Source organism: Cytobacillus sp., assembly GCF_964223445.1.
Taxonomy (GTDB): Bacteria; Bacillota; Bacilli; order Bacillales; family Cytobacillaceae; genus Cytobacillus.
Window position 1 is genome coordinate 1 of record NZ_CAXQGS010000023.1, and the last position, 57,671, is coordinate 57,671.

Genomic DNA, 57,671 nt, shown 5'->3' on the forward strand with positions numbered 1-57,671 from the left:
TGTGGAAGTAATCCATGGTGGTGAAAACGAGGAAAGTCATCGCATGAAAAACCGAAAAAGCATTTTTTCGGCAAAAGTGTAAAAAGGAAACGAGCAAAAAGTGTAAAATTCGACTTGACGTCTACAACCTATCCCCAAAATGTAAAAAAATGAAGATCAAAGTAATTCATGTGTATAATATATCCTGTTTTGGCCTTCGGTAAATGGGGGTTAGGGAGCTAAGCTATGATATAACACACATTAGATTACAAGATTTATATAATACAAAACCCCGCTGGATTTCAACGAGGTTTTGTTAGCTGCTTTGATTCAGTTTTTTCTAGTAGGTTATTCGGGAATAAGATTGTTAATTATACCCTGGAGGCGGTGTTGGATAATCCCTGTTATATTCTCTGTGATCATATATTTGCCATTCATCCATTCTTCTTCGCCATAATCCTCCATAAGGTTCTCCGTTAACGTTTACCCACCTTAAAAATTCATTTTTAATCTCTCCTGAGGAAGCCCCGGCTTTAAAATCGCTTAGAAGAGTTGAGCTTGAGAAACCGTATATCCCAACGTTATAGGCAAAAGACACGAATGAGTCAAATTCTTGTTGAGATATACTTGTGTCTTTTGTTTGATAGTTTACTCCTGTAGAGAAAGTTGTAATATCTTGTTTTAGAAGGTCCCAAGCTTGTTGTCTTGTAAGATAAGTATAATTTTCACCGGGCTGTATAACATGTCCGTATCCTATGGTTAGATTTTGCGAATCAGCTCCTCGGTAGGGTGTTGCGCTATATCCTTCATATTCCGAGACAAACGTTACTAAACTATCACTAGGCCGCATATCCCCTGGAACAGATGTTGGAGGTTTTTCTGGATCATAGAATTCAGATGTCCAAACATGAATTCTTGTTTCTGAAGCACCATAATCAAAGTATGCAGAGATATCAGAATTACTATCGCCATTGAAATTACCAGATACAACTCTTCCGGTGATCATGTTTGAATTATATCCAGAGGTACTCCACCACCCATTTGCAGTTTGGTAGTTTAATGCACTTCCAGTAGACAACCAAATGTGAATTCTTGTTTGACCAGCTCCATAATCGTAAAAAGCAGCAATATCAGTCTTACCATCACTATTAAAATCACCAGCTACTACTCTTCCAGTGATTTTATTAGCATTATACCCAGTAGTGCTCCACCAGCCATCCGGACTTTGGTATGTAAATGAACTACCGCTAGATGTCCAAATATGGATTCTTGTTTCAGAATTGCCATAGTCAAAAAAGGCAGCAATATCGCCTTTTCCATCATTATTGAAGTCACCAGTCACTACTCGATCAGAGATCATATTGGAGTTGTAACCAGTGGTGTTCCACCAGCCGTTTTCTCCTTGGTAGGTAAATGATTTTCCTGCAGAAATCCAAACATGTAATTTCGTCTTTCCACTGCCATAGTCATAAAAAGCAGCGATATCATCTTTTCCATCGCCATTGAAATCATTAGAAACTACTTTCCCTGTAATTTTATTAGCATTATATCCAGTAGCATTCCACCATCCGTTTTCTCCTTGATATGTAAATGAATCTCCTGTTGACTGCCACACGTGTACTCTGGTTTCTGCACTACCATAATCATAAAAAGCAGCGATATCATCCTTTCCATCACCATTAAAATCACCAGCTACGACTCTATTGGTAATCATATTAGGATCATATCCGCCTGAGTTCCACCAGCCATCTGGACTCTGGTATGAAAATGAACTTCCGTTAGATAACCAAGCATGCAACGTAATTTGTTTAGAACCATAATCATAAAATGCTGCTGTATCAGTTAACCCATCTCCATTAAAATCCCCGGATACTAATCTATCTGAAGTCTTATTAGCATTGTATCCCTTAGTTTTCCACCATCCGTCTTCATCATTGTAATTAAAAAGACTGCTGGCAGATGCTTCTTTTGGCTGGAAAGTAAAAAACGAAGAGACAGTTAAAGTAAACATTAAAAACATAACTATCATCTTATTAAGTTTTTTCATCATATTCATTCTCCTCCCTCTTAATGTTAATTTAGGACTATTAAATCAAATAGATTCTTGAAAATATCCCAAACCATCTATGAATGTTTACTTGGATAATTATAGATCAATTAACAATAATTTAGGATTTAATTGTTAAATTTACCTAAAAATAGGTGAAAAGTATTAATTGGATGTTTATTATTTTGTGGATTTTACCAGAAATATAATAATTAAAAACTAGTTTATCGTTCTAAATATTGGACGTTTCTCAAGAAGTTATAGTCTATTGAAAGCACTCTACTATTACTTACTCAACAATCGGGTGCTCTTCGGAATAAGGAAAGCGTCTTTCTTCATAAAAAGGACCAGATATTTAGTAACATGCTTTCAATATAAATGGATATTTATGTTAAAGTTTAAAAGTAAAGAAAAGGGAATAAAATTGGAGGCAATTTTTATAATCTAGAAAGGAAGTGATTTCTATGAAAGAATTGATTGCAACATTAGCACTTATTATGTTTTTGGTTGGATGTAGCAATGAAACTAACTTAGATAAGTCAGTTTTCGAAAATAAAGATAGCGATCCTGAGACCGCTGATGTAAAAGTAGAGAATAGTTCAGAAAGCTTAACAAATAGTCAGGAAGAACAAAATAATGATGTAAAAGAAAGCAGCCGTTTTCCAGAATCGGATAATCAAGAACAAAAAGATAGCCAGAAAGAATCAGAGAGTAATACAGACGATAAAAATGTATATAAAGATAACAATAAAGGGGATAAAGAAAAATATATAGAAAAACTTAATGACATTGAGAAAGAAGCAACTGAAATACGAAAAAGCGATGATGATACGACATTAGGGATGATAAAATCCGAAGAAGAAATATTATCCAAATGGGATCAAGCTTTAAATGAAATTTATCAAGTATTGGAAAAGCAACTTTCTAAAAGTGAAATGGAACAACTAAGAGTAGAACAAAGAAAGTGGATCGAATATAGAGATAAAACAGCAAGAGAAGCAGCAAAGAATTATAAAGGAGGAACAATGGAATCACTGGAATATATAGCATCCAAAGCAGGAACAACCAAAGAGAGAAGCTATGAACTAGTTGAAAGTAACATGAAGTAATTATCAAAATTGTAGTAACGAGGGTAATTTTTTTGCAAATGGCGCCTTTCCCTTTCTCTTATAAGAAGGTGCTTTTCTTTAAGGTGAAACAAGAAAAGGAATTTAATAGGGAAAAACTGAACGAGTTGGTGTATATCAAAAAAACTATAGGGACATGGGCCAGGATAGTGAGAGGCGGAACTGTCCCCATGTCCCTTTTTTGCGGTTTATTTTATCAATACAGTATTGCAAAATTTGTACCCATTGCTATAATTAGTGTAATATTACACTTTTGGAGTTGGTTTTTTGAGACCATTACGTATACGTAACAAAAAACAGATGATACATAAAAATCCATGGTTTCTTGGAATGTTAGTTTGTGTATTTGTTGTCTCCATTTTATTAAACATTCCTATTGAGAAAAGAAAATATGGTCTCTCAAAAAGCAATCTTACTACGGATTATACAGGCCTTTTTCCTGAACGGATTGATCGAATAGTCAAAGCGGCAGACCGGACCGGGTTGCAGGAGATTGTGAAGGAAGCGAATGAAAAGGGACAGCATATTTCAATAGCAGGTCTGCAGCATTCACAAGGCGGACATACGTATTTCAAAGACAGCGTTGTCTTGGATATGAAGACGTTTAATAAAGTCCTGGAAATTGATGAACAGAATAAAACGGTAAGAGTAGAAAGTGGAGCCTCTTGGGAAGATGTCCAGGAAGCTATTCAACCTTATGGGCTGTCTTTAAAGGTGACACAGTCCCAATCCATTTTTACCATTGGGGGATCACTCTCAGTAAATGCACATGGACGTGATATCCGTTTTGGTCCCATGGCCAGTACCGTAAAGGAAATGACACTGCTGATTCCGACTGGGGAAATTAAAACCGTAACCAGAAATGACTCTGAGGAATGGCTGAAGTATGTATTAGGCGGCTATGGTTTATTTGGAGTCATTTTAGAAGTTACGCTGGAATTAACTGATAATGATGTTTACACCATTCATACAGAGGAACTTAAAACCAAAGAATATGAGGAATACTTTGCGAATGTTCTCAAAAAAGATCATATCGCTATGCATTATGCAAGAGTAAGTGTTGCTCCGGGTTCCTTTTTAGATGAAATGTACGTAATCGATTACAAATCTGCAGACAAACAGGATCATCAAACACCGCTAAAAAAAGAGCATGGTGCCCGAATCAATAAGCTGGCACTGGATATTGGCCGGCAGGGCGGGGGATTAGAGGATCTTTTTTGGGCAAATCAAAAGATGCTGATCAACTTGCTGGACGGTGACACTGTTACGCGTAATAATGCTATGCGCGGGAATTCAGCATTTATGGAATTTACGGAACCCGGCCGTGTAGAAGTGCTCCAAGAATTTTTCATTCCTTTAGGGCAGTATGACGAATATATTAAAGATTTGAAAACATTTTTGCCGGCAAATGATAAAAATGAAGATTTTAAAATTCATAATATTACTGTCCGATATGCGGCAAAAGACAACTATACAAGCTTACACTATGCCAAAGAAGATATGTTAGGGCTTGTCATTTTAATACAGCATGGCTTAAAAGAAAAAGAGATTAAAAATGCTGAAGCCATTATTCAAGGCTGGACGGATTTAACACTGAAGCACGGCGGGGTCTATTATCTCCCTTACTATCAATATCAAACAAAGGAGCAATTTAGGCAGTCCTACCCGGAGTGGAAGACGTTTAAGGAAGAAAAATTAAAAAGAGACCCGAACGGTGTTTTTCGAAACATCTTTTATGACTATTACTTTTAGAGAAGGTGCACCGTATGAAAAATAGGAGTATAGGTTATATTCCCCTCGTGGTATCGGTGGGTCAGGTAGTTATTTTTCCATATTATATCCTTTGGTTAAAAGAGGCCTCCCTGACATTTACCTTATTTACCTGGCTTTTTGCCGCATTTTCATTTAGTGCAGCCTTGGGCTATCGTGTATTACAAACGGGAAAAAGGCCTGTGCCTATTCCTTTTATTTACATGGGGATGGGAGCTGTTTATACACTTGTTGGATGTATAGGAAGTGGGTTTGAGGCTCTTCCTTATATTGCTCTTTTCGTTCAGGTTATTTTAGGCTTCCTGCAAGGGTACCATCATGCGTGGCATATTGAGCAGAAGGTCTACCGTTTACACGCTATTAATCACTATCTACTTGTTGGTATGATCATGGTTGGGCTTTCTTTTGTCAAGATCATTTCCCCGATACTCTTTATTACTGCGTTTGGAGTTGTTTTATTCGTTTGCGGGGGGACGCTGATATTTATAAAAAATAATGATAGTGCTGTTCCAAATTAGTGTAGGATTTATGAAGCTATCGTTACATAGGGAAAGGTTCCTTTTCCAAACTCAGTCTAATTTTTGATGCAATAAATTTTATAGAAAGATTTTAGGCGCAGTATTTTATTGATGGATGAGGTATTAAATGAAATAGGAACATATCAGGGAGATAACACAAATTAATAGTCTCAATTTATGAAGAGAGACGGTGATCATCTGTCCCAGGTCTCCCTCAGGGTTTCCGTTAAAGAGATTCCTAATGAAATAGGTAATCCCCTCTCGAGATTGAGAAGGGCTTTCACTTTATTTATTTGCTTCTTCAAGCTTTTCCTGAGAAGGTGTTTCATATTTAATGTAGCCATCCATTTTTGTAATCCAGTGGTCATCACCTACATTATATTGACCGCCATATAGATTATCATATCCATAGACTCTATAAACTTCTCCAGGGTTAAGGACACGAACCATGGTTAGGTTGTCATTTGCGTCTCTTTTCCATAGATTGATTGGCTTAAGAATAGTGATTCTGCCAATTTGTCCTTTTTTCAGTTCCATACCATCCCACAAAACAGGTTCTGTGGATCTAGGAGTGTTATTTACTTTATCAAGCATTTCTTTTGATTGAAGTTCGATACGTTACATACCCAGCCATTTTGGTTACATAATGGCCGCTCCCTACTCCATATTGTCCCCCATGCAATACATCATAAGAATAAACTTTGTATTTTTCTCAAGGGTTTAAAATACGAACAAACGTTAAACTATTATCTTCATTTCTCTTCCATAATTTTTTATAGGCTTTTCGATTGTTAAAACACCTAATTGACCTCTTTTTAACTCGATTCCTTCGAAATAAATTTTATCGTCTTTCGGTAATGTAATGCTTGTTCCAGACATAAATGGATAAGGATCAATACTATTTGATTTGCTGTAATTCCGAGCTCCTCAATGAATCTCAAAATGCAGATGCTGTCCGTGACTGTTCAGTATTACCCATATAACCCAGTAATTGCACTTGCTGAACAGTTTGTCCGACTGAAACTTTTCTTGATCCGGTTCTCATGTATGCATATACAGTTTCATAGGGTACCCCATTTAAATTATGGCGAATCATAACAGTTTCACCATATGAATCAGATTCATAAAATCTAAATACTGTACCGCCTGCTGCTGCATAAATTGGCACTGTTCCTCCTTGCGCAATATCAATTCCATGATGAAAACTATTCCATCTTAGGCCCCGATGTGATGTAAATGTTCCCTCTGGTTTAGGCGGCGGATCCGGTGTAGAAATGACGGTTATGTACGAATTTGAAACAGATGGTTTCATTTTTATAGAGTGTATAGAAGGTGGTTTGTACAATGCGATCTGCCCTATTTCAAACATAATTTTGTTATTGTTAATACCTAGTGTTAATAACTTCCATCCCTCTGGGAAATCTAGTAGACTAGTAGAGTAGGGAGGGAGTAATGAGTGAAAAAAGTGATTATTATGTTAGCATTCTGCAGTATGCTTTTGATTGCAGGTGCTGGAAATGTGTTTGCAAATGGTTTTCCTGATGTCTCGGAAGATAATCGTTTTTATGATGAAATTATGTACCTGTCCAATGAAGGAATTATATCTGGGTATCCCAACGGCAGGTTTACTCCTGGGGAGAAAGTAACCCGGGCTGCTGCAGCAATTATGCTCGGAAGAGTGCTGGGTTATGACGACACGCAGCAAGAGACCGTGTTTCCAGATGTTCCTAAAAGCAGTAAAGCATCAGGCTATATTCAGCAAGCCTATGAAAATAAAATTATATCCGGTTATCCAAACGGTGAGTTTAGGCCGGACAAATATGTAACACGCGGCGAGATGGCCATTTTTATTGCAAGGGCTTATGCTCTTACGGAAGAGGAAGTTGTTCCATTTAGCGATGTATCGATAAATATGAATGCCTTCTCTGCCATTCGCAAAATTATTGACTTCGGTGTAACGACTGGCTATCCGGATGGGACGTTTAAGCCGGATCTAGATTTAACAAGAGAGCAATTTTCCGGACTTTTAGCCAGGGCGGAAAGTGATGAGTTCAGATTGCCTGTAGACACTTGCGGTTACGATACTTTAAGCCGCCAGAATCCTGATCTTCAAACCACAAATTGCCTTATAACGAAAGCAGCTGAAGATTCCGCCTTTCCGATTCCCCCAGAGATTGTAAAGGCTGTGGCTTCCGTTGAGAATGGCTGATGGAAGCATTTTGATGAAAATGGGGAGCCGGTGATCAGTGATGACGGCGGGATTGGCTTAATGCAGATTACGAACACAGCCGGCTATGATGTAGATAAATTGAAGTATGATCTTCCATACAATATAAAGGCCGGAATTGAATTCCTGGTTAACAATTTTAAGCGGGGGGATCTCCCTAAAATAAACGATCATGATCCGGCCAACCTAGAAAGCTGGTATTTTGCCATTATGGCCTATAATGGAACGGTTCCTGCAAATAGCCCATTTTACCAGGAGACGGGCGAGATTAACTACAATGCTTACCAGGAAAAAGTGTATAAAAAATTAAGTGAATTTGGAGCAGTGAATGCCCATATCCGATCAATTCCAATGAAGTCTACGGACTTTGAATACGATCGTGAGTCCAGTGATCCTATTGAATTTCTTAAGAATTCTTACGTAATGGACGAAGCCCTGCTAACACCCACTAAACAGCTTTTTGAAGTAGGGGAAACGGTAACATACGAGGGATCAGGAATTCGTTCCATTCCAAGTACGCAAGGAACGTTAATTCCTGTTGCATCCAGTGATTCTATGGAAATTATTAGTGCTCCGGTATATGATGTCAACGAGGATTCCCGAAATCAGTTTGTCTGGTATCCGGTTGAAATGAGCAAGAACGGCAAAGTGGTTAAAGGATATATCGCTTCACAGTATGCCGTGAAGAAGTAAAGATAAGAAAGCAGTCTCTCTGGCTGCTTTCTTTCTTTTTTAATGGAAAAAATTACAGTCGGGAACTTCCTATCGTTTGGAGTATAATGGCAGATGTAATGTTTTTGTAACATATATTTAAAGATTGATAGGAAGTGAAAAGAATGAAAATGTTTAGAAAGCGTTTGCCCTGGGCCGTTGCTGTGACATTAACTGTCGCCCAAACGTTCCTTCCTGCTGGGATTTTTGCTGTATCAGGGAACATGCCTGCAGTGAACGCTGCTGCGGAAGATGAGATTGTTACTATTCCAGATATGAATCTGAAAGCAGCATTAAACTATCTATTATATAAGATTCCTGGAGCCGATATTACGAGAAGTGAGCTGGAGTCCTTTGAGACATTGGATTTATCGGGGAAGGATATACAAAGTCTGGAAGGGCTGCAGTATGCGGTTAATCTTAAAGAATTAAGCTTGCGTTATAACAATTACATAGAAGATCTGGGGCCGCTATCAACTTTACATAATCTTAAAAAGCTATTTATAGGGGGCAATCAGATAAAGGATCTTACTCCTTTGCAGGACTTTGATTTGACACATCTGGATATATCCGATAATTCTCTGCAAAATATCAATATATTAAGTTCCTTTACAAATTTAACTTACCTGGAGGCGGCAAGAAACCAGATAACAGATCTGAATCCATTGTCTAATCTAACCCAATTAACCAGTTTATTTTTGGATGGCAATAACATTTCTGATATTAGCCCTTTGAATTCTTTGGCGAATCTAAGAATGCTGGGCCTATCAGATAATCATATTTCCGATTTAAGTACTCTAGTAAATATGCCTGAGTTAGGTAGCCTTTATGTTTCAAGCAATAATATTAGTGATATAAGTCCTTTGGCCAATACCAGACTAGGGGATATTATCATAGCAGATAATCAGATTGAAGATATTACACCTCTGGCAGGTCTTACATCCATGTATAGTCTGAATCTGACAAGCAATAAAATCACGAGTATTGAAGCTCTGGCCAACATGAATAGAATTGTCCATTTGCAGCTTCGCGATAATAGGGTAAGCGATCTTAGTCCGCTTAAATATATACTAAATAATATTAAGACATTGGATCTCTCGTACAACTTGATAACGGATTTAAGTATTGTAGAAAATGCCGGAGTTTATATGAGAAATGATTCATATGAGGGAAACTTTATCCCCTATAAGGATAAGCAATTTCAATTTCTTATTCCTTCACAATATCGCTACTTGAATACATTGGGGAAAGAATCTATTGAAATTCCAATAGAGTTAGAGTCTTTTTCTGAAGTTGAGTTTGATCGGTCAAAGGGCATTATTTTCAATGTGGAATCAAAAAATGATCGTGTTAAAGCCACCCTCGTAGGTGATGAAAAGATCATCTTAAAGGGAGTGTCTGAAGGGGAGGAAGAGGTTACCCTGACATTCGACAATCCGCAATCAAACCAGACTATTCAAATTGGCCAAGTGGATTTAACAGCTCCGGAGCCTCCTGCTGTTGAGGAGATAACTGATCAGGCTGGAGATATTAGAGGAACTGCAGAGAAATACGCCAATATTGAGATAAAGATCGGTAGTAAAGTTTATAAAGCAGACACTTACAACGAAGGAGCATTTCATGTTGCCATTCCTGTACAGAAAGCAGGAACGGTAATTGAGGTGTTTGCCAAAGATGAGGCAGGAAATTTCAGTCAAGCAGCTAAAATGACTGTACAAGATGTAACAGGTCCTGGGCTTTATTTTTATACAAGCCATGTGACAGATCAATCCACAGAAATAACAGGAAAATCTGAACCTGGTACGAAGGTTCAGCTAAAAGTGGAGGATACCTTGATTGGAGAAGCTGTTTCAGATGAGGAGGGCTTCTTTAAAGTAACCTTACCTGCTCAAAAGGCGGGCGTAATGATCAACATTACGGCAACAGACGCTGCAGGCAACGAAAGCAGAAACTCCATGGAAGTTCGGGATGCCACGCCTCCGGCAAAACCGGTTATTAAAGAGTTTACAGATAACGTGATTACTGGGACAGCTGAGCCGAATACGAATGTTCAAGTCCAAATTAATGGAATTAGTTATGGAGCGGATTGGGCCGATACGGATGGGGATTTTACCATTGAAGTCCCTGCTCAGCAAGAGGGAACAAAAATAGAGGTTAGGGCGGTCGACAATTCCGGGAATGCCAGTGAAGCGACAGTCATAACCGTGAATGATACGACTGCTCCTGATAAGCCGGTTGTCAGTGAAATGACGATTTTGGATACGGCTGTAAAAGGTAAAGCAGAACCAGGAAGTACTGTCGAAGTAAAGGCAGATGATACAACACTTGGCAGCGGTGCAGCTGACACAGACGGAAAGTTTGAGATAAACATTCCACAGCAGAAGGCTGGTATATCATTAATCATTACAGCAGCGGATGCGAATGGAAATAAAAGTGAAAAAATTCAGCTGACTGTTCAAGGAATCACGTTTCCGGATGTAAGCAGCGAGCATAGATTTCATAAAGAAATCAGCTATTTATCTGGTGAACTAGTAATTACAGGATTTCCAGATGGGAGCTTAAGGCCGAACGCAACAGTCACCCGGGCCCATGCAGCGATTATGATTGGGCGGGCACTAAAGCTGGACGGAGAACAAAGAGACACCATCTTCTCAGATGCAGGTGCTACCTTAAAGGCATCAGGCTATATTGCAGCAGCTACGGAAAGAGGCATCATTACTGGATTCCCGGATGGAACCTTCAGGCCGGATGCCCCGGTAACCCGCGGACAGATGGCAATTTTCCTGGCAAGAGCTTTTGAATTAACGGAAGAGGCAGCTGTAACATTCAGCGATGTCTCATCCAGTAGCAAAAGCTATGATTCCATCAAAAAAATACTCGCAGACCGAATCACAACAGGCTATCCGAATGGAACCTTCAGACCTGATCAATCACTAATCAGAGCCGATTTCTCTGCCTTTATGGCGAGAGCGCTTGCTGAAGAATTTAAGGTAAAATAAAGAGGTTTTTTCGACAAAATTAGGGTGGTGCCTGTCACCCACTCAAGCTGCCAATTTGGTAGCTTTTTTTACGCGGGTAATTTACAGAAAATTGTTAAAAACCTTAACTTTTCCATTCCCTGATTCGTCTAATAGTTATAAGAAGAAGGGAGAGGTCAAAATTGAAGAAGTGGTATGCAGTTTTGCTCATGTCGGGTTTTTTCTTAGCTGCAGGGGCGTTTTATTATGAGGGAGCTCCGGAGGAAGCGGCTGCTGTTCAGGAAGAGAAAAAAGTGGTGAGTGAGCAGCAGGAGCAGGATTCACCCGATGAAATGATTCCAGAAGTAAAAGAAGAAACAAGTACTGCGGGAAAAAATGAAGAAAAGCCTGCAGAAATAAAGGACGGCCAAAATAATCCGGAAGTTGGCAAGTCGAAACCGAATGCTGAGACTGAGGCTGAACAAGAAAATGAAATGATTGACATAAACGGTGAAATGTATGAGCTTATTATGGATGAAAAGAAATACAGTAATATAGTCCATTTAATTAAAGCTGCCAAAGAGTATGATTCAAAACTATATGGGATTCCGAATAGTGACGTTTTTGCAGTCTTGAAATATGGAAAAGTCATCTCTTCATTTAGTGTAGGCTCAATGAGTGTGTTGCCAGAGCATGCCGAATTTGCAAAAATCAAGCTTTCCGGGTACAAAGGGATTGGTTTTAATATTGACTTGGTCATTGAAACCCATGGGAAAGTAACGGTTGAATGGAGTGAATCAGCGTTCTATAATATCGAGTATAGAAATGGATGGATTGTTTTAAATTACAATTGAGAAGAGTATAGTGCGTGGAGTTAGATTGTACATTTTAAAATCTGCCTTATAAAAAGCCCTTCTCAATAGAAGGGCTATATCTATGTATTTTAAAGGCACCAGCTTTTCCAGGGCCGGTGCCTTAAGCGATGGTTGATCTTGGTAACCCATAATGGTTTACCAACCAAAGCCTTACCGTACTATATTTATAACACTGTTTGTCGAAAGGTGTCGATAGTGCGATTTATTTATTTTAAGCCGAGGGGATTTTTTACCTATATGTCCATAAATAAAGCAGTCTGGATATTGACACAGACTGCTTTGCCTTACTTATAGACTATTTATGGAATAATGGAGTTTCATAGTGATTTATCCCTAAACTTAGGGATTATTCTTCCAATTCCAGGCTTTCTTCTTCTAGAAGATCCAGATTTCTTTTCTCCAGGAGCTTCAGAGCTTGATCGCTCAATTCTTCTTCTGCCAGAAGTTCGAGTTCATCTTTTTCCAATCCGCTTGCAGAACTAACTGAACCATAATTTTTAACAAGATCCCCAAACCCTTGATCCTTGAGCATGTCGATAATATTTGATTTTATTGGCTGACCGGTGTTGACCAGGTACTTCGTTTTGGATGTGATCATTTTGTCAAAAATAGAGCTGCGGGCCTGGCCAATTTCTTCGAATAAAGTCTGGCTTTTCAGCAGGTCGACTAATGTCAGCCATGCATAATCTCTTCCGTTGAACTCTAATTTGCCATTCACCTGGTACCAGAGGTCGCCATCATCACGTACCCAGCGCGGATATAAATATTCAATCGCGGTTTTGATCTCTCTTGCCGTACGGTAATACTTTTCATTCTTGGTTTGCTGATAGGTTTCAATCAGGAATCGCATCTCACCCAGTGCGTGATTCAAAGAGACATGGGTTGTCTGGCTTCCTGGCGCATAATAATCAGCAATTAAATGGCTGGAATGTGTTATTTTGATTATATTTCCAATGTCCTTTTGGTTAACAAGGAAGTCGGCATATTTTCTGTTGGCATCAGCAAGCTGTTGGATATTAAAAGCTTCACCGGCACCCTTCAGGAACAATGCTGTATTTTCATTATGCCGTGTATCAATATATGGAGCCGTCGTTCCGTATGCCTTCTTCAGCCATGTGCTTGTATATTCTGTTTTAAACACTGGGACATCGCCATTCCGGATCGCTCCATTTGTAAAGACATCAAGGTCTGCAATGGAATTCATGACTAAGTTATAAAAATATCTTTCATTTGATCCATTATAGGCGCGCAAATAGATTCCGCCCTGAATATATCCGAGATTTCGGCCAAATGCCATTTTATATCCAGGCTCTACCGACCAGGGAAGCTTGGTGTATACTCCGTCAGCTGTAAGCCATTTGTTAATAGTATGGTACTCATCTATACTTCTCTTAAACCAGTAATCTATATAGGATTGATCTTCAAAGAGTTTTTGGTTTGAGAGCAATACCCAGCTTTCGGATATGGCTTTGCCTGTTACTTTCATATTGAGCTGCATGGAAATGGCTTTTGAAGTAGTATCCTGGTAGATTTTATAGCTTTCATATTCATCAAGAAACTCTCTTACCACGGATTTTTGGCTGTTTGGATAAGCCTTTTCCCTCTTAATGGACGTATAATTTTTGCTCATCATCACATTTGCACGGGTCTGGCTGCCATTTGCAACATTCAGGATTCCAATTGGATGTGTAGAAGGATCAATCCCATACGTATCGTTGTGCTCATGTACTACTTTTCCATATGCATCATATCGCTGCACCTTATAGGAAGAAGCTTCATCAAATGGGAGAATGATAGAAGCAGAATAAGTATTATCCCCATTATGCTCAAACTTGGTGAAAACAAATGTATCTCCGTTATCCACTCTTCTTAATGTAACCCTCATTGTGCCTAAAGGTTTACTCGAATTCCCCATATGATAATAATAGTTATAATCCTTGGACTTTATATGGGTAAACACATCCGAACGGTTATAATGAAGCGGAACTCCGGCCGTATTCATTCTAACTCTAACCTTATTTCCATCACCCAAAGGAATTTGAATCTCTGAGGATGATAAGTTCACAGATTTCCCTGGTTCCTTTATGGGTGCAGGGGGATCTGTCGGAGGATTCGGGTTATCATCAATGATCTCACCTAATAAGACCAGCATGCGGTAGACAAAGACAGCAGACTCTGCCCTCGAAGCAGGTGAAGAGTGATCAATCCGGTTGTCACTTGTTCCGAGTACAACACCATAGTTCACCATCCGTTCAATCGATTCCCTTGCGTATGCCGGGATGGACCCCTGATCCGTGAAGGTTAAGTTCGCTTTTTCCGGAAAATTGCCTTTCAGCTGAAGGGCCCGGTCGATCATGACTGCGACATTCGCTCTTGTTACTGGCTCATTCACTAGTCCATATCCATCTACAGTACCGAGGAGAAGTCCGGCTTTTTTCGCAGCTGAAACATCAGGATAGAGCTTGCTGCTCTCGGGAACATCATTAAATGCAGAGTCTCCTGGAGGGAGGTCCAGTGCTCTCACAAGAAAAGCGGCAAATTGCCCCCTTGTTACATCTGCATTAGGACGAAACGTTCCATCCTCAAATCCGGAAATCACGCCCTGATCTACTAAAACGGTAATCTGCTTTTTTGCCCAGTGATTCTGAATATCTGACAATGCCTCTGCACTAACTTGTGTCAGCCCTTGAGAAAGAATTAGAACTAGGGTTACTGCAAGTAAAACTAATTTCTTCATTTTTACCTCCATTTTTCTAAGATTAAATATTTGTTACAATTTTTATCCAATTGAAATTATAACGTAACTTTCAGAGTGATGGGTTGGTAAATTTTAGAAAGTAAAGCATGTTCCCTTTTTTCAATTGAGATCATACTCATAGGTTTACTCTGAGTATGATTATTTTCCATAATGTGTAATCATCCATGTGGTGCCATACATGTATTCAAACGTAACAGAGAATGTTCCATCTCCGTGAAGATCGTCCTCACGATATTGTGAAAGGGTATATTTCTTTTCATTGATTTTTGTATATGCGTGTGGCACTTGGAATGCCCAACTCTGTAATCCATCCATTGGATTTATATATAGTCCATCTTCTTTTTCTGTAATCCGATAGCTGAAATTCCTCTCTGCCTCTTCTTTTGTCATTACACTAGCAAATGCCCTATAGAATTGGTCTTTTGTTTTGAACCAATCAATTTTAAGGTTTTCAGAAGCACGGTAATTGTTGTCCTTGATTTTTTCAAACTGTTTAATAATATCAAGTGCTTGTTCTTCTGTTAGAGCTGGCACCTCATCCCCTGGATGTTCCTCTTCTGTTTTCCTATAATCTGTAATCATCCACGTGGAGTCATCCATGTATTCAAATGTAACAGAGAGCGGGCCATGTCCATGAAGGTCGCTAACGCTTTGCTGTGTGATGATATATTTTCTTTCATTTACTTTTTCAAAATCATATGGAAGTTCGAACGACCAGGTGAGAATGCCATCCATCGGGATAAAATATAAGCCATCCTGTTTTTCTGTCATTCTATATACAAACTTCCGCTCAGTCTCTTTTGCTGTCATAACTTCAGAAAAGGCCTCATAGAATTCATTTTTTGTATTGAACTTGGCAGATTTTAAGGAATCATCAGTTTCGTATGCACTGTCATAGATTTCTTCAAACCTCTTAAGGAAATCAAGTGCTTCTGCCTCCGTTAAGGCTGGCACCTCATTTATTGGCTCTTTATTATCAGGATTAGTGTCGGCTTCATTCTGTTTCTCAGTTTCCTCGGTCTCCTTTTTCAGTTTTGCAATTTCCTCATCCAGGTTGGATTCAATACCGTGCTTGACAATGATGGAATCAGCTATTTTAAGAAATTCAATTTCCTCCATGCTGCCTTTTTGCTCCAAAATATGAAAGTATCCGTCATGCTCCCAAATTAGGGCGGTTAGATCTTGGCCATGAAAGATAGTACCCTGCAAATTCTGAGAGAGTTGAATGTCTTCCTTTGTATCCTCCAGGTATGTCTGCACTTTGTTCTGCATTCGGTAACTAAAGGAATCTTCCGTATCCTTTTTCACATATACATGTTCATTCACTTCATCATTTGTTTTAGTATGCATAAACTCATAACCTTCTGGGATATAACCAGGAAAGACTAGAACTGGTTTTTCTTCTCCCTTTTCAGCAGGCGGCAGTACTGATGGCTCTTCCGACTGCTGGTTAGGCTGATTCTGAATATTGGTGATATGGTATATCCCGGCTGAGGAAATTACAAGAAAAGCTGCTGTCACTGTAATTGGAATCATCGGCTTAAATATTTGGCGTTTCTTTTCATGCCTTTTATCAATTTCATTTAAAACCTGCCTGCGCATTTTTTCCGTAAATTCAAAACCGGCAAGCTCGTCGTTAAGCATTTGACTTTTTATCCGTTTCAAATCCTTCTCCATTTAAAACACCCCTTTCTGTTAAATATTTTTTTAGAAGCTCTTTCCCGCGTGCCATCCTTGCCTTTACCGTATTGAGGTTGATCTTGCAAATTTCACTAATCTCCTTTTGAGAGTATTCTTTAAAATAGTATAAAAAGATGATTTCACGATATTTTACCGGGAGGTGGAAGACAGCATCCCGAATTTCTGTTTGCTCTTCCTTTATAAGATATTTCCGTTCCGCAGGTGCTTCATTTGATGTAAAAAGAGAAGAAATGTATCCTGTGGCAGTTACCTTCCGAAATTGCCAGCTTTTCAGATAGTCCTTGCAATGATTGATGGCTATTCGATAAAGCCAGGTCTCGATAGAGGAATTCCCCTTAAAGGTATGGAGCTTCTCGTAGCACTTTACAAATATCTCCTGTGTGAGATCCTCGGCGATTTGCCGGTCCCGGACATAGGAATAAGATAAGTGGAGAATTTGTGTACCATAGCGTTTCATTAAGTCTGAAATCACTTTCTTGTTTTCCATGACTATCCTCCTTCCAAAAAACTTCATGCATTAGACGATTGTTAAAAGAAAAAGGTTGAAGAATATGAAATAAATGGGTATTGTTCTGATAAAACCGGTAAAAAATATTACAATTCTATTAAAAACGATAAAAACTGTAACAAAATTAGAGTTTTACTGAAACCTTTCTGTTATCTTAAGGTGTTAATATGTTCCTATCAAGGGACATAAAGGAGATATCATGAAGAAACTAGTAATCTATTTAGTAACAGCTGTTTTTCTATCGTTTGGATTTTCCAATGTCACTTCAGCCGCCGGAAATACGTACACAGTGAAAAAAGGGGATACGCTTTGGGCAATCTCCAAAAAACATAATATTACAGTTCAGCAGATTAAATCATGGAATAACCTAAAATCTGATGCCATTAAGCCTAATCAAATTTTAAAAGTGACTTCAGCATCAGCACCTAAGAAAACAGCCGTAAAATCGGCTTCGGCAAAATCCTATAAAGAAATCACAGTTAAAGCGACTGCTTACACAGCCAGCTGCAAAGGATGCAGCGGTATAACATATACAGGTATCAATCTTAAAAAGAATCCATATGCCAAAGTTATTTCTGTAGATCCAAAGGTCATTCCGCTGGGATCGAAAGTTTATGTGCCTGGCTATGGGGAAGCCATTGCAGGAGATAAGGGTTCTGCTGTAAGAGGCAACAAAATTGATGTCTTTATTTCCAACAAACAGCGGGCTCTTCAGTGGGGCAGCAAGACGGTTACTATTAAAGTTTATAAATAATAGGATGTAAGAGAATCTTCCTGGTGGAGGTTCTCTTTTTGTTTGGGGAGGCTGCTTAATTGTGAACGATGCAAATAGAAGGAGGATACTGCAAATAGAACAGTATATTTGCAAATAGATCTAAAATCCTGCAAATAGATGGGTCGATTTTGAAAATAGATTATCAAAACTTGCAAATAGAACGGTTCTCTCACGCTCAAGGCACAGATAACTACAATCAGTCTTTCTTCTTCTGATCTCGTTCACATTCTAACTATTTTATACCTGCTTTCGCTTCCACCACTAATCGCCTCGATGACGGGGATGGCTCTCTCATCGCTCATTTCATTTGTAACTTAGAAATATTTTGGAGCCCAGACCAGGCCGGTCCTGGTCTTTATTAGCTCTCCTGTCATAGTTCTCTTCACATTGTTCAGAAAGCAGAGAATTTAGTCGATTTCTACAAATTTCCCCCCTCTTAAATGAAAAATCTTCAAAATAATAAAAAAATCCTAGTAACTTCCTTTCCTCATACTACTTTTATAATCTATTTATCTAAATAGTGATAATAAATGAATTCTTTTAGTTAAATAGGTGTCCAAAAGACTATCCGAATGGGTTTATCAATTACAAAAATTTAACAATTCGAACCCTTCCTCCAAACACCCCAAAAGTTTCAGGCTACTTTTGACGGGTATAAACGAATGATTACTTTATGTTAAACCTATATTCATATGCGAAAAGGAGGGATGGACTTGAGGAAGAAAAAAATCCTATTAATATCTCAGCAATTTTATCCGGAAATAGGAAGTGCGGGAAATCGGATGAAAAATATGTTCCTGCTTCTAAAAGATTCGGGGTATGAGGTAACAGTGATTACAGCTAAACCAACCTATCCGGAAAAGCAAATATATGAAGAAGAGAAATTCTGGGATGAGGAGTCTTTTTCAGAGGAACATAATCAGTATATACATAGAGTGGATGTAAGTAATCATAAATCCTCCTTAAACCATATATGGAGACTTATGTATTATGTCGAGATTGCGTTAAAGATGCTGCTTTTCGTTCTAAAAGATAAGTCAAAGTATGATTTTGTTTTAGCCACATCTCCTCCTATTTTTATTGGAATAGTCGGTCTGTTTGCCAAGTTCAGATACCGCTGCCGGATGATTCTCGATATCCGGGATTTATGGCCGGAGTCGTTAAGAGGTGTGGGGGTGTTTGATCATAAATGGATTATAGGTTTTTTTAACATAGTTGAAAAATTTTTATATGTAAAATCTGATCATATTCTTGTGAATAGTCCTGGTTTTATCGAGTACATAATTCAAAAAGCAAATATCAGAGATTCGAAGATTTCCTTTCTGCCCAATGCGGCAAGACAGAGCGAGCTTCAGTCAGAAGCGGTTCAAAACAAGGAGTTTAAAGTCATCTATGCAGGAAATATAGGATTGGCACAGGATGTAGATTTGCTAAAGGGCTTAACAAAGAAGCTTAATGCCCATAATATAAAAATCTCAATTGCAGGTTATGGAATTAAAAAGAAAGAGCTGACAAATTTTGTGAGAGAAGAAAATCTCCAAAATACATATTTCATTTCTCCGATGACAAGAGCTGAATGTCTCAAGGTTAATTCGGAGCATCATGTTGGCTTGGTTTCGTTAACCAATAAAGAGGTGTTCGACACAGTCATCCCTGGAAAAGTGATTGATTATATTAGCTGTGGAGTTCCAATGGTTGCAGCGGTTTCGGGTTATTCCAAGGATTTGATTGAAAAATACAAAGTAGGGTTTGTTTCAGAGAATAGAAATATTGACGAAATTTTGCACTACATATTGAAACTGTCGGAAAATCCGAAGCTAAGAAAAAAGATGGCTGATAACTGTGATCGATGTATAAAAAGAGATTTTTTATGGGAAAAGAACATCCAAAAGGTCATTAACCTTTTGGAATCTAAAGAATCGGACCTCACTTCTGCCATAAAGGCAGCAGGGAGAAAAAGAAAGGCAGAATCTTTGTGAATAAACGTGTCTGTATGTTTGTCTGGAACCACTTTACAAACGATGCCCGAGTTTTACGTGAATGTATGGCTCTTTCAGAAAGCGGATATAGTGTTGATCTCATTTGCATCCATGATCCAAAGCAAGAAAATCTGCCAAGGTATGAAAAAAGGGGAGAGCACTTTGAGATTTTCCGTGTCAGGCGGTATCCAGTTTTGCTCGAGATACTGCAGCATGTATATAATTTCTGCCTTAAACATAAAGCAGCAGGTTTGCTTGCATTGATTACATGGGCGTGTGTTCTTTATATTTTGCCTTTTCCTGCAGTCTTATTGACAATATTATTCTTGCTGCTGGTGAAGACGAAAGCCAAAACACTCTGGATTCGTTCGGCAATTTTTCTAAGGATGATCGGAAAAGGCTGGCACGGAAACTATGATATTTATCATTCAAACGACTTGAACACATTGCCTCAAGGCTGGTTTTGCTCGAAGTTAAGAATCTGCAAAAGAAGGCTTATTTACGATTCCCATGAAGTGCAGACAAGCCGAACAGGTTATGATCACTCCGTTTATGGGCGGCTTGAAGCTCTTCTGATAAATATGGCGGATGAAATGATTGTAGAGAATCATACCAGGGCGCGCTATAACCAGAAGGTTTATGGTTTTTATCCACATGTAGTGCATAATTACCCTTTTATAACACCTCAAAACATTCATCCTTCTTTTGCCATCCACGAGGTGCTCGGCATTGCAGCAGAAGAAAAAATTCTTCTCTATCAGGGGGGCATCCAGACAGGAAGAGGGCTGGACAAGCTCATTGAAGCATCTGCGAAATTTAAAGAAGGTGTTCTCGTCTTCATTGGGGACGGAAAAATAAAAACAGAATTGCAGGATGAGGTAAAGAAAAGAAACCTGACTGACAGAATCAAGTTTCTTTCCAAAGTGCCTCTTGCCGTGCTTCCGCAATATACACAGCAGGCATACCTGGGATTCCAGGTGTTGAATAACGTCTGCTTTAATCATTACTCAGCTTCATCCAACAAGCTGTTTGAGTATATGATGAGCGGGATTCCCGTAATAGCCTGCCGTTTTCCTGAAATTAAGAGAGTAATAGAGAATGAACAGATAGGAATATGCATTGACTCGCACCGGCCTGAAGAGATAGCGAAGGCTGTGAATCGACTGCTGGCTGATGAAAATCTGCGTAATGCATATAGCTTGAATGCTTTAAAAGCACGTGAAAAATATAACTGGGATCGGGAGAAAATACAATTTCTAAATGTGTATCAAAAGTTAATGCAAGTCAAGGAGGGGTTGGGATGGAAAAGAATTTGGATAAGATAGCGGAAGCCTTTTTTGGAGACTTAGGCCCCTTGATGGCCCAAAAGACGCGAAATCGTGTGCAGTGGATTATGAAAAATGTGAAGGGAAACAATGTCCTGGATATTGGCTGCAGCCAGGGACTGATTCCAATTCTGCTGGGCAGGGAAGGAAGACATGTAACAGGTGTAGATATTTCGAAGGAGTCTATCCATTATGCAATTAAGCTGCTGCAGCGTGAGAGTGAAATAGTCCTTAAGAATGTATCTTTCATCAATGGAGACTTTCTTCATGAAGATTTGCAACATTCCTATGACTGCGTACTCATAACAGAAGTTCTTGAACATCTTTATGATTCCCATTCATTTGTGGAGAAGGCATACTCCCTCTTGAAGCCGGAGGGAAGGATTATCATTACTGTACCATTTGGGATTAACGATTATCCAGATCATAAAAGAACCTTATATACATTGGAGATATACAGGGACCTGTATCCGTTCTTTGATATAACAAATATTAGCTTTCTCGGAAAATGGATTGGCTTTACGGGAAGGAAATTAAAGAAAACAAGAACGATAGAGGATCTTCAAGTTTCCATGGAATTAGCCGAGAGGACAGAGGAAGCCTTTTACAAAATCGAGCGTGAATTAACGAATCAGGCTGTTAAGCAGAAACAGCAGATTCATAAATTAAGGGAGCAAAATGAGGGCTTGAGACAAGAACTGGAGAGTATGCAAGTTCATGGAGAAAAGGCAGGGAATGAAAATGAGCTTTTGAAGGTGAAAATATCCTCTTTGGAAAGGCAATTAAGAGAGCAGCAAGCATGGAGCGAAAAGCGGGATGAAGAATACGAGAAGCATATCCAGGCTAAGGATGAACGGATTGCGGATTTAAAGGAACAGGCTGAAGAAAAAAAACGTCAGATTGAAATAATGAATGAACAGCTGGAAAAACAAATTCGATTGCTTGCAGATCTAAGCGAAAAGGGTGCTGAACCATCCCGATTAATAAATGAAATGAAACACAACTTCAAGCATCAAGTCTCTGCAATAACTGAAGAAATAAAGAAAAATCGTGAGAATGGGGAAGCCCTCGCCAGACATATCGTTGAATCGCTTCATTCTGAAAGCAGGGTGATTTCAGCTGAAATTGAAAATAAGTTAACTTCCGTCAGCGACGCGAAAAGTAAATTTGAAGTCAAAATGAAGAAAAAGCAAAGTGAAATAACGAAGAAGCTGGATCATGCGCTTGAAGAGCTGAGACGTTCAAATCAAATGGTTTCCGGCTTGTCAGGAAACCTGGAAGAAACACTCCGTGAGAACAAGCATGGATTTCATACCCTTCAGGACTTTTTGCGCACTCAAATGGAGCTTGCCTCTAATTCGGAGAAAGAGATGTACAGTTCGATAGGAAATGCGGTTCAGCAGAGCATAGAAGAACAAAGGCGGCTGCGGGAAAAGGTTGAGCAGGCAGTCAGGAAAGAAGAAGAACAGACGAAATTAAAAAATAATGAAGTGCTCGCCATTAAAGAGGCTAACCAGTCCATACAGGAAAAGCTTCACGCTGAAAAGGCAAAGTTAGCTGAAATACAGCGGAAATATGAAGCGGATGTTAGTGCACTGAATGAAGAATATAGCAAAGCCCTGAAAGAGAAGCAAAGAAATGAAGAGGTTCTTCAAAAAGCACTTCATGAGAATGAACAACTATCAGGTGAAATAGCTTTTCTGCAGGAAAACTATCAAATTGATATGGCAAAGGCAAAAGAAGAAGTGTTATTTGAGCTCCAGCAATGTGAACAAACCATCAAACAGCTTCTGGAAGAGAGAGCTAAATATGAATATCTGAATAAGAGATATAAAGCCATTAAAAACTCGAAGCTGGGAAAGGTAACGGTAAGGTATTGGAGCTTCAAAAACAAAATCAAGGCGAACAGCCATAAACAGTCTGCCAATCACTCAGCCGAGAGGAGTGTTTAAATGGACATCCAATTAATAGAAAAACAGCTTGCCCGGATTGCTGACCGTAAAAAGAAGCTTCAATTTGAGCTGGACAGTCTGGAGGCTCCGCATCCCGTAAAACTCAAAAAACTTTCGAATAGTGAATGGTGGTATCGGGCGCAAAGCCAAACAACATTGGAAAAAATCCCGGGGGGCCTATTTGCCGAAATCCCTGATTCACAGCATCTCTACTTTTCTTACCGTGAAAACAATGTCGACTTTTCCAGACCCCCACAATTTCCTTTGGTCCAGCTGGAAAATGGGGAACATAACATTCACTTCCTGGGAGAAGCAACGGGAAGCTTAACTGCTGCTTTATATTTGATCGGATATCAAAACAGCCGGAAAACGAACATGAAGAAAATTTCCTTGGGATCAGCAGGTCAGATCAGGATTGATAACGGCGAAAGCGTAAGAATTGCTCTAAAAATTAAAGGAAGCGGAAGCCTGGATATTAAGGAGTTGAGAATTGGCGATATTGTAATTCCTTTTATGGCAGAAGAGCAGATAGAGGCAGACCAAGATCGCTTTGTCAGCTTTCCTGAGTATGATCTTGGAAAGAAACTCCATTTTTCCGGCAGTGAAATCTTTGCAGCTCCTATTGATGAAAAGTACATCTCAAAGAATGAACAGGAAATGGTGATTCATTTGCCTGAGCAAAGATACGCTGCTCTTTCCTTGGGCAACGGCCATCAGCCATCTGAGAGATGCCCTGAGACACAGCACCACCAATCCATAAATGCAGAAAGCTGCTATGAGGTCTTCTTTCAAACCCAAACAGCAGGAAGACTGGAAAAAGAATTGATTATTGTCGGATATGATCACGAACAGCCGATTGATGTCAAATGTATTCAGGAAAATAGGCTGAAGAAAATTAAGCTTTCTGATCAGACTGCAGATATCCGGTTTTTTCTAAGAGTGAAAGGGGCCGGAACCATTGCAGGCTGTTCCATCCATCTTCAGGAGAAACCAAAGGTTCCACTGGCAGTTACAGAGGTTTCACTTGATAAAAACAGCTGGTTTGCTCCTCCTCCTTCAAAATCGGAGTTTATCAATGATGGCAATAAGCTCACTTTAATTTCCGACCGGGAATCCAGCCAGACAAAGTATGTGTCATACGGAATCAAAAATATCAGCTTTAAGCTCGTGCCGGAATCAAGCACCTTTACAATTACAGAAAATAGCTATTATGAATTGGAAATCGATGCTGATAAAGCTGGAAGCGGCCTGGCAGTTCCCATCCTTGTTACCTATTCGGATGACGAAAAAAAGGATATCATCCCTCTGCAATTAAATGAGAAAAATATCATTAAATTCAAGAGCGGCATCACAAAATGCCGGATTGCCTGTAAGTTATCCGGTCCAAATAAAATTACATTCAGCCGTTTTACTATTAAGCAATTCGAGGAAGAGCAAACAGGCGGAGATATGGTCTGGGTGAAACCAAAAGAGGTTGAGAATTTTGGGCTGGTTCCCAAAAAAGATTTAGAACAGATCAAAATGGCTGTAATATTTGATGAGTTCACAACGGAATGTTTCGCCAATGAATGTGAGTTGATTTCCTTTACTCCTGGTAATTGGAAACATGTGCTGTCAGCCAATGTCCCCGACTTGCTGATGGTCGAATCGGCCTGGCGTGGAAATGGCGGAGCCTGGACAAAGAAAGTCCAGTTTACCAGTGAAGAAGCGGTTGAGGATTTGAAGGAATTGATCAACTGGTGCAATGAACACGGGGTACCGACCGTTTTCTGGAATAAAGAGGATCCTGTCCACTTTAATCACTTTATAAAAACAGCCGAGCTATTTGATTACATATTTACAACCGATGCAAACAGCGTCCAGTCTTATAAGGATGCTTGCGGACATGACCGCGTGGACTGCCTGCCTTTTGCTGCACAGCCTAAGATCCATAATCCGCTGACAATCGGGCCAAGGGAAAATGCTGCGAGCTTTGCAGGGTCTTTTTATGCCAAGCATGTCGAAAGGTCCGAAAGTATGCTCCGGATCTTTAAAGAAGCCATTCCGTATGGACTGGCGATTTATGACCGCAATTATGATAAAGTCCAGCAGGGGCTTTTGAAGAATAATCGCTTTCCTGATCATTTGCAGCCCTATATCAAAGGCTCTTTGAAATACTATGAAATCGACAAATCCTATAAGGGCTATAAAGTCATGATTAATGTGAATACAGTGCAGCATTCCCCTACGATGTTTGCAAGGCGTGTCTATGAAGGACTGGCATCAGGAACGCCAATAATAAGCACTCATTCTGATGGTGTAAAAGCATTGTTCGGCGATCTTGTTTGCGTGTCAGAGGATGAAGCGGAGATTGCAGAAGCATTTCGTATACTGTTTGAAGATGAACAGGAATACAGGAGAATTGCGCGGGAGGGCATTAACCGGGTGCTGGCCAGCCACACATATCTGGACCGCCTTGAGAAAATTTCCCTTTCCTTAAATCTCCCCTTCAGCAGAAGAGACCTGGAAATATTGGTGTATGCGAGGGCCGGGAATGAAAGTGAAGCTGCTTCAATAGTTGAAAGCTTTACAAAACAAAAATGGAAAAATAAGCGCCTGGTCCTATTGCTAGAGAATGACACTCATAAATCCATCTATATTGATAATCCATCTATTGAGGCATGGGATTTAAAAGAATATTTACGTAAATATCAGAACCTGCTGATGGAAGAAAAAGAGTTTGATTATATTGCCTTATTATCCCCTTATGAAAACCATACTGAAGATTTTCTTTCACATCTCGCCCTAACCTCCAGCTATGCACCATGGGAGATAATTGGGGAACATGACAGCCAGGAGCTTTTTTATGGACAGGTTCCTTCCATAAGGCCACTAAGGGGATTATTTAAAAGGGAGTTATTTTCTTCCTTATCTTCCCGAGTGGCCCTTGAGTTAATGGAAACAAATAGTATTGAATTATTCAAAGCACGGGGAGCAAGGGTTATGGGAATCCCGGGCAAGTAAGCAAAGGAGGTGGCCGTGATGGAGAGTATAGAACCGATTAGATTTATTCCCAGAATACATTCTAAAGAGATGCTGCTGAAACGCTGCGAAGGCTATTTCCGCAATGAATGGTTTACAAGTGAGCGATATGGTCCGGTTGCGGCGGATTTTGCAGATATCTGGTCATTTGCTGGACCGGAACGTTCGTGGCGCTTTCAGCATCATTCCCTTGTCTCTGTGTCACATTTATTAGATGGATATGCAGTGGAAGGAGATGTCAGGTACCTGAAAATGGCTGAAAAGCTGATCCTCAACTGGTTTGAGGTAAATTATCCGGTGTCACCATCAGAAATGGGCTGGCATGACCATTCAACTGCATATAGGCTGGCAAATATCTGCAGGTTTTTCTCAGTATGGAGCAATAGTTCTCTAGCGAATGAAAATGAGGCGAGTCAATTTGAGCTTATTGTAGAAAAGCATGCTGAAAAGCTGATGGATGATGAGTTTTATATGCCTGAACATAACCATGGACTTGAGCAGGATATCGCACTGTATACCGCAGCAAAACAATTTTCCCATATGGAGCAAAGTTCGATTTGGGAAGAGAAATCAATCCGCCGGTTTTGGAGGCAAATCACTTATTTGTTTGCAGAAGACGGCAGCTACTTGGAGCATTCACCGCAATATGTATATTCATTGCTCAAAACGCTTTACAGCTTTTTAAGTTATCTGCAGCGGGTTGGATATCAGGGCGCTGAAAAGCTGGCGGAAAGGTTAAACAATGCTTTCGTGTTTTTGATTTGCACAACCCGGCCGGATTGGAGGATTCCTTCCATTGGGGACAGCGAAAATTCTGCGGTTTCCCCGTTTGTCTTAAAGAGCTGGAGTGATAGAACAAAAGAACTTTTGGAAAATTTAATGAAACACCCGGACGAAAAAGATGCATTGACCAAAAGACCGCTTCCAGTCGATTCTGTATTTTTTGATGGCGGCTTTGCGGCATTAAGAAATAAATGGGACTGGTCCGAAGATGCCATTCAGTTTATTACATACAGCGGCTTTCATTCCAGAGTCCATAAGCATCATGATGACTTATCATTCGTGCTTTTTGCCAAGGGAAGAGAGGTCATTACCGAAGGCGGAAAGTTCAATTATAACTACACTTCTGAGGAGAGGAAATATGTTGTCTCCCCGTATGCTCATAATAGTGTAATGGCTGATGGTAAGGCAGTGGATATCCCCAATCGAAATAAAGGGAAAAGCGGGCTTCTATCTGCCATGCTGACAAAAAATATCGCTTATGTATCCGGGATGCATGCACTCTATAAAAATATTAATCACAGGCGGTTTTATCTTTATTTAAAACCGGATGTTATCTTAATCTTTGACCAGTTGAAGGGATACAAAGAACACAAATTTGAGACCTTTTTCAATCTGCACAGCGATCTTGAGTGTGAACAATACAATGAAACCTTTTATGGGTGTTTGGAAAATGAAGAAGTCATAAGCTTAAGGCAAATCTATACCAGTTCAGCCAACTCTGAATCTGAAACAGCTAGGGGGAAAACCGGTCCATTAAAAGGGTGGGTTTCCCCGAAATATGGTGAATTCGTCCCAAATACGCTAATTACCTTTAAGACGGAAGGGATGGCCGTTAACAATGTCTTCCAAATATCTCTAGGGACTTCCCTGAAAAAGCATGATGCTGCAGATGTGGAATGGGATGGTACAAACATTAGCGTAAGGTGGAGGAACTATTGCATTGAGATAGAGCTTACTGATTTCCATGAACATATTTTCATCAATGATAAATACTATCGTTCACAAAAGCATTTTAATAGCCGTCTAATGAAAGCTGCTGCAGAAAATGAGATGGAATATGTCCAGGCGGCAAGAAAAAATTCCAGTATAAGAGAGGGATTGCTCACTTGATTGAAAAAGACGTCTTTAAATTTAATCCTTATGAAGAATTGGATATCGATCAGGAAATCAGATTTGTCCTTAAAGACTTTCGTAAAAAAGAGTTTGCCATGCTGAAGGTTATGGAACCTGGAGAGAAGCTGACAATTGCCAGTGAGGAGCTTGGAGGCCATCTCAATTACAAATACAAATATCATGTTATGTCTGAGGGAAGATGGACGGATACCTCCAAATACATGAACCTCCCGCTGGAAATGACTTCAGAAGAAGGCCTTAAATATATTTACCACCATCAAAGGGAATCACCGTATTTAATCGTCGTCTTTCAAGCAATGGCCAAGGTCCCTGGCTACAATTATATGAAAACCCTGGATGAGTTCCCGGCATCAAAGCTTTTTATAAAAGATGACTATGGTCCGGATCCGACAGGTGCGACTTATTACCTGGGCGAATCGAAATCTTTTTCTATAGCGGAAAAAGTGAATGTGTTAATAGAGAGAGTGCGTCATTATAATCATTTGGATAAAAAAAATATCATTTGTGCCGGTTCAAGTAAAGGAGGCTTTGCTTCTATTTATCACTCCTTTTTAGGTGAGTACGGATTTGCCATTGCCGGAGGGCCTCAAATATATTTGGGGCATTACCTAGGAAAAAATTTAAAGAATTTAGAATCTGTCAGCACACCTGTCTTTCAATATATAACAGGGGGGCTGTCAGAGGAAGATAAGGCATGGGCGAATGGGATATTGACAGGGTTAATATCTGCCAAGCTCCAAACGAGTTCAGCCAATCCCCGTATTTTAATTCACGTAGGGAAAGGTGAGCCGCATTATAAAGATCATGTTGAACCATTTTATCAATTTCTGAAGCTGCGAGGCTATGACAATATTGAATTAGACTTAGGTGAATACGATACGCATAAGGAACTTGCCCAGCACTATCCTAATTTTTTGCAGGATAAAGTTAGTCAAATTATGAGAGCAGGAGTGGTACTATGAAAATTTGTACAATAGGTTTAGGATATATCGGATTGCCAACTTCCATAATGTTTGCGAAGCACGGTGTAGAGGTTACAGGAGTGGATGTAAAAGCAGACGTAGTTGAAATTCTTAATTCAGGCAGCATCCATATTGAAGAACCCGGATTGCAGGAAGCCCTGAGTGAAGTGATAGAGAGAGGAACGTTTAAAGCATCATTGTCACCTGAGAGTGCAGATGCGTTCATCATCTCCGTACCAACACCTAATCATGATGACGAATACAAGTCCTGCGATTTATCGTATGTTCTTAGTGCTGTCAGCTCGATCATCCCTTATTTAAAAAAGGGAAATGTGATTATTGTGGAATCTACTATTGCTCCGAGAAGTATGGATGATTATATTCTGCCTTTGGTAGAAAAGGCAGGATATACAGCAGGCAAAGATATCTTTTTAGTGCATTGCCCTGAACGCGTTCTTCCGGGTCAAATACTGCATGAGCTAATCTATAATAACCGAATTGTCGGCGGAATTACTCCTGAATGTACAGAGGCTGGAGCAATGGTATACAGCACCTTTGTTAAAGGGGAAATCATTAAGACGACTGCTAAGACCGCTGAAATGTCTAAGCTGATGGAAAACACCTTCAGGGATGTGAACATTGCGCTCGCGAATGAATTAACAAAGGTATGCAATGACCTGGAAGTGAATGCAATTGAGGTCATTGAAATGGCTAACAAGCATCCCCGTGTCAACCTGCACACCCCAGGTCCGGGGGTAGGAGGCCATTGTCTGGCAGTGGATCCTTACTTCATTGTCTCGAAAGCGCCGGATAAGGCAAAATTGATAGATTTATCTCGAACTATTAATACGTCAATGCCTCATTATGTGGTCGAAAATATCAACAGCCTGATGGAAGGGGCCAGCGGGAACATTATCACTTTGATGGGATTGACCTATAAAGGTAATGTAGATGATATCCGGGAGAGTCCGGCGATGGAAATCAGGGAACTTCTATTAAAACAAGGAAACTATGAAATACGTTCATATGATCCTCATGTTAAAATGGATTGGGTTACGGAGGACTTTGAGGAAGCAGTCATGAATTCAAGCCTTGCTGTAATATTAACTGATCATAATGAGTTTAAAGAGCCGGATTACAGTAAAATGGCTAAAATGGCAGACAAAAGAATATTTGATACAAAGAAAGTTGTCCAAAACGGGACAGAGGATATCCAATATATACACTTCGGCAACTTGTTTAATTATAAGAAAGAAAAAATTATGATGTAACCTGAAGCGGATGGCCTGCATTCCTGGCCATCCTCTGTTTCCTTTAGAAAAGGTAATCCAAAGAATTGAGGGCGTTAGTGTGAGAGCTGTTTTTCAGATTATAAAAGAGCAGGCCGTAAATATCCATCTAATTATGAGGCTGGCACAATTTGAAATAAAAAGCTCCTATCAGCTGCATTATTTGGGCGTTGTCTGGCAGATACTGAATCCTGCTACCCGTATTTTTGTTTACTGGCTTGTGTTTGGTCTAGGAATTAGAGGAGGAGAGGCTGTGGGAGATGTGCCATTTTTTATATGGCTGATTCTTGGGCTTATCCCATGGCTTTTTATTAGTCCTGCTATTATACAGGGTTCAAACAGCATTTTTTCCAAAATCAATCTTGTATCCAAAATGAAATTTCCCATCAGTATAATGCCTTCTGTTGCGATTGCGACAAATGGTTTTAATTTCATCGTATTGCTCATTTTATTAGGGGGCCTGCTGGTTTTTTATGGCATCAATCCGGGGTACTATCTGCTTCAGCTGCCGTACTACCTCGCTGGTCTATTTATTTTCCTGTTCTCCATCACTTTGCTTTTTTCGACCATATCAGCTATTTTCAGAGATTTTCAGAGCCTGATTCAATCGCTGATGAGAATGATGATATTTGTTCTTCCCATCCTTTGGGATGTCAGCAGCCTTCCCTATCCGTGGCTTGATATCTTAAAATTAAATCCGCTTTTTTACCTTATTGAAGGCTTCAGGGATACATTTTTAGGCAGGGGATGGTTCCATGAGGATTTGCCATATACCATCTACTTTTGGGCAGTTACACTTTTCATTTTATTTATTGGCTCTATTCTTCATATGAAGTTCAGGAATCGGTTTGTAGATTATTTATAAAGGGAGGGAGAGCATGAGAAGACCCAAAATAGTATTTCGGAATGTAGCCAAGGAGTACCAATTATTTAAATCCAATTCGGAAAAAATAAAGGATCTGATTTTATGGAGCAAAAAGAACCGAAGCTTTTTGGCGTTAAACAAGGTATCCTTTGAAGTATACGAAGGGGAAACGATTGGTGTGATCGGCGTGAATGGTTCCGGAAAGTCCACTCTGTCCAGCCTCCTGGCTCAAGTAACAGCCCCAACGTCAGGGAGTATCCAGGTGAATGGCGAAACCAGTTTAATTGCCATATCTGCAGGGTTGAATAATCAGCTTACCGGCCTGGAAAATATTGAATTGAAGGGCCTAATGCTTGGACTGAAGAAGGCGGAGATCAAAAGACTTACGCCTGCAATAGCAGAATTTGCAGATATAGGGGAATTCATTCAGCAGCCTGTTAAAAAATACTCCAGCGGAATGAAGGCACGGCTGGGATTTGCCATTTCGGTACATGCCAATCCGGACATTCTGGTAGTAGATGAGGCTCTTTCTGTTGGAGATGAGACATTCTATAAAAAATGCCTGGAAAAAATAAATGAATTTAAAGACTCCGGAAAAACTATTTTTTTTATCAGCCACTCACTCTCACAAATTGGCTCCCTTGCTGACCGTGTCCTATGGCTTCATTTTGGAGAGGTAAAAGAATTTGGTGAAAGCAGGGAAGTAATCGGAAAGTATAAGGAGTATATTTCCTGGTACAATGAGCTGGAAGAAGAGGAGAAAAAGGCCTATAAATCTGAGATGTTTTTCAGGCAAAGGATGAGTTTAAAGTAAAAAGGAGGGGAAGTCCCCTCCTTTTGTTATCTTTCAAACACCTGATAGGCTCCTGTATTTCCATCCTGAATAATGTTCCCGTCAAACTGGGTTCCCTTTAGAATAAAGTATTCCAGCCTGCTGCCTTCTGTGCTGGTATAAGAGTTGTTCTCAAGAGTTACGTTATTGCCGTGTGTTACATGCAGAAATGCTCTGGCATTTCCTGTTCCCGAGTTTTTCTTAAATGTAATATGGTTTCCCCTGCTAACAAAGTGGTAGTCAAAATTCTCTGCGTAGTTGCTTTCAAATGTGATATACTCCGCAGTTGAATGCGTTCCAAAACCGCTGTTTCCTGCCGCAAGCGTCCCTTTTTCAGGACCGTAGGCTCTGTTGTTCTCTGCTCTGCCAAACCGGGAAGGGATATCACCCGAGAAATCAACACCTCTGCGCACCTTTTCAAAAGTAGAATTTGAAATGGAGGTGCCCCTGCCGCCATAATCCTGGAAGCCATAGCCCATGGCAATTTCCCTATCTGTATGAAGGCTGAAAAAGGACTTTTCCACTCTGGCATTTATATTCTTAATAAGTTTAATTCCAGTTTGCTTAGCCTTGCTGATATTTAAATTCTTAAAGGTTGAATCTATTGCAGGTTCAATTACAATAGCGGTGTTCTTGGCAGGCTTGCTGTAAGAGAACCGGATATTTTCCATATGAATGGTTTTAGGGGAGTAAAGCTTAATGGTTACTTTTTCATTCTTGCTGATTGAATAGCTATCGTTTGTTTTAGAAGAAAGAAAGATCGTTTTTCCTGAAACACTTTTTACCGTATGTATCTCACCCTTTGTAAGACTGTTCCGATGATCCCAATGCCAAAGCTTGTCGGATTTAAGCTCAATAATATCGCCTGGATGAGCATCTGCAGCAGACTCGGCCACAATGGACAAATTCCCTTTGGTGACATCCTCTGCAGCTTTGGTAATTGACTTGGCTCTATTCTTGAAAACAAAAACCTTTTCGCTTTCTGACAGCTGAATAATATTTGCTTTCTCTTTCCCGGAACGGATTTTTATGCTTTTTCGTGCTGTCAGTGTTTGATCAATATAATAGGTGGCGCCTTCTTTTAACTTAATGGTATCAGCACCGGTATCCAGAGCCTTTTGCAGTGCAGCAGTATCCGGTTTTTGATCAAATCCGTCAGCTCCGAACTCCTCAGGGGTTATGACATCCGGAGATGGTGCTTGATTGAAAATAATCAGCAGGACAATAATAAGGAGAACAAGGAGGCCAAGTGTTTTTTTTGCTGTACTTTTCAACATATATCCTCCCTTGCAAGTCAGCTTTTGTCTTCTTCCCGCTTTATGGGCCTTACAAACCTAGTTTATATCAATTCCATAAAAAAACCCCGAACTTTGCATTCGGGGTGAGTTTGTAATCATCTTATATAAGTTTGATATAATCCTTTATTGCCGTAGTGTTTGATAGAGCCTTTAAAACTGGTGCTTCTTAATATAAAATATTCCAGTTTGCTCTTGTTCTCACTGATATAAGTATTATTGGCAACAGTAATATTATCTCCATAATTTGTATGCATGAATGCCTTCGTGATTCCGGTTCCGGTATTGTTTTTAAAAGTAATCTTATCTCCCCGGCTGACAAAATGATAGTCAAAGTTCTTCACGTAGTTATTTTTAAATACAATATTCTCAGCTGTTGAATGGGTTCCGAAGCCGCTGTTTCCCGAAGCAAGAGAGCCCTTAGGAGGCCCAAATGCTTTGCTGGACTCCACCAGACCATATCGGGAAGGGATATCCCCTGAAAAATCCACACCTCTTCTTACTCGATCAAAGGTGGATTTAATTATTTTTGTCTTAATTCCGCCATAATCCTGAATCCCATACCCTGTATTGATATCTTTCGTTGTTCCAAGATTAAAGTAAGATCCGTCCACTTTTGCATTCACATTTTTAATCAGCTTTAAGCCTATAAGCTTGGAATTCTTAATAGAGATATTTTGAAAGCTGGAACTTTTACTTGGATCTATAATGATAGCAGTTGTATTAGATGGCTTAGGATACACAAAATCCACATTCTCCAGAACAATATTCCTTGGAGAGTAGGTGCGCACCTGTACGGCTTCATCTTTACCTGCATTATATGCATCATCTGTTTTGGTACTTAAATAAACTTTATTCCCTTTAACACTCTTAACTGTATGAATTTCACCCTTTGTCAAAGTGTTTCGGTTATCCCACTTCCATAGCTTGCTGGATTTAAGTTCAATGATATCTCCTTGCTTAATTCCTTTCGAATCCTGGACACTTATGTAGGATGAACCCTTTACTATTTTTTGTGCCGCTTTGGTATTAACAGCGGAGGTATTCTTAAAATATATGATTCCTTGCTTATCTGAATGCTGGATTATGGAGGCTTTTCTTTTTCCCGAGACAATCTTAATGCTTTGATTAATGGTTATTCTCTTGTCTATGATGTACTTGCTGCCTTCTTTTAAAATTACAGTATCAGCTCCGCTGTTAAAAGCTTTTCTCATAGCCTCTGTATCTGGCCTGGAATCGAACCCATTGGCACCGAATTGCTCAGGAGTGACGGTTAAGGCAGCTGAAGATGCTGATAATGGGATGCTGAGAATAGTAAGCAATAAAACAAGCGGTACTAAAGTTAAGTATAGGCTCCTGATCATAGTTATGCTCCTTTAAGTCTTATTATTTTTTGATGGTTAGAGGAAAAACGGAATCTATAGGACTATATAAAAATATGCAACCAGGAAAATAATCATAGTTATTTTTACTTATATCGTCAGCGTTTAAATGGTTTGAAGGAAAGTTGTAAAAAAATACATATTTATTTGACGGCTGAAAAATATTGAGGATAGAAACGGAAGTGGAGTAGCCATATGGAAATAGAAAGCAGGCAGGAATGATTACGGAAGGGAATGTCTTTCAACTATTCTTTTGGGTCTTCTGTTGTAACTTCTATGGATTTTTCTTCTATATTAATTCTCTCTTCATTCTCAATTTCCCGATGTGCGGCTCCTATCTTTCTGGTTGCTGCTTTTCTTACTAACAGATTCTTGTTTAGCAACGGCTTTCTACAGAGCACTCTCATAATAAAAGTGCTCCAGGAGCTGGCAGAATGTATATTTTTTTTTCATTTTATTAATTTAAAGCGTGAATGAGTCGATATACTAAGAGGAGCATATTATTGATATTCGTTATAAAACAGAAGAAAAGGGGACAGACAGAAAGTGAGGAAATTTAAACACAAGCTATTGCTGGTATTCTTGGCGATTTTTGTGATATTGGCAGGTACGGTCAGCTCGTATAATATCATCGCTGCCATTAATAGCAACAGCATCCAGTTAAAGAACTTCAAAGAAAATTTGATTAAGGATTATGATGCCAATGTCAGAAGCCAGGTGGAATCTGCTTATTCGCTTTTGAATTATGCGTATGAAAAATATCAATCAGGTGAATTATCAGAAGCTGAAGCGAAATCACTTGGTGGAGAGCTAATAAAAGAACTCAGGTATGGAGAATCGGGTTATTTTTGGATTGATGATACGGAGGGCAATCTTGTAGCACATCCTATTACACCAGATGCTGAAGGATCAAACCGGCTGGAAATCCAGGACCCCGACGGCACCTATTTAATAAAAAATATCCTTTCAGCAGCTGATAACGATGGATTTTCCGAGTATATGTGGGAAAAGCCGGGAACAGAGGGACTGGTAAAAAAGCGTGTTTACTCCAAACTGTTTGAGCCCTGGGACTATGTAGTCAGTACAGGAAACTATTTGGATGATATAGATTCCATAGTAGCTGAAACAGAGCAGTATTATAAACAGGAAATGATTATAAATGTAAGAAACCAACTCATTATTATTGGCATTTTATTGCTGGCGGCTGGTATTATCGCTTATATATTCAGTAATCGGGTGTCTAAACATATTGAAGCGATTTCAGCACATGTCAAAAGAATCGCTAATAATGATCTCTCTGCTGAAGACCTTGCTATTCCAGCAAAGGATGAAATCGGCCAATTAAGCACGGGTGTTAATGGCATGGCAGCAAATCTCAGAAAGGTCATTCAAGATGTTGTAAATGATTCCGACGAAGTAAGCAGCCACAGCGAAGGGTTGAATCAGTCTTCAAACGAGGTGACAGAGGGAACGAGCCAGGTAGCCTCTACAATGCAGGAATTATCATCCGGTTCTGAGACGCAGGCGAGTTCAGCTTCAGATTTATCCGAGGCCATGAATGAATTTGTCGAGTACATAAGAACAGCCAATGAAAACAGCGGACAGGTTTCAAACCTGTCAGAAGAAGTCTTGTGTTTAACATCAGAAGGAAACAAGGCAATGACCACCTCCATACAGCAAATGAATACGATTGATCAAATTGTTAAGAGAGCAGTTGAAAAAGTCCAGGGTCTTGATAAACAGTCACAGGAAATCGCCAAGCTCATCTCCGTCATTAAGGAAATTGCAGATCAAACCAACCTTCTAGCGTTAAATGCGGCCATTGAGGCTGCACGGGCCGGAGAACACGGCAAGGGATTCTCTGTCGTAGCGGAAGAAGTGCGTAAACTGGCTGAGCAAGTATCGCATTCTGTCTCAGATATTACAATGATCGTAACCGGGATAAAAGATGAATCCAATGATGTTGTCATATCACTTCAAAACGGATACGGAGAGGTCACAAAAGGAACAGAACAAATGAGAGTGACAGAAGGAACCTTCCATCAAATTAATGGGGCAGTTACAGATATGGTCAACCGTCTGCAGGCAGTTACACAGCAGCTCTCGCAAATTACTGAAAACAGCACGAAGGTCAGCCAATCAATCGAAGACATAGCAGCCATATCAGAGGAATCTGCTGCTGGTATTGAGCAGATTGCAGCATCCATCCAGCAAACGAACAGCTCTATGGAAGAAGTGACAGGAAGTTCGAAACGACTGTCTGAACTTGCTGATGGGCTTAATGATATGGTGAAGGTATTTAAGTTATAGGTTAAGCCCCAAAATAAGAAATTGAAACCTTGCTGTTTATCTGCGGCAAGGTTTTAGCTATTTTTAGATAGCTATGTGAGATGCAAGTTTTCTTTTTTGTTTGGGTGATGTTGTTGAGTTGTATATGATGCAAATAGATGAAGAAAACTGCAGTTAGAACACCATGTTTGCAAATAGAATTGAAATCCTGCAATAGGCTCCTTCAGTTTTCAAGTATTTCGGAACTCGTAATGCTAATAGTAAAAGGGGACTATCATTATCCAATTTTTTCAATTCCCACCTTAAAATTTCTTTTATTATGATTTGTCTGGAAAAACTCTATACACATAGTACATATAGAGTGGTGATCTGTTCTTTTAAAGGTCTTTTTTCCTGATTGGAGAGCGTGATAATTTACCCGTTTTTACTTATTTACTCAATTTTTACAAATATCAGATTGTATGCCTAAAAGATGAGTGATTTACTAGAATGGTAGTCTTATGTAAACGTTTAAAATAAGGAAATAGGAGAGGATTACATGATTGGTAAGCAGCGCATAAAGTTACTGAGCTTTATTAGTGTTTTTGCTTTGATTCTTAGTCTATTCAGTCCTTTTGCCACGGCTGGTGCAGAAGAAGTGAAGTCTGTGGCAGAAGCAATAGCCAATAATAACGGTACAGCGACAGTTGAAGGATATATTGTAGGAACGACAGCAAATGGCCCGAAATATACACATAATGCTCCATTCGCGGTTGAAACAAATTTGGCAATTGCAGATTCCGCAAGTGAAACAGACCCAAGTAAAATACTTCCGGTTCAATTGCCGAATAATTCTATAAGGGCAGAGCTGAATTTAGCAGATAACCCGGAGAACCTTGGGAAGAAAGTACAAATTACAGGCTCACTTGAAGCATACTTTACAGTTCCAGGTTTAAAAAGCCCAACTGCTTACACGTTTGCAGAAGATACGGGTACACCTCAGGTATCAGCGGTTACAGCTTCCCCTGAAGCAGGACCAGTTAAAGCTGGAACGGCAGTTGAACTATCAACCTCCACTGATGGCGCTGCAATCCATTATACAGTTGATGGGTCAGAGCCAACGGCTGAAAGCGAAGTATATTCTAATCCAATCGTCATTAATGATGAGACAACTATTAAAGCCATAGCTGTAAAAGAAGGCTTAACTGACAGCAAGGTGTCTGTATTTCAATACATGATTGGGCTTGAAGGTTTGCACATTCATGATATCCAGGGTGTGGGACACTATTCCCAATATGCCAACCAGCAGGTTTCAGACGTTGAAGGAATTGTCACCAAGGTGGTAGACAGCAGCAATTTCTACATGCAGGATCAGCAGCCTGACGATGATGAGAGAACTTCTGAAGGAATCCTGGTTTATAAAAAGGGACATGGTGTATCTGTTGGAGATGTGGTATCCGTTTCTGGCCAGGTGAAAGAATGGGTGCTTGACGGATATGCTGAAAAACTGGAGACAGATTTGCCAGTCACCGAAATTAATGCTTCAGCAATTAATAAAATTGCTTCAGGCCAGGAGCTTCCTGCTCCAGTCACTCTGAATAATGAGAACCTGCCAACTGAAGTGATCGATGATGACAGCTTTGGGGAGTTTGATCCGGAGCAGGACGGCATTGATTTTTATGAAAGCCTGGAAGGCATGCTTGTTCAAGTGGACAACCCTAAAGTGGTGGCACCGCAAAAATACGGTGAGCTTATAGTCGTTCCGGAAGATGTGGAAACAAACACAACAGCAGGCGGCCTTCGCATCTCGGAAAATGATTTTAACCCTGAGAGGATCACTATTGATATTAATGATGAAAATTTTGTAGCTAAAATGGGCGACAGCTTCAACGGCAGTGTCCAGGGGGTTGTCAGCTACGGCTTCAGCAACTATAAAGTGTTAAGTGATGCAGACTCATTGCCAGAATTTGTAGAAGGCCCTGCAGTAAGAGAGGAAACAAGTCTTATTCCTGAAGAGGATCAATTAACCATCGCATCTTATAATGTTGAAAACTTCTCAACCAAAACGGATGCTGAAAAGGTTACGAGATTAGCAGAAGCTATTGTTGATAATATGAAGCAGCCGGATATCATTGGTCTGACAGAGGTTCAGGATAATGACGGGCCAACGGATAGCGGCACAACAGAAGCAGATCTAAGTGCAGCATTATTAATTGAAAAAATAAAAGAACTGGGCGGTCCAGCTTACACATATACTGACATCGCTCCAGAAGATAAACAGGATGGCGGCCAGCCGGGAGGAAACATCCGTGTGGGCTTCCTTTATAACGCTGAAAGGGTAACATTATCCGAAGGTGATAAGGGCTCTGCAACTGATGCAGTTGATTTTGAAAATGGCAAATTGACGCTAAACCCGGGACGCATTGATCCAACAAATGAAGCATTTGAAGATAGCCGCAAAGCACTGGCGGCCCAGTTCGAATTCCAGGGGGAAAGCGTAATTGTCGTGGCCAACCATTTTAACTCGAAAGGCGGAGATCTTCCGTTATTCGGAAAAGTGCAGCCCCCTGTCTTAAACAGTGAAATTCAGCGCATGAAAATCGCTAACGTGGTTAACGGTTTTGTAAAGGATGTCAAAGCGGAAGACCCAAATGCCAATATCGTCCTGCTTGGTGACTTTAACGATTTTGAATTCTCCAATCCTTTAAAGGCTTTAAAGGGCGATGAATTAACAAACATGATCGAAAAAGTGCAGCCAGAAGAGCGCTATACGTATAACTACCAGGGAAATGCGCAGGTTCTGGATCACATTTTAGTATCCAACAACCTCGCCAAGAAAACAGAAGTCGATATTCTTCACATCAACTCAGGCTTCATGGAAGAGCATGGCCGGGCAAGTGACCATGACCCTGTCATGATTCAGACAAGCTTAAAGCCGGCAGTTAAACCGGAAGAGCCTAAATATGATCATGTTTTCAATCTAGTAAACTACCATGCGAAGAAATTCGTGGTTGGACCACATAATGCTTTGGTAGTAATGGATGGAACATCCAGCCTCTCGCAAGGTCTATGGCTGAAGAAATCAGCAGCAGTTAAAGGCGAAGGTCTGAAAAATACAAAAGTGGTCATCAGCTCTGCCAACAAAGGAGCAATTGTCGATCTAACAGGGTCAGAAATTAAAGAAGTCATGATCGAAAGCAGCAAAGTCGTGGAAATCCGCGGTGCCGAAAATGTACAGAAATGGACGCTTGGGAAAAAAGCGGATCCGTCTCATATTATTTTCAAAGATTCCGATGGGGAGGAAATAGAGTCTCCATATGAGGAAGAGGAAGCTGCGTAAGCAGGGCAGTAGCCGGAGTGATGATACTCCGGCTTTCTTTATTTATAAGGCTTTTTTTAAAATCGCATCGTGTTCCATTTTTCTTTAAAGGATTTAATTTAAACAAAAATATTCTAAAAATTCTTTGTTGACTGAATTTACCTTCAAATGTATCATATATTATATATCATATATGATATATGATTTTACTTTATTAGATAAAAAGGAGAACGGCGGATTGAGTATGTACCGAACAAAAAAAGAAATGATTTACCAAACTCTTAAAGAAGAGATCCTGAGCGGTCAATATGAATTTGGTGAAAAGCTGGTTATCAGCCGTCTTGCTGTAAGGTTTCAAAGCAGTGAAATCCCGGTTAGGGAAGCGATCAGTCAATTAGACTCTGAAAAGCTGATTGAATTCAAGCCTCATGTAGGTGCTGTTGTAAGTACCTTATCGTCTAAGGATATCCAGGAGATTTTTGAATTGCGGGTTGAATTGGAAGGGCTTGCAACGAGGTTTGCGGTTGAAGGAGTGACTGAAACACTCATGGTTGAGCTGAGGGAGATTCTGGATGAATCCATTGAGGCCTTTAATAAAAAAGATTACATCCATTTTGAAACATTGAACGTGAAGTTTCATAAAAAAATCTATTCAGCTTGCAATAATCAGCTGCTCATTCGGACAATTGATGAGCTTTGGGCAAATACGAAACGGTACCCTTCGCTTTTTAAAGGCAATGACGAGCATATTAAAGCTTCGATCGAAGAACATGAAGAGATTTACCAGGCTTTATTGCAAAAAGACAGCATGCTTGCAGAAAGCTACATGATTAAGCATAAAACCCGTGCTGGCCGGGAAATTCTCAGATTGAACCAGCGGAAGTTTTACGATAAGGTGAACAGCCTTATTCCTAATCGAAGCAGTTAAATTAAAATCCAGGGAGGAAGAATCATTGAAATATGTACGCTTTTCTAAAAACAATAAGACTTTATTCGGAATTTTAGAGGGAGAAACGATATCGCAATTGGATGGGGATTTTCTATCAGGAGCAGCTAAGTCAACGGGTGATACTTTCCATATTGAGGAAGTAGCACTTTTGGCTCCGGTAGATCCTCGCCAGGTAGTGGCGATCGGTTTAAACTATGCACTTCATGCGGAAGAAAGCGGAAAGCCGATTCCGGATGAGCCGATGATGTTTATGGTATCCCCAACATCGGTTGTTGCAGATGGGGAAGAAATTGTTTTGCCTAACCTTGAGCATCGGATCGATTATGAGGCTGAGCTGGCTATCGTGATAGGCAAGCAAGCGAAGGATGTTCAAAAAGAAGAGGCTTTGGACTATGTGTTTGGCTATACTGCCTGCAATGATGTTTCAGACCGCAACCTTCAGAAAAAGGATGGTCAGTTTACTAGAGCCAAGTCATTTGCAACTTTTAAGCCTTTAGGTCCTGTCATTGAATCAGACCTGAACCCGAATAATGTTGAAATTAAACTGACAGTGAATGGAGAAGTAAGACAGCATTCCAATACAGATGATTTAATTCATGATATCGAATCCCTTATTGTGAAGGTTACAGAAGTGATGACATTGAATCCTGGGGACATCATTATTACCGGTACTCCGTCAGGTGTTGGGCCCTTAAAGCCGGGCGATGATGTTGTTCTTGAAATTGAAGGGATTGGCCGATTAAGAAATACAGTTGTGGATGGCACTAAAGGGACAAATAGATCGGCAGAAGAGACACATACAGCATAAAGAATCTTTTAAAAGGGGGATCGGAATGAATATTAATACTGAAAAAATCAGGCAGTTTTCCAGCCAATTGCTGATGAAGGTCAATGTGCCTCAGGATGAAGCAGAAATCATAACGGAGGTTTTGCTGGAAGCAGATTTGAGAGAAATACACAGTCATGGTTTTTTAAGACTTCCCATTTATGTGGAACGGATTCAAAAAGGACTTATCACAAATAAGGTTAATCTGAACGCAGAACAAGAGAATCCTGTATTGGCCCTTCTGGATGGGAATTACGGTGCCGGCCAGGTGGTGGCTTACAAAGCAATGGAAAAGTCCATTGAGAAAGCGGAAGAATCAGGCATTGGATTAGTCGCTGTGAAAAACAGCAACCATTTCGGGATTACTGCTTACTATTCGCTAATGGCTGCCAAGCAAGACAAAATTGGCATTGTTATCAGTAATGTGGCTCCTTTAATGCCTGCAATTGGGGGAGCTGAAAAGGTCATCGGGAACAATCCGATATCTATTGCTGCGCCATCGGGTGAAGGAGATCCCATTGTATTGGACATGGCCCTAAGCAACACGGCATTTGGAAAGATTCTATTTGCGAAAGAGAAGAATCAGCCAATCCCTGAAGGCTGGGGTGTTGATGCAAAGGGTGTGCCTACGACAAATCCGGATGATGTTATAAATGGAGGATTCCTCTCACCGGTAGGAGGACCAAAAGGCTTTGGGCTGGCACTTATGGCTGAAATCCTGACAGGAGTATTATCCGGCGGGCATTTTTCTAAAATGATTCCTTCCATGTATGATGTGAATCAAAAACAATCCATCTCTCATTTCATGCTGACAATTGATATTAAACAGCTTATTCCTCTGGAAATCTATTACAGCAGTGTCAAACAGCTAGTTTCTTATATCAGAGATTCCAAGAAAGCGGAAGGCACCGACCATATCTATCTTCCTGGTGAAATAGAATTTTTAAAAGAAAAGCGGAATAAAGAAGCAGGCGTTCCGATGGAAGAGAAAACTTTCAACAGCTTGAATGAACTGGCCAGAACTCTTGGTGTTGAAGAGTTAACGGTTTAATTGAATAAAAAAATTATAAGGAGGAAGAGCAAAGGTATGAGCGAAACAGTTCTGTCACAGGAAAGTGCAGCGAAAAAGACTCAGTTTAAAGTAATCGATACGGACATTCATCATGATATCGCTTCTGTAGATGATTTACTTCCTTATTTATCAGATCATTGGAAGCGCTATATTACGGATTATAATTGGAAACCGATTAAAACCACTCCTTTTCATCAAGTTCGTAGCGGGACAAAGTACAGAGGAGACTCTTTCGGCGAAAATAAAAGACCGCCGGGCTCTGACTTTGAAATATTAAAGAAACAATTGCTGGATGATCATGAAATTACTTATGGCGTTCTGGGGGGATGGTTCCACGAAGCAACCGTCGCTACCGGCTGGTTTGAATTTGCGGCAGCCAGGGCAGCAGCCTACAACGATTATACGATTGAACATTGGCTGAACAAAGATAAGCGATTGCTGGGATCTATTACGATTCCCGCAGATCCTGTTGCAGCAGTCCGTGAAATTGATCGGGTTGGGCATCATCCGCAGATGGTGCAGGTGATGATGTCCATCGGAAACTTTGCCTGGGGAGACCCCCGATTCCACCCGATTTTTGAAGCGGCGGAACGCCACGGACTTGCCATTGGCATGCATTTATCAGCTGATATTACTTTCCAGGGCGGCGAGTTTTTAAGATATTACGTCGCATGGCGTGCGGCACACCCGCAGGCTTATATGACACAAGTAATCAGCCTGATAACAAATGGAGTCTTTGATAAATACCCGAATCTGAAGGTAGCCTTAATTGAAGGCGGGTTTGAATGGGTGCCATTTATGATGAACCGTATGGATGCAGCGTATAAAGGGCTTCGGCAGGAAACACCATGGGTGAAACGGATGCCGAGTGACTATTTCCGTGACAACATGCGGTTTAGCACACAGCCATGGCATGATATATCAGCTAAGCACTTCCTTGATATCATCGATATGATGGGGACGGATAAGATGCTGATGTTCTCAACTGACTATCCTCACTGGGATTTTGATGCTCCAAAGAGAACGTTGCCGCATAAAATTTCTGATGATTTAAAAAATAAAATCTTATACGAAAATGCAAGGGAATTATATAATCTTTAATTTCTATGCAGAAAGGAGGAACCCTCATTGAAATACAGCGTTTGTAAAGCAGCAGATTTACAGCTCGGTCAAATGAAAGCCTTTACAGTAGAACACAAATCAATTGTGGTTGTTCGTTCCCAGGAAGGGGATTTATATGCGCTTCGAAATGTTTGCCCTCACAAGGGACCTGCTCTTTCAGACGGATCACTGGATGGAACGTGTACGGCAAATGAGCCTGGCGAGTACACCCTTGAAAAAGTGGGTGAAGTGATTAAGTGTCCATGGCATAATTGGGAGTTTGATATTAAAACAGGATGCTCCATTTTTGATCCGGAAAACGTGCGGGTTAAGACTTTTGATGTTATTGAGGAAGAGGGAACTGTTTTTATACAGGTATAGAAACGCCAGGATACAGCTCTATCATTCTGCTGGGATCTGGCGGCAAACATCATTAGTAGATTTAGAGGTTAACCGAGGCGTATCTTTTTGCTTTGATAAATTGGCATAAAAGGGGTGATTTAAATGGGAAGGCTGCATAACAAAGTAGTTCTTATAACCGGTTCTGCAGGTGGCCTAGGTTTGGAAATTGGGGTACATATGGCGAAAGAAGGGGCAAAAGTCATCCTGAATGATGTTAATGAGGAACTGGTTAAGGATTCGGCTGCAGCTTTAAAGGAAGATCATGAAGCAGATTATGTGGTTGGAGATGTATCCAGCAAAGCTGATGTAACCAGGATGTTTGACCAGATCATCGAACGTCATGGGAAAATTGACATTCTGGTTAATAATGCAGGAGGCAGCCTGCATACTCCTCGCGCTCTTGAAGAGATTGAGGAGGAGCATTGGGATAAGGTTCTCAATGTTAATCTAAAAGGAACGTTTCTGACTTCACAGGCTTTCGTGAAATATACCAAAGAGAACGGCGGCGGGAAAATCATCAATATGTCCTCCATTGGCGGAAGGACTGCCAGCTTAATCACCGGTGTAGCGTACGCAGCAGCTAAGGGTGGAGTTATAAACTTTTCGAGAAGGCTGGCAAAAGAAGTCGGGGAATTTGGAATTAATGTGAATGTGATTGCCCCAGGATTAATTATTAGCGGTGAGCGAATGCACCATTTATTTTATGAGGAGAATTCAGAGGAGCAAAGAAAACAAACCCTTTCCGAAATTCCGCTAAAGGCACTTGGAGAAAAAGAGGATATTGCCAATGCTGCGGTTTTCTTGGCATCAGATGAGGCCCGGTATATGACAGGGGCAGTGCTTGATGTAAATGGCGGAAGGTTTATGGGATAACAGCTAATGATTGTTTGTTGGCAATTATCACTTTTTCAAAGGTGGAAATAAAGGGTTGTTTTTTTTCAAAAAGCAGAGTGAATTTAGGAGGTGTTAATGGTGTTTAAAGTAGTCTCTTCTTCACCGACTTTCGGTTTGTTTTCGAAGGATCCTGTCACACTTCTGGAATCCAAAAACTATCATCTTGAAATTCTGCCAAAGGAGATTACTGCCAATGAAGAGAGGTTTGCAGAAGCGCTTAAAGACGTAGATGCCTTAATTGTAGGAGTCGAAAAGATTACTCCGGCCGTACTAAAATATGCGGAAAAATTGAAGGTAATCGCCAAACATGGGGCTGGAGTCGACAATATTGACCTGGATGAAGCAGCAAAAAAGGGGATCCTCGTTACGAACGCTCCTGGTGCGAACCGCCATGCTGTTGCAGATCTGGTCTTTGGTTTATTTTTGTCGATTGCCAGGAAGATTCCGGAGGCTTTTCAAGAAGTGAAGGGAAATCAATGGCCCCGGATTGTTGGCAACGAGATCTACCAGAAGACTCTTGGCGTTATTGGAACAGGAAAGATAGGAAAAGAAGTGATCCGCAGAGCACAGGGGTTTAATATGAACGTAATTTGTTACGATCTTTTTCCGGATGAGGGTATTGAGGAACAGGGACTTGGAAAGTATGTATCCTTTGAAGAACTGCTGGAAGGTTCAGACTTTATTACCATTCATACGGACTTAAATCAAGAATCGCAGGCCATGATTGGCAGCATAGAATTAGCTCTCATGAAAAAAAGCGCCTACATTGTGAATACGGCCCGCGGTGGTATCATCGATGAGCAGGCTTTATATGCTGCTCTGGAATCCGGCTTGATTAAAGGGGCAGCGATGGATGTTTTTGAGAAAGAGCCTATAGCTGATTCACCTCTTCTCAAGTTGCCGAATTTTGTTGCAACCCCACATATGGCGGGTTATACGGAAGAGGCTTTGAGAGAAGTAGGGATGCTTACTGCACAAAATGTCATTGATGTTCTCGAAGCAAGGCAGCCCGCTTATCCTGTTACATAAATGGTATGGGAGGAGGAACTGGTATTCTTGATATTTTTCAAGCTTTAAATGCCAAAAAAGAAACATCTTTAGATCTCTTGAAGGAATTTGTCGAGCTGGAGTCCTTCTCCCTTGATAAACAGGGAGTAGATAAGCTGGGTTCTCATCTTATCCATGTCTTCTCCAAATACCCTGTAAAGGCTGAAAGTATAAAGGAAGAGCAATATGGGAATCACCTTCGTTTTCAGCTTGGAGAGGGTGAAAAGCAACTATTGCTGTTAAGTCATTTAGACACCGTTTATCCGAAGGGGACAATTGAAAACATGCCCTTTCAAGTGGAGGGGAGAAATGTAAGAGGCCCGGGGGTTATTGACATTAAAGCAAGCTATGTCATGGTGTACCACCTCTTTGACTTATTGCAAACAACTAAATTAAAAGACTATCAAATCGTTTGGCTGTTAACTTCAGATGAAGAAGCAGGGAGTCCAACTGGCAAGCATGTAGTAAAGCGGGAGGCAGCCAGGAGTGAAGCCGTGCTGGTGCTTGAGCCAGCAACAGACAACGGAGCCTTGAAGACGGCCAGAAAAGGCGGCGGCAGATACACAATTGAAGTTAATGGGATCTCTGCCCATGCAGGACTTAATCCGCAAGATGGAGCGAATGCGATTGAAGAGCTGGCCCATCAAATTACAGATCTTGCAGGCTTTGCTGACTGGTCGAAAGGCACCACGATAAACACAGGAGAAATAAAGGGCGGAAACCTATTTAATGTGGTAGCGGATTATGCATGTGCCGAGATTGATGTTCGGGTAGAAGAAAGGGATGAAGCCCTAAGAATTCAGAAGGTCTTTCATCAGCTAATAGCCAGAAATCCACGTACCAGGTTAAACGTTACGGGATCTATATATCGGCCTCCTCTGATTAAAACAAATCTTACTGGCCGGCTGTTCAAGATGGCTGAAAGGATTGGCCGGGATTTGGGTATCACGCTTCAAGAAGCGATGGTCGGAGGCGGAAGCGATGGAAATTACGCAGCCGAAACCGGGACACCCGTTCTAGATGGTTTAGGAGGATATGGCGGAGGTGCCCACTCTTCATATGAATATTTATTAGTGGATTCTCTTGCTGAGAGGACAGCCATTCTGTACGGCCTGATTCATGAATTAATCCAATTGGACGGAACTTGGAGGTGACTTTAGTGAAAAAAGAAGGCTTTGTTAATGTCATCATGCTAATTTTATGCTTTTTTATGCTCTATATGGTTGGACAATTGCCTGAAGCGAAAGCTACAGAAGAATTAGGGCCAGGCTTTTATCCAAAGCTAATTTTATACATGATCATCGTGTTTAATGTATTGCAGCTTGTTATGATGTTTTTTTCAAAAGCACAGGCTTCTGATGAAGAGTCCGGATTTGAGGCTGGGCGATTTTTTATCATGATTGCCATCATGACAGGGTATGTAATGAGCCTTTCTTATATTGATTATAAGATTGGAACATTTTTATTAATCCTCTCACTTATGCTTTTACTGGGTGTTAAAAGCTATAAGCTGCTGATCTCCGTCTCTGTCATATCTGTCGGTACCATTTATCTGCTCTTTGAAGTATTGCTGAATGTTCATATTTAAAGGAAGGGAGGTTGATTTTAAATGGAGCAAATACTTACACAAGTCTTTGATTTTCAGACGTTAACTCTTGTATTTGCAGGTGTTTTTCTGGGAGTTGTATTTAGTGCCATTCCAGGTTTAACGGCAACAATGGGAATAGCGCTATTGATTCCTTACACTTTCAGCTTGCCCCAAGTACCGGCAATCAGTATGCTGCTGGGTATATATATTGGGGGAATGTATGGGGGATCCATCACAGCAATTCTCATTCGTACTCCAGGTACCCCGTCTGCTGCTGCAACTCTTTTGGACGGGTACCCGATGGCTGCAAAAGGACAGGCCGGTAAAGCGCTCAACTATGCGACAATCGGATCCTTTGTCGGAGGCATCATCAGCTGCTTTATCTTGATTTTGATAGCTCCCCAGCTTGCAGCGTTCGGTTTAAAGTTTGGACCTGCAGAATTCTTTGCCCTAGCAGTTTTTGGGTTAAGTATCGTTGGAACGATATCAGGTAAAAACGTTGTGAAAGGCCTAATTGTAGTTGGTGTGGGTCTGTTAATTGCCACAGTCGGAATGGATCCTATTGGCGGTGTGGCGCGCTTTACATTTGGCAGCATCAACTTAACAAGCGGTGTATCCTTTATACCTGCTTTAATTGGGCTTTTCGCCGTTTCACAGGTTATTAAAGAAATTGAAGAAAAGGTAACAGCAAATACGAAGAAGAAGATTAAATATCAGCGGGAGAGAGTTTCGTTAAGGGAAACATTCTCATATTGGAAAGAATTTCTGCGTGCATCCGCAATTGGAACTTTTATCGGTATCATTCCTGGTACAGGCACTTCTATTGCAACATTTTTAAGCTATAACGAATCGAAGCGTTTTGCTAAACCGGAAAGGCGAAAAGAATATGGAAAGGGAATCCCGGAAGGGGTAATTGCTACGGAGACCTCAAATAACGCTGTAACGGGTGGTGCATTAATTCCTCTTTTAACACTGGGTATCCCAGGTGACGTTGTTACAGCTGTTATTCTCGGGGGGCTATTAATACAAGGGGTAACTCCAGGTCCGCTATTGTTTCAAAATAATGGCCCGCTCGTCTACAGTCTATTTATTACTTTGATTATCGCTAACGTTTTTATGCTTTTGATTGGTTTATTTGCGGTAAGGTTCGTTGGAAAGATTGTCGATGTTCCTAAAAATGTATTGCTCCCTATTGTTGTCACCCTATGTTTTATAGGAAGCTACTCTTTATCTAACAATTTATTCGATGTTTGGGTGGCGCTTGCTTTTGGAGTAATCGGGTATTTGCTGGAGAAATTTAATTATCCATTGCCTCCTCTCATCCTTGGGATAATTCTTGGACCTATTATTGAGTCTAATCTTAGACGGACCATTATTGAGTCAAGCGGGGATCTGTCGGTCTTTTTCACTAGACCAATCTCGGGGGTTTTTCTGACCATTGCTTTAGTGAGCTTTCTTTATCCTCTTATCAAGGATTTTTGGAGGAAGCTGAAAGGCAAAGAAATCATGGAAGAGGATATACCTGCTTAGGAGTAAAAGGTTAAATACCAAACTAATATAAATAAGGGGGAGAATTAGATGAAATTAGTTATGAAAAAGTTAGCAGCTGTGGGATTTGCAGCAATGCTGGCAGCAGGGTGCTCAAACAGCAGTGCCTCCACTGATAAGAAAGCAGCGAGCTTTCCGGAGCGGGATATTGAAATCATTGTTCCTTATGCACCAGGAGGAACAACGGATACGGCTTCTCGTGCCCTAACATCCGTCATTTCTGAATACCTGCCAAATAACTATAATGTAAATGTCGTCAATAAAGAAGGCGGAGCAGGCGTAATTGGTACAACTGAAGTATTTAATGCAAAGCCTGATGGCTATAAAATCGGGATGACCACAGTAGGACCTATGACCATTAAGCCGCACACAGACAATACAGCTTATTCACCTGAAACGGTCAAACCGATTATTCAAGTGGTTGCGACTCCAAATGTTCTGGTTGTCAAAAAAGATGCTCCATGGCAAACATATGAAGAATGGCTGGAATATGTAAAAGCTAATCCTGGGAAATTTACTTATTCTACAACAGGTGCTGGATTAACACAGCACATTACAATGGAAGCTTATTCTGCACAAGCTGGGGTCGAATTAAAGCATGTCCCATATGAAGGCGGTGCACCTGCATTAGCTGCATTGCTGGGCGGCCACGTTCAAGGAGCTGTTATTCAAACAGTAGAAGCCATGCCGCAAATTGAGTCAGGAGAAATACGTGCTCTTGTAAATACTGGTTCCTTTAAATCAAAGGGATTGGAAGATGTTCCATTGTTAACTGAAAAGGGTGTTGATGTGGCTTCCGATGTTTGGACAGGACTAATTGCACCGCCGGACACACCTGAGGACGTAATCAAGGTATTGCATGATTCTTTCAAAAAAGCACTAGAGGACCAAAAGGTAATCGATACGTTTGGAAAGCTTGGAGTAGAACCTAGTTATGCGGGTCCGGATGATTTTGCTGAAATTATGAAGAAGGATTATGACATTAATGAAGAAGTTTTAAAGGCAGCCGGGATTATTCAATAATTTGTAAATCAGATAGAAAGGAGAAAGAGCTGCTGAAGCTTTTTCTCCTTTCAATGTTAGGGGAAGTATTCGATAGGAGGAGATATGATAGTGAATTTTTTAATAGATGTAATGGAAAATCATCGGTCGATTCGGAAATTTCTTGAAAAGGATATAAGTCCGGAATTATTGAATCGTATTTTTGAAGCGAGTCAATGGGCATCGACCTCGAACCATTTACAAGCCTATACGGCGATTGCCGTAAGAGAAGCAGATAAGAAGAGGAGGCTTTCGGAACTATGCGGAAATCAGCAGCATATCATTGACTGTTCTGTCTTTTTAGTTTTTTGTGCTGATTTAAATCGGATAAAGATCAGCCATGAGATGGAGGATAAACCCATTCACTTTCATGCCGTTGAACCTCTTTTGGTCGCAACTGTCGATACCGCTCTTCTGGGGCAAAATGTCCTCTTGGCTTCTGAATCTTTAGGGATGGGAGGCGTTTTTATTGGCGGAATAAGAAATAAGCCGGAAGAGGTAAGCCGATTATTATCAATTCCTGATTATGCCTTTCCTGTATTTGGTATGTGTCTGGGATATCCCCATAAGGAAAAAATCAATGAGCAGAAGCCTCGGTTGCCCCTGAGTGCAATCCTTCATGAAGAAAAATATGAGAATGAGAAACTTCTCCAATTGATCGGTGACTATAATGGGGAAATGAAGAATTATTATGAAACACGAAAAACAGGGAAACGGAGCCAGACTTGGACTGATTATGTATCAGAATTATATAAAGGTCCCCGCAGGCAGCATATGAGCAAATTTTTGAAAGAAAAGAAGTTTGGGTTTGAATAAAGAATAAAGCAGTAAGGGAATTAGATCTACCATGATTATATTTGTATGTCTAGAAAGGAGTCTACTTTGAAAGGACTATCGGCGGTGTCGGCCCAACAGGAAGCTCAAATCTTAATAAATAGCAGGAAAAAGGTACAGGGAATATTAATTGGCTTCCTTGCCATTGGCTTCATTCTTCTACAGGTTTTTCCTGGAGAGGTGGTTAATCTTTTCGTAAGCATGATCTCACTTGCTGTGATCATCTGGGTATTGCCTGGAATCAGAGGCTCCACCTTAATTATTAGTGTTTTTCTATTAATTAGTGCTGTTTTTCTTATGATCTATCATCATGTGCCAGCTCTGGAATGGTTTAAATCGATTCGGATTAATATAACACTGGTAGCTATATTTCTCGTAGTCCCTCTTCTGGGGATTCCTGTAAAAACAGGCGGATATGTAGAGTCGTTAAAGATTGTTCTTTATAAAAAAATGAATGAGCCATATTTCTTTTATTTCGGTACAACCTTTTTAACCCACATACTTGGTGTCGTCTTAAATATAGGGTCTGTATCCATTGTGAATCAATTAACCTCGGCTTCCAATATTAAAGCGCCGCGCCTTGTAGCAAATGCCATTAATCGGGGGTTTATCACGACTATTTTTTGGTCACCGTATTTCTCTGCGATGGCTCTGGTACTTAGCCAATTGCCAATTAAATGGACTTCGATTGTTATGTATTCAATTGGTCTTGCAGTTATTGGGTTATTGGTTAGTTTGCTGCTTGATCGAAAGCAAATATTGGCCAGTAAGCCGGTAGGGGCAGAAAGGGCAATAGATTGGGACGAAGCAAAACATACTCATGCTAAGAAGAAAGTAACTGAGTTATTTGTGTACTTGATTGTGATTACAGCGGCAGTTCTGCTTCTGGAATTCCTTACGGGGTACTCAATTGTTTTAATGATTTGCTTTGTTTCTATCATTTTCCCGTTTTTGTGGTGTTTTTTTTCAAAAAAAAGAATACATTATGTAAATGAATTTAAAGATCATATATTTATTGGAATACCTCGGATGAAGAAAGAAATCGTGCTATTTTTAATAGCGGGCTTTTTTAGTGGTGCTTTTGTACATGCTGATTTGAGCAATCTATTGATCTCCTTCATTCAGCATACCTTTGGTCCATTCCATTTGGGAATATCCTTCTTTCTTGCTTCGATTGTTTTTATTACTGCTTTAGTTGGTATCCATCCAATAGTAGTAGTAACCATCTATGTAACCAGCCTTACACCTGAATTGATCGGACTAAGTCCCGAGTACTTTGCTATTTTGCTCCTCGCCAGCTGGGGAATAACTAACACAGTAGCACCAGCAACCGCGGTTAACAATCTATTGGCCAATTTGTTAAAAGTAGATTTGTTTGAACTCTCCATACGCTGGAATATTAAATATGTAATTATTATGCTGATTATTATTCCTTTGTATTTGGAATTGATGGGGGTATGAACGAGTTAGAGAATCTGGATGATTGTTTTAGATTACTTGGGAGATATTTTCCTGATAATCGGGAAATCTTAACATCAGTAGCGGTACTGCATTAAAGCAAGGTAATGCCAAGTCAATTAAACTTTGATTGAAGTCATGGAAGTATTATTGATGCAAAGTCATTTATTTAAGATTTCCAGGAAAAATCCTGCAGAGAATTTCTCTGCAGGATTTTTTTTACATACAATGGGCCGTGCTTGTATAAAAATTTTGGATAGGCTGACTGCTTCAAGTTGTGATGAAATTCCAATATTTTATTTATATTTAATATTTTTACACATCCAAATGGTTGGTATTGTTACTAATTGGAATGATGCAATTTTTGATATACAACCTAGTATGTCTGGTAGTTCAATAGTTAGAACTTTTGACCCTTTTATCGGAATAGAAGTAGCTGCATCAGCAACCATTATTGAACAACCAATCATTATTGAATTAAGTATCACTGGACAAACATTTATCGGTCTCGATTGCACATGTGGTCCGGATTTTAATGAATATAATAATATGCTAACGCTGGAGTTTCTATTAGTTCCTCTCAATCAACCTTGCTGTCCAATTTGTCCACAGGCTTCCGTACAAGTTACATCTGTTTCTCCGACTGGAAAAAAGGAACCTGAATACTAGCAATTGTTCGTTCATAGTGAAGGTGGTTGTAGACCCTTGCCGCTTTTTGAGTGGTAGAAGCGGTAGGCGATAAAAATACTTTTACTATAAAAAGAGAATTGCATTAAATAACTAAACTATGGCTCCTGTCTCAAATACTAAAGAAAAATCATTATAGTATTAGTTTGTATTCCAGAAATGGGCGCTATTTTTCAATAACCACTGAAGCAAAACGAGTGCTTTAATTAAATTTGTTTTATTTAAAACAGGGCTTTATATACAAGATTCTATGGGTAAATTTTATATAAGGCCTTGATTTCTATTCAAAAAACATATTGCCATAAGCAAAATTTTTTTATATAGGAGAATATCACATTTTGATTTGAAGTGTACGTTGAAAGCACCTTTAGATGGTTCGCTTTTTGCCAGTGCGATTAGTTTTAATAAAGCCAGGCATTGGCTGCTTTGAACATTTTTTGATAGCGGAAGAACTTGATTTAAAGATTTAGCGAATCGTTTCGAATTGAATCGTGAGATATATGCTGCTATTCCAGTTGTTTAATAGGCATTTATGCCTGGTGATTAGGCATTTATTAGTGTTTTTGTTTAGAATGTTCACGCTTTCATGCAAATATGATATGATTTTATCGAAACGTTTCGAAAATTATGATTTCTGGAGGAAGCCTATGTCGTTTAAAAAAATGGCAACTGCCATTACCATGATTCTCTGTTTGGTTCACGCGTTTGTGATGACTCCTGCAGCATCAGCCTCTGTGAAAAATGCCAAGGAAATTGCTTTTCAAAATCAATTAAAGCCGATTGCAAAGAAAACGTATCGTTATTTCGAAGACTTCACAAATCCTGAAACGGGTCTTACCAATGATATTGTCCGTTTCAGTGATGGGGTGAAAGAAGAAGGAAATCATACCTCTCCAACAAACATTGCCATGTATATGTTAAGTACTATTTCAGCAGAGGAAATGGGCATCATTACTGAGAAAGAAGCTATATCCAAGCTGCAAAAAACAGTAAATACGCTAGAAAAACTTGAAAAATGGAACGGCCTTTTTTACAACTGGTATTTTACGAAGGATGGTTCATTAATGACCGATTGGGGTGAATTCATATCCCAGGTGGATAACGGCTGGCTGTCAGCCGGATTGATCACAGCAGGACAGGCCTACCCGGAATTATATGATCAAACCAGCAAATTAGTAGAAGCCATGGATTACTCCACCCTCTATGATCCAGAGGTGGGGCAATTCCGCGGAGGATATTCTGTGGATAAAGGGGAATACACCGAACACCATTATGGAATGTTTTATACTGAGCCTCGTTTAGGCAGCTATATTGCGATTGGAAAAGGCGATGTACCTGCTGAGCACTGGTGGAGAACATATCGTACACTTCCGCCAGAATGGGATTGGCAAGCTCAAATCCCGACAGGAGAAATGAGATCGTATCATGGGGTTGAGTTATTCCAGGGTCACTATAATTACAAAGGTGTGAAATTCATTCCGAGTTGGGGAGGAAGCATGTTTGAAGGATTAATGCCGGGCATTGTTATGAAGGAAAAAGAGCTTGGAAAAAATGCTCTGGGCTTGAACAACCAGCGTCATGTTGAGCTTCAAATCGCATTTGCCGAAGAAAAGGGTTACCCTGCATGGGGATTTTCACCAGCAGCCACTCCGGATGGCTATAGTGAGTTTGCTGCAACACCTTTAGGGACATCCGGATACAAGGATGACGGCACCGTCACCGCACACGCTTCTTTCCTTGCATTAGAATATGCTCCGCAAGAAGCAGCAAAAAACATCAAAGCATTGAAAGCTCTGGACACATACAGTAAATATGGATTCTATGACTCTGTCAATGTAAAGACAGGGGAAATTGCAGAAGCCTACCTTGCTCTCGACCAGGGCATGATCATGGTCTCCATTGCCAATTATCTTCTGGATGGAGTCATCAGGGATCATTTCCACAGCGATGAAATTGGCAGAAACCCGGAATATCTGCTGGAAGAAGAGGATTTTCTAATACGCTGATATTTATTTAAAAATGCGATGCCATTATGTTAATTGGGCATCGCCTTTTTTGTGTTTGATAAAATTCTAGTGGTGCCTGATACCCTCTTTAATTGACTTGGCTGTAAATTAGGTTCATATATGGAATCGCCTTTTGGAGAGACAGTCTTCAATCAAACGTTTGATTAACATTTCACTCAATCTTATGGAAGCGGCATAATAGCACCCGCAATCGTCTCACCTGTTTTGGTATTTCAGATGACCATGAGCTTGAAGAGTATATTCCTTATGTAGCAAGCAGTGTCCAGGAGGATTTTCTGGTCTATAGGCACTACTGGTGAAATGCATTTGTATGGTGTAACAACAGCGATGATCACCCCTTTTAATGAAAAAGGTGAAGTGGAATTGAATTTGGCTGATAAGTTGACATTGGCATTCCTTAGCTAGTTTTTTTGATTTTTTTTGGCAGGATTACAAGAAGGTGTACCTGTCCTGCATTCGCGGGGTAAAATCATTCAGCTGCTACAGTAATTGTAAATCGACAGAAAACCTATTTATTTCCCGAAAAATAATAGAAAATAGCGAAATAAGAATAGCCTATAAAATAAAGTTCCTGGGTAATCCTATAAAACAAGCTGGTAGATAAATAGTTTTGTCGAAAAGATGACCCCAAAAAATAAAATAATTAAACGAGTTAAAGATTTGCTCTATTGTTTTTTTTGACCGGAAATATTGAAATTTATGAGCCCTAATAGTCATAATTGGAAAAAGGAAAATTAGTCATTTTAATTATAGGCTCCCCTACATATATATTTTTGATATGATGTACTTAAATATTATTGAATCGTCTATCATTACGAACTTCATAAGTATGGGGGAACAAATATGGCTGGTATAAAATCAATAAACCTGGATGGGGAAGAAATCTATGTGTTTAACAGTGCCATCTATATTTTTGAATCGTCTTCAGGAAATACGCTGGAAGTGGATATGATTGTGAGTGAAGTTACTCTAAAAAAATATCAGAACAGGGAAAGTCTGATTACAGAAATAGAAATGGAAGACGGCGGACTGATTAGCTCGTTTATGTTTCTAAAATCTGTGCCAGGGAAGCTGCCGAGGCTGAGCTTATTTTGTGAACTTGATCCGGATGAACCTTACGAAGGTATCTTAAGAATAAGTGAGGAAGAGCAGGACTTTCCGGATATTGAGGCGGGCATTACATTAGAAGAAATCCGAAAAGTGGAAATGCCGAATGAAAAAATCACACTTAAATTAAACCTGCCCATTAAGCAGGTGGAGTGGCTGAAAGAGAAGAAAAACAAGGAATTAAATGAGCTTTTTAGAGAGCTGCTGGGGGAGTGTTTGGAAAAGCCAGAATAAATCAATCAAACGTTTGTTTGATTTATTCTGCTGTATAGGAATGTACCTGCGGCTGCATGAAGAGCAGGATTTGAGCGGTATGGTGAACCTGCAATTAGAATAATCAAATTGCAAATAGGTAATTAAATTCTGCAAATAGATTATCAAATACCGCAAATTGACCCCCTCTTAACAGGTAAACCGAGCTGTCACTCAGCCCGGTTTATTAAATCCTGTTAATTAATCGTCCCGCGATCCACCTGTTCATACAGAATCCCCATATTATTCTTTACCTTTTTGGATACCTCGCATAAAGCATCTATCGCTTCAGCCTTGTGGTTCCCTAATTGATAAACCACATCATCAAACAGCATTTCCATCTCTCTTAAAATAGCAATGGATGCGAGGTTGTAAAGGTGGACATTATAGTAGCCGCTGTTATTAAAAATGGCTGTCTCGACATAAGGCCTAAAATTCTCTAGTAGAGTAGGGTACTCAGCCATTAATCGGTCCAACCC

General features: G+C 40.1%; 44 protein-coding genes and 2 pseudogenes (1 of these 46 running past the window's edge). 36 read left to right on the forward strand and 10 right to left on the reverse strand.

Annotated features, from left to right (window positions below; translation table 11 throughout):
* Window positions 1-82, forward strand: a pseudogene (locus ACEQ1T_RS02885) (ATP-binding protein); the annotation flags it as partial.
* A gap of 264 nt (window positions 83-346) precedes the next feature.
* Here the strand turns inward: ACEQ1T_RS02885 and ACEQ1T_RS02890 are convergent.
* Window positions 347-2,029 (reverse strand): glycoside hydrolase family protein, encoded by a 1,683-nt coding sequence (locus tag ACEQ1T_RS02890; protein ID WP_370221661.1) that lies wholly within the window; start codon window positions 2,027-2,029, stop codon window positions 347-349.
* A gap of 461 nt (window positions 2,030-2,490) precedes the next feature.
* Between ACEQ1T_RS02890 and ACEQ1T_RS02895 the strand changes: the two genes are divergently transcribed.
* From ACEQ1T_RS02895 to ACEQ1T_RS02905, 3 genes are all read left to right on the forward strand, one after another.
* Complete coding sequence (locus tag ACEQ1T_RS02895; RefSeq protein WP_370221662.1) at window positions 2,491-3,135, forward strand: lysozyme inhibitor LprI family protein; 645 nt, start codon at window positions 2,491-2,493, stop codon at window positions 3,133-3,135.
* Window positions 3,136-3,420: 285 nt separating this feature from the next.
* Window positions 3,421-4,905, forward strand: coding sequence for an FAD-binding protein (locus tag ACEQ1T_RS02900; protein WP_370221664.1), 1,485 nt, complete (start codon window positions 3,421-3,423; stop codon window positions 4,903-4,905).
* Between the two features lie 14 nt (window positions 4,906-4,919).
* Entirely contained in the window at window positions 4,920-5,441 is a 522-nt protein-coding gene (locus tag ACEQ1T_RS02905; protein ID WP_370221665.1) for a hypothetical protein, read from the forward strand.
* 285 nt (window positions 5,442-5,726) lie between these two features.
* On the opposite strand, the gene ACEQ1T_RS02910 is transcribed toward ACEQ1T_RS02905, so the two are convergent.
* Both ACEQ1T_RS02910 and ACEQ1T_RS02915 read right to left on the reverse strand, forming a co-directional pair.
* Window positions 5,727-5,978 (reverse strand): hypothetical protein, encoded by a 252-nt coding sequence (locus ACEQ1T_RS02910; protein ID WP_370221666.1) that lies wholly within the window; start codon window positions 5,976-5,978, stop codon window positions 5,727-5,729.
* A gap of 400 nt (window positions 5,979-6,378) precedes the next feature.
* A complete protein-coding gene (locus tag ACEQ1T_RS02915; protein WP_370221667.1) occupies window positions 6,379-6,786 on the reverse strand; it encodes a M23 family metallopeptidase in 408 nt (135 codons plus the stop codon).
* A gap of 111 nt (window positions 6,787-6,897) precedes the next feature.
* Between ACEQ1T_RS02915 and ACEQ1T_RS02920 the strand changes: the two genes are divergently transcribed.
* The 4 genes from ACEQ1T_RS02920 to ACEQ1T_RS02935 all read left to right on the forward strand — a co-directional run bounded on the left by ACEQ1T_RS02920 (window position 6,898) and on the right by ACEQ1T_RS02935 (window position 12,190).
* Window positions 6,898-7,650, forward strand: a complete 753-nt coding sequence (locus ACEQ1T_RS02920) for an S-layer homology domain-containing protein (protein WP_370221668.1) — start codon at window positions 6,898-6,900, stop codon at window positions 7,648-7,650.
* 30 nt (window positions 7,651-7,680) lie between these two features.
* Window positions 7,681-8,361: a serine protease gene (locus ACEQ1T_RS02925; RefSeq protein ID WP_370221669.1), complete on the forward strand. Its 681-nt coding sequence runs from the start codon at window positions 7,681-7,683 to the stop codon at window positions 8,359-8,361.
* Window positions 8,362-8,504: 143 nt separating this feature from the next.
* Entirely contained in the window at window positions 8,505-11,378 is a 2,874-nt protein-coding gene (locus ACEQ1T_RS02930) for an Ig-like domain-containing protein (RefSeq protein WP_370221670.1), read from the forward strand.
* A gap of 161 nt (window positions 11,379-11,539) precedes the next feature.
* Window positions 11,540-12,190, forward strand: coding sequence for a hypothetical protein (locus ACEQ1T_RS02935; protein ID WP_370221671.1), 651 nt, complete (start codon window positions 11,540-11,542; stop codon window positions 12,188-12,190).
* Between the two features lie 367 nt (window positions 12,191-12,557).
* Here ACEQ1T_RS02935 and ACEQ1T_RS02940 read toward each other — a convergent pair whose 3' ends face one another.
* The 3 genes from ACEQ1T_RS02940 to ACEQ1T_RS02950 all read right to left on the reverse strand — a co-directional run bounded on the left by ACEQ1T_RS02940 (window position 12,558) and on the right by ACEQ1T_RS02950 (window position 17,157).
* Entirely contained in the window at window positions 12,558-14,948 is a 2,391-nt protein-coding gene (locus ACEQ1T_RS02940; RefSeq protein WP_370221673.1) for an S-layer homology domain-containing protein, read from the reverse strand.
* A gap of 159 nt (window positions 14,949-15,107) precedes the next feature.
* Window positions 15,108-16,646, reverse strand: a complete 1,539-nt coding sequence (locus tag ACEQ1T_RS02945) for a DUF4367 domain-containing protein (RefSeq protein WP_370221674.1) — start codon at window positions 16,644-16,646, stop codon at window positions 15,108-15,110.
* Window positions 16,606-17,157, reverse strand: a complete 552-nt coding sequence (locus ACEQ1T_RS02950; protein WP_370221675.1) for a sigma-70 family RNA polymerase sigma factor — start codon at window positions 17,155-17,157, stop codon at window positions 16,606-16,608. Before ACEQ1T_RS02950 ends, ACEQ1T_RS02945 begins: the two co-directional genes overlap by 41 nt.
* Window positions 17,158-17,377: 220 nt before the next feature.
* On the opposite strand from ACEQ1T_RS02950, the gene ACEQ1T_RS02955 reads away from it, so the two are divergent.
* The 10 genes and pseudogenes from ACEQ1T_RS02955 to tagH all read left to right on the forward strand — a co-directional run.
* Window positions 17,378-17,932, forward strand: coding sequence for a LysM peptidoglycan-binding domain-containing protein (locus ACEQ1T_RS02955; RefSeq protein ID WP_370221676.1), 555 nt, complete (start codon window positions 17,378-17,380; stop codon window positions 17,930-17,932).
* A gap of 734 nt (window positions 17,933-18,666) precedes the next feature.
* On the forward strand, window positions 18,667-19,932 hold the full coding sequence (locus ACEQ1T_RS02960) for a glycosyltransferase family 4 protein (RefSeq protein WP_370221677.1): 1,266 nt from the start codon (window positions 18,667-18,669) through the stop codon (window positions 19,930-19,932).
* A 14-nt stretch (window positions 19,933-19,946) separates the two neighbouring features.
* Complete coding sequence (locus ACEQ1T_RS02965) at window positions 19,947-21,257, forward strand: glycosyltransferase (RefSeq protein WP_370221715.1); 1,311 nt, start codon at window positions 19,947-19,949, stop codon at window positions 21,255-21,257.
* Window positions 21,233-23,209, forward strand: coding sequence for a methyltransferase domain-containing protein (locus ACEQ1T_RS02970; RefSeq protein ID WP_370221678.1), 1,977 nt, complete (start codon window positions 21,233-21,235; stop codon window positions 23,207-23,209). The genes ACEQ1T_RS02965 and ACEQ1T_RS02970 overlap by 25 nt, the downstream gene beginning before the upstream one ends.
* The gene (locus ACEQ1T_RS02975; protein WP_370221679.1) at window positions 23,210-26,212 is read left to right on the forward strand and encodes a glycosyltransferase; all 3,003 of its coding nucleotides are present in this window, start codon (window positions 23,210-23,212) and stop codon (window positions 26,210-26,212) included.
* 18 nt (window positions 26,213-26,230) lie between these two features.
* Window positions 26,231-28,123 (forward strand): heparinase II/III family protein, encoded by a 1,893-nt coding sequence (locus tag ACEQ1T_RS02980; RefSeq protein WP_370221680.1) that lies wholly within the window; start codon window positions 26,231-26,233, stop codon window positions 28,121-28,123.
* Window positions 28,120-29,109: a hypothetical protein gene (locus tag ACEQ1T_RS02985; protein ID WP_370221681.1), complete on the forward strand. Its 990-nt coding sequence runs from the start codon at window positions 28,120-28,122 to the stop codon at window positions 29,107-29,109. The genes ACEQ1T_RS02980 and ACEQ1T_RS02985 overlap by 4 nt, the downstream gene beginning before the upstream one ends.
* A complete protein-coding gene (locus tag ACEQ1T_RS02990) occupies window positions 29,106-30,380 on the forward strand; it encodes a nucleotide sugar dehydrogenase (RefSeq protein ID WP_370221682.1) in 1,275 nt (424 codons plus the stop codon). The genes ACEQ1T_RS02985 and ACEQ1T_RS02990 overlap by 4 nt, the downstream gene beginning before the upstream one ends.
* A 79-nt stretch (window positions 30,381-30,459) precedes the next feature.
* Complete coding sequence (locus ACEQ1T_RS02995; protein WP_370221683.1) at window positions 30,460-31,263, forward strand: ABC transporter permease; 804 nt, start codon at window positions 30,460-30,462, stop codon at window positions 31,261-31,263.
* Between the two features lie 13 nt (window positions 31,264-31,276).
* A pseudogene (gene tagH, locus ACEQ1T_RS03000) lies at window positions 31,277-32,044 on the forward strand (teichoic acids export ABC transporter ATP-binding subunit TagH); the annotation flags it as partial.
* A 59-nt stretch (window positions 32,045-32,103) separates the two neighbouring features.
* On the opposite strand, the gene ACEQ1T_RS03005 reads toward tagH, so the two are convergent.
* From ACEQ1T_RS03005 to ACEQ1T_RS03015, 3 genes are all read right to left on the reverse strand, one after another.
* Complete coding sequence (locus tag ACEQ1T_RS03005) at window positions 32,104-33,372, reverse strand: hypothetical protein (RefSeq protein ID WP_370221685.1); 1,269 nt, start codon at window positions 33,370-33,372, stop codon at window positions 32,104-32,106.
* 116 nt (window positions 33,373-33,488) lie between these two features.
* Window positions 33,489-34,754 (reverse strand): hypothetical protein, encoded by a 1,266-nt coding sequence (locus tag ACEQ1T_RS03010; protein ID WP_370221686.1) that lies wholly within the window; start codon window positions 34,752-34,754, stop codon window positions 33,489-33,491.
* Between the two features lie 263 nt (window positions 34,755-35,017).
* Window positions 35,018-35,179, reverse strand: coding sequence for a hypothetical protein (locus ACEQ1T_RS03015; protein ID WP_370221687.1), 162 nt, complete (start codon window positions 35,177-35,179; stop codon window positions 35,018-35,020).
* Window positions 35,180-35,318: 139 nt separating this feature from the next.
* On the opposite strand from ACEQ1T_RS03015, the gene ACEQ1T_RS03020 reads away from it, so the two are divergent.
* From ACEQ1T_RS03020 to ACEQ1T_RS03105, 18 genes are all read left to right on the forward strand, one after another.
* Window positions 35,319-37,082, forward strand: coding sequence for a methyl-accepting chemotaxis protein (locus tag ACEQ1T_RS03020; protein WP_370221688.1), 1,764 nt, complete (start codon window positions 35,319-35,321; stop codon window positions 37,080-37,082).
* A 517-nt stretch (window positions 37,083-37,599) separates the two neighbouring features.
* A complete protein-coding gene (locus tag ACEQ1T_RS03025) occupies window positions 37,600-40,380 on the forward strand; it encodes a DUF6359 domain-containing protein (RefSeq protein ID WP_370221689.1) in 2,781 nt (926 codons plus the stop codon).
* Between the two features lie 223 nt (window positions 40,381-40,603).
* Entirely contained in the window at window positions 40,604-41,287 is a 684-nt protein-coding gene (locus ACEQ1T_RS03030; RefSeq protein WP_370221716.1) for a GntR family transcriptional regulator, read from the forward strand.
* 25 nt (window positions 41,288-41,312) lie between these two features.
* Window positions 41,313-42,116, forward strand: coding sequence for a fumarylacetoacetate hydrolase family protein (locus tag ACEQ1T_RS03035; protein WP_370221690.1), 804 nt, complete (start codon window positions 41,313-41,315; stop codon window positions 42,114-42,116).
* A 25-nt stretch (window positions 42,117-42,141) separates the two neighbouring features.
* Window positions 42,142-43,185 carry an Ldh family oxidoreductase gene (locus ACEQ1T_RS03040; RefSeq protein ID WP_370221691.1) on the forward strand — a complete coding sequence of 348 codons (1,044 nt, stop codon included), beginning with the start codon at window positions 42,142-42,144 and terminating at the stop codon, window positions 43,183-43,185.
* 36 nt (window positions 43,186-43,221) lie between these two features.
* Window positions 43,222-44,307, forward strand: coding sequence for an amidohydrolase family protein (locus tag ACEQ1T_RS03045; protein WP_370221692.1), 1,086 nt, complete (start codon window positions 43,222-43,224; stop codon window positions 44,305-44,307).
* Window positions 44,308-44,334: 27 nt separating this feature from the next.
* Complete coding sequence (locus tag ACEQ1T_RS03050; RefSeq protein WP_370221693.1) at window positions 44,335-44,688, forward strand: Rieske (2Fe-2S) protein; 354 nt, start codon at window positions 44,335-44,337, stop codon at window positions 44,686-44,688.
* Between the two features lie 123 nt (window positions 44,689-44,811).
* Window positions 44,812-45,582, forward strand: a complete 771-nt coding sequence (locus ACEQ1T_RS03055; protein ID WP_370221694.1) for an SDR family NAD(P)-dependent oxidoreductase — start codon at window positions 44,812-44,814, stop codon at window positions 45,580-45,582.
* 96 nt (window positions 45,583-45,678) lie between these two features.
* A complete protein-coding gene (locus tag ACEQ1T_RS03060; protein ID WP_370221695.1) occupies window positions 45,679-46,632 on the forward strand; it encodes a phosphoglycerate dehydrogenase in 954 nt (317 codons plus the stop codon).
* Between the two features lie 5 nt (window positions 46,633-46,637).
* Entirely contained in the window at window positions 46,638-47,804 is a 1,167-nt protein-coding gene (locus tag ACEQ1T_RS03065; protein ID WP_370221697.1) for a M20 family metallopeptidase, read from the forward strand.
* Window positions 47,805-47,809: 5 nt separating this feature from the next.
* Window positions 47,810-48,238 carry a tripartite tricarboxylate transporter TctB family protein gene (locus ACEQ1T_RS03070; protein ID WP_370221699.1) on the forward strand — a complete coding sequence of 143 codons (429 nt, stop codon included), beginning with the start codon at window positions 47,810-47,812 and terminating at the stop codon, window positions 48,236-48,238.
* A gap of 21 nt (window positions 48,239-48,259) precedes the next feature.
* Window positions 48,260-49,768 carry a tripartite tricarboxylate transporter permease gene (locus ACEQ1T_RS03075; RefSeq protein ID WP_370221701.1) on the forward strand — a complete coding sequence of 503 codons (1,509 nt, stop codon included), beginning with the start codon at window positions 48,260-48,262 and terminating at the stop codon, window positions 49,766-49,768.
* Window positions 49,769-49,816: 48 nt separating this feature from the next.
* Window positions 49,817-50,809 carry a Bug family tripartite tricarboxylate transporter substrate binding protein gene (locus ACEQ1T_RS03080; protein ID WP_370221702.1) on the forward strand — a complete coding sequence of 331 codons (993 nt, stop codon included), beginning with the start codon at window positions 49,817-49,819 and terminating at the stop codon, window positions 50,807-50,809.
* 90 nt (window positions 50,810-50,899) lie between these two features.
* Window positions 50,900-51,643 carry an oxygen-insensitive NADPH nitroreductase gene (gene nfsA / locus ACEQ1T_RS03085; RefSeq protein ID WP_370221703.1) on the forward strand — a complete coding sequence of 248 codons (744 nt, stop codon included), beginning with the start codon at window positions 50,900-50,902 and terminating at the stop codon, window positions 51,641-51,643.
* 66 nt (window positions 51,644-51,709) lie between these two features.
* Window positions 51,710-53,122 carry a hypothetical protein gene (locus ACEQ1T_RS03090; RefSeq protein ID WP_370221705.1) on the forward strand — a complete coding sequence of 471 codons (1,413 nt, stop codon included), beginning with the start codon at window positions 51,710-51,712 and terminating at the stop codon, window positions 53,120-53,122.
* A 150-nt stretch (window positions 53,123-53,272) separates the two neighbouring features.
* Window positions 53,273-53,788, forward strand: a complete 516-nt coding sequence (locus tag ACEQ1T_RS03095; RefSeq protein ID WP_370221706.1) for a hypothetical protein — start codon at window positions 53,273-53,275, stop codon at window positions 53,786-53,788.
* A gap of 665 nt (window positions 53,789-54,453) precedes the next feature.
* On the forward strand, window positions 54,454-55,812 hold the full coding sequence (locus ACEQ1T_RS03100) for a glucoamylase family protein (RefSeq protein ID WP_370221707.1): 1,359 nt from the start codon (window positions 54,454-54,456) through the stop codon (window positions 55,810-55,812).
* An 864-nt stretch (window positions 55,813-56,676) separates the two neighbouring features.
* Entirely contained in the window at window positions 56,677-57,174 is a 498-nt protein-coding gene (locus ACEQ1T_RS03105) for a hypothetical protein (RefSeq protein WP_370221708.1), read from the forward strand.
* Between the two features lie 215 nt (window positions 57,175-57,389).
* On the opposite strand, the gene ACEQ1T_RS03110 is transcribed toward ACEQ1T_RS03105, so the two are convergent.
* Window positions 57,390-57,671 carry the 3' end of an SA1320 family protein gene (locus ACEQ1T_RS03110; RefSeq protein ID WP_370221709.1) on the reverse strand. Its footprint extends 1,833 nt past the window's final position, so the window shows 282 of its 2,115 coding nt (coding positions 1,834-2,115); its start codon lies beyond the right edge, outside the window; its stop codon occupies window positions 57,390-57,392.

What these genes read in the sequence shown, in the direction of transcription:
- ACEQ1T_RS03005 (WP_370221685.1), bottom strand. Translation starts at nt 33,372, where the DNA reads ATGTTGAAAAGTACAGCAAAAAAAACACTTGGCCTCCTTGTTCTCCTT.
- ACEQ1T_RS02950 (WP_370221675.1), bottom strand. Translation starts at nt 17,157, where the DNA reads ATGGAAAACAAGAAAGTGATTTCAGACTTAATGAAACGCTATGGTACA.
- ACEQ1T_RS03025 (WP_370221689.1), top strand. Translation starts at nt 37,600, where the DNA reads ATGATTGGTAAGCAGCGCATAAAGTTACTGAGCTTTATTAGTGTTTTT.
- ACEQ1T_RS03060 (WP_370221695.1), top strand. Translation starts at nt 45,679, where the DNA reads ATGGTGTTTAAAGTAGTCTCTTCTTCACCGACTTTCGGTTTGTTTTCG.
- ACEQ1T_RS02910 (WP_370221666.1), bottom strand. Translation starts at nt 5,978, where the DNA reads ATGGAACTGAAAAAAGGACAAATTGGCAGAATCACTATTCTTAAGCCA.
- ACEQ1T_RS02990 (WP_370221682.1), top strand. Translation starts at nt 29,106, where the DNA reads ATGAAAATTTGTACAATAGGTTTAGGATATATCGGATTGCCAACTTCC.
- ACEQ1T_RS03075 (WP_370221701.1), top strand. Translation starts at nt 48,260, where the DNA reads ATGGAGCAAATACTTACACAAGTCTTTGATTTTCAGACGTTAACTCTT.
- ACEQ1T_RS03105 (WP_370221708.1), top strand. Translation starts at nt 56,677, where the DNA reads ATGGCTGGTATAAAATCAATAAACCTGGATGGGGAAGAAATCTATGTG.
- ACEQ1T_RS03010 (WP_370221686.1), bottom strand. Translation starts at nt 34,754, where the DNA reads ATGATCAGGAGCCTATACTTAACTTTAGTACCGCTTGTTTTATTGCTT.
- ACEQ1T_RS02980 (WP_370221680.1), top strand. Translation starts at nt 26,231, where the DNA reads ATGGAGAGTATAGAACCGATTAGATTTATTCCCAGAATACATTCTAAA.
- ACEQ1T_RS03015 (WP_370221687.1), bottom strand. Translation starts at nt 35,179, where the DNA reads ATGAGAGTGCTCTGTAGAAAGCCGTTGCTAAACAAGAATCTGTTAGTA.
- ACEQ1T_RS02940 (WP_370221673.1), bottom strand. Translation starts at nt 14,948, where the DNA reads ATGAAGAAATTAGTTTTACTTGCAGTAACCCTAGTTCTAATTCTTTCT.
- ACEQ1T_RS03095 (WP_370221706.1), top strand. Translation starts at nt 53,273, where the DNA reads ATGCAAAGTCATTTATTTAAGATTTCCAGGAAAAATCCTGCAGAGAAT.
- ACEQ1T_RS03045 (WP_370221692.1), top strand. Translation starts at nt 43,222, where the DNA reads ATGAGCGAAACAGTTCTGTCACAGGAAAGTGCAGCGAAAAAGACTCAG.
- ACEQ1T_RS02970 (WP_370221678.1), top strand. Translation starts at nt 21,233, where the DNA reads ATGGAAAAGAATTTGGATAAGATAGCGGAAGCCTTTTTTGGAGACTTA.
- ACEQ1T_RS03055 (WP_370221694.1), top strand. Translation starts at nt 44,812, where the DNA reads ATGGGAAGGCTGCATAACAAAGTAGTTCTTATAACCGGTTCTGCAGGT.
- ACEQ1T_RS02975 (WP_370221679.1), top strand. Translation starts at nt 23,210, where the DNA reads ATGGACATCCAATTAATAGAAAAACAGCTTGCCCGGATTGCTGACCGT.
- ACEQ1T_RS03030 (WP_370221716.1), top strand. Translation starts at nt 40,604, where the DNA reads ATGTACCGAACAAAAAAAGAAATGATTTACCAAACTCTTAAAGAAGAG.
- ACEQ1T_RS03100 (WP_370221707.1), top strand. Translation starts at nt 54,454, where the DNA reads ATGTCGTTTAAAAAAATGGCAACTGCCATTACCATGATTCTCTGTTTG.
- ACEQ1T_RS02895 (WP_370221662.1), top strand. Translation starts at nt 2,491, where the DNA reads ATGAAAGAATTGATTGCAACATTAGCACTTATTATGTTTTTGGTTGGA.
- ACEQ1T_RS02905 (WP_370221665.1), top strand. Translation starts at nt 4,920, where the DNA reads ATGAAAAATAGGAGTATAGGTTATATTCCCCTCGTGGTATCGGTGGGT.
- ACEQ1T_RS02945 (WP_370221674.1), bottom strand. Translation starts at nt 16,646, where the DNA reads ATGGAGAAGGATTTGAAACGGATAAAAAGTCAAATGCTTAACGACGAG.
- ACEQ1T_RS02965 (WP_370221715.1), top strand. Translation starts at nt 19,947, where the DNA reads ATGTTTGTCTGGAACCACTTTACAAACGATGCCCGAGTTTTACGTGAA.
- ACEQ1T_RS02955 (WP_370221676.1), top strand. Translation starts at nt 17,378, where the DNA reads ATGAAGAAACTAGTAATCTATTTAGTAACAGCTGTTTTTCTATCGTTT.
- ACEQ1T_RS03040 (WP_370221691.1), top strand. Translation starts at nt 42,142, where the DNA reads ATGAATATTAATACTGAAAAAATCAGGCAGTTTTCCAGCCAATTGCTG.
- ACEQ1T_RS03080 (WP_370221702.1), top strand. Translation starts at nt 49,817, where the DNA reads ATGAAATTAGTTATGAAAAAGTTAGCAGCTGTGGGATTTGCAGCAATG.
- ACEQ1T_RS03065 (WP_370221697.1), top strand. Translation starts at nt 46,638, where the DNA reads ATGGGAGGAGGAACTGGTATTCTTGATATTTTTCAAGCTTTAAATGCC.
- ACEQ1T_RS02890 (WP_370221661.1), bottom strand. Translation starts at nt 2,029, where the DNA reads ATGATGAAAAAACTTAATAAGATGATAGTTATGTTTTTAATGTTTACT.
- ACEQ1T_RS02930 (WP_370221670.1), top strand. Translation starts at nt 8,505, where the DNA reads ATGAAAATGTTTAGAAAGCGTTTGCCCTGGGCCGTTGCTGTGACATTA.